The sequence below is a fragment of the Acidiferrimicrobium sp. IK genome (genome assembly GCF_025499425.1).
Lineage (GTDB): Bacteria > Actinomycetota > Acidimicrobiia > Acidimicrobiales > Palsa-688 > Acidiferrimicrobium.
In genome coordinates this window covers 1-51,727 of record NZ_JAIMCB010000023.1, presented here as the reverse complement: position 1 = coordinate 51,727, position 51,727 = coordinate 1, and the positions used below count along the sequence as shown (strand labels likewise).

The window sequence follows — 51,727 nt, the reverse complement described above, 5'->3', positions numbered from 1 at the left end:
CGTCCCGAAGAGCGACCGGCAGACGCATCGACGTGTTGGTGGTCTCTACCTCTGAGCTGTCGAGCAAGCGGGTGATCTGCTCGATGGCCTTCTCATTCCTCATGAGCCAACTGTACCACAGCCATGTGGCACAGGACGCACCATCTCATAAGACTCACCCGGACCATCCCGATATCTCAATTCCAAGGGTGCCCTCCAACGCCGGCCGTGGGACAGGCTCGCCAGTGTTGGGTCGGTCCCTCGGGCAACCGATTCCTACTCTGGTAGGATTCTTGTCGTGGCCGTTCGAAAGTGGTCAGTGAGCATCGATGAAGACCTTGCGGAGCGCGTTGAAGAGCACGTAGGCGGTCGCGGGCTGAGCGGCTTCGTGGCTCGTGCGGTCGAGCACGAACTGGAGCGGGACTCGCTCAGCCGGTACCTGGACGACCTCGATGCCGAGTTCGGCGCCGTTCCCACCGAGATGGTGGAAGAGTTCGATCGCCTGTGGCCCTGATATTGGACAGCGAGGCTCTGTCGGCTCTCGCCCGACCTCGGTTGGCCCCGGAGCGTCACCGACGAGTGCGAGCAGCACTGCGCTCGGCTCAGGAACGGTCCGAGCCGATTCGGGTACCGTCGGCGACCCTGGTGGAGCTCTACCGCGGCGGTGGAACCGACGAAGCGATCGACCTCGAACTGGGTCGGGGCTACGCGCGAGTGATCACGACCGGTGTTCGCATCGCGCGCCTTGCCGGCCACCTGTTGGCTTCCATCGGCGCGGGCAGCGAGATGGCCGTCGATGCGCTGGTAGTGGCCACCGCCATCCGGCTCGGCGGCGGGCTAATCCTCACCCACGATCCAGCCGACCTCGAACGCCTTGCCTCGGATTACCCGAACGTGCGCGTCGCCCCGGTCTGAGACTTCGCATAGCTCCCGGCCCTGTCCCTAAACGTCACGAGAATTCGTCCCCGAAGTCCGAGGACCACGATCGCTGCGAGCATCCTCGATCGCCGGTTAGCGGTGTGGCACGGGCGAGGGGAGATTAAGGGCGCGTGCCGCCCACGGCAGGGCGGTCTGTAGCTGTTGACGTTGGACTTGCCGAACCAACGGGGCATGAGGGATCTCTGCCTGGCCGGCGCGGCAAGCGAAGAACCCGCTGACGTAGGCGGCCAGCTCCGGTGGGCAGTCGGGTAGGACGCTCTCCGGGGGTGGCCCGTTCTCGGCAGCCAGGCTTGGTAGCCAAAAGGCCACGTCGAGTTGCGGGTTGCCGATGCTGGCGAGGTTCCAGTCGACCAGCAGGGCCGCCCCTCTGCGGAAGCAGAGGTTGTCGCTTCTTACATCGCAGTGCAGAAGGGCGCGCCCGGCAAGGGGAGCTGCCGCGGCGGCTGCGCACAACAGGGGTCCGGCGTGTTCCAGCCAGTCGACGGCGCACACATCGAGGGATAGAAACTCGGACGGCTCGGCCAAGACGCGATGCCATCCTTCGTCGGGCTGCTCGCCGTCGACGAGCCGGGGAAGTCCGTCGGGTGCCCGACATTGGGCAAGATCAGTGAGGACTGAGAGAACCGCTTCGACCTGCGCCCTGTCCCACGGAGGTGGCCAGATCGCGTCCGAGAGGTCTTCGAGGACCAGGATCGGTAGGTCGTCTTCGACCCAGGCAACAACGTCCGGGACGAAGCGCTCATCCCGAAGGGCCTCGTACATCCGGTGCTCTCGGCGGAGCCAACCGGCTGTCATCGCGTCGACCGCCCGCTTGGCGAACACGGAGCGACCATCCCTGAGGGTCGCCACCACCCGATCGTTGTGCGTATAGCCGCGCTTCACGACATGCATACGCTCCACCGGCCCCAACCCCGCCTCGAGCACAGCCCTCACCGCTCCAGCATGACAAGGGTACTTGGGCGGGTCGACTGGATTACCGGGCATGCCGGGAGGCGCCCAATAAGCCGGCAAGCGAGGAAGCCAGACTCTGTCCCTATCCGCCGGCTCGTAGGCGCGTGCTCACCGTGTTGAGAAGGCAGGCGTTGCTGTGGTCCAGAGGTCAGTCCGTGACGATCCGAACGGTCTTCCACGTGACGCCCTCTTGATCAAGAACGTCTGGAAGAACACCGCCGGCGGCTTCTGCTGAAAGCCATACCGTGGCTCCCGTCAGCTGACCAACGGCAACTGCCTCGAGATTCAGAAGATTGAGCCGAGGGTGACGCTTGGCGATCTGGGCCATGCGAGGAACGGTCGGTCGCGAGTCGGGAAGCTCGATGTCGTTTCGCAGTTCCAGGAGACTCAAGATCGCTTGCTCTTGCTCGTCGTTGTCCAACTCCTGGAACGGACCGGAGAGGTGGCCACCCGCCCCGAGCACGGCAGCGCGACATGCTCGGTAGTACCAGTAGAAGGTCGTGCAGAGGGCAACGTCATTACCCTTGGCGAGTCCGAACAGCAACTCCTCAATCAGCAGCCGGTCGTCGACTATGACCAGCTCAGAAGTCGCAGGCACGCTGAGCTATTGATCAGCAAGATCTGGATCGTCAATCGCCGCGATCCCGGTCGCGTATCGATCTCGCAGCACCCGCCGCAGTTCGTGGCGCGCCACGTCTACCCCGCCGGGTACTACCAAGGCGGCGTTTCCGAGGTCGATGAATCCGACCTCCCCACCCGCCTCGATGCCCCAGCGGTGGCGTAGGTCGGCCGGCAAACTGGTCTGCCCTCGATGGGACACCCTGGCGTTGATCGTGGTAGCCATATCCTGCATTGTACACGGTTGTACCTTACAAGGCGCGGTATCCCATACCACTCGTCCGAGACGTCTCCGAAGCACACAGGCGGGACGTCTCCTACCTCCGATTGGGAGGCGTCTTGGCGAGTCTTGGGCGTCCTGGTCTGAGGGCGCACTTACGGCAGTCAACGATATGTAGGCCGGCGGAAGACCTGTCGAGTTCAACCGTAGGGTTGACAACAGTACGGCGGTGGCGTACCCTCGTATTCAACCGAGTGGTTGAGGAGAATGTGTGTCTTCGCAGGCGATCGTGACCGTGTTCTCGGCGCTGGCTGACGAGACGAGATTGGATATCGTCACTCGCCTCTCTGGCGGTGACGCCACGTTGAGCGAGCTGGCCGAGCGTTACGACATGTCGATCCAGGCGGTGTCCAAGCACCTCTCGGTGCTCGAAGACGCAGGGGTGGTGTCCCGCCGCCGAGAGGCGCAGCGCCGACCGGTCCGATTGGAGGCGGAGGTGTTCGACCTCATGACCAAGTGGATCGAGCGGTACCGCCAGAACGCCGAGGCCCGCTACCAGCGCCTCGACCAGCTGCTCGCCGAGCTCGACGACCAGAACCCCGACAACGACCAGGGAGCGACCACATGAGTACCACGACCACCCGAGAGGCCCGGATCATCATCGACGACAAGACGCCGTCGGTCACGATCGTCCGGCAGTTCGACGCCCCGGCCCAAGCCGTCTTCCGGGCGCACACCGAGCCGGAGCTGTTCGTGCGATGGGTCGGCCCCGACAGCCTCGACTCCAGTCGCGTCGATCGCTGGGACTGTCGCAGCGGTGGCGAGTGGCGCTACGTCTCCACCCGAAACGACGATGAGCACTGGTTCCGGGGCTGCTTCCACGAAGTCCGAGCCAACGAGCTCATCATCCAGACCTTCTGCTACGAGCCATGGCCGGACAACGTGTCCCTCGGCCGGTATGTCTTCGAAGATCTACCGGGCGGCCGCTGCCGGCTCACCGCAACCTCGTTGGCCGACAGCTTCGAGGCGCGCGACGCGTTCGTCGCCAGCGGCATGGAGATCGGCGTCCAGGAAGGCTTCCGAAAGCTCGACGCTCTCCTGGCCCGATGATCGCGGCAGGCGCCATCGCCAACCCGAGGAGAACACCATGGCAGAACTGATTGTCGACTTCATCACCTCCCTCGACGGTTACGCCTCGGCGGAGGGATGGCCGGGGTGGTGGGGTCTCGAAGGCCCCGAATACCTCCGCTGGCTCGACGAGCGACCCGAGGCCATCCTGCTCATGGGCGCGAACACCTACCGGCTGATGTCCGGGTTCGCCGCCGGCTCCACCCCTGAAGGAATCGACAAGCTCCCAGCCGACGAGAAGAACACCTTCGCCGCACTCACCTCAGCATCAAAAATGGTGTTTTCGTCCACCCTCGAAGAACCGCTCTCCTGGGCCAACACCACCCTCGCACGCGGCGACGCCATCGAAGTCGTCCGGGCGATGAAGGCCGACCGACCGGGCCTCCTGAGCACGATCGGCAGCATCAGCCTGTGCCGGTCGCTGCTGCAAGCCGGGATAGTCGACCGCTTCCGGGTCGTGATGTTCCCGGTCATCACCGGCGCCACCGGCTCAGAACGCATCTACGACGGCTACCCCGACATCGCGCTCGACATGATCACCAGCAGAACCCTTGACAAACGGATGCAGCTCGTGGAGTACCGTCCAACAGTCCTCGAACACCCAACATCAAACGCGACGGCGTAGTCAGCACGCAGCCGACTCGCGCCTGACGGTCTGACACCCCAGGCAATCACCGGCACCGAGGTGGCCGAGCCCCGCTCGAGCCATCAGAACACGCCCCCCTTCGCCATAGGCGACTGCCCTCAATCGCTCAGGCGGTGGGCCCCAATATCGCGGCCAGCCTCTGCCCGGAAACGCCGGTTACGCGGGTGATATGGCTCGTGTGAGGTGGTCAAGGTGAGCTCCTCTACACAATGTGGAACGCGACTTGATCATGCTCGGCGGCGGCCTTGAGGTGGGGTCCGACGTCGTCTCTGGACACCGCGATGGCAGCGCCCAAAGCTTGTGCGGCGGTGAGCGCTTCAGCCATAGCGGCCGACAGGGGCCGGCCTTCGAGCCGGTGGCGGTGCTGGAGTAGGGCCATGGGCCAAGCCATCTGGCGTAACGGCAGGACTTCGATTTCGTCGGGCAGCGCGACCAGACGGGCTCGGAACAGTTGTTGCTGATCGGCAGGCAGGGCGGCGACAGGAGCGGTCAACTTCCCCAGGACTTCGGGAGTGGCCCAGGCGCTGGAGAGCCGGTACAGCCACAGACCGGTCGTCGCTAGGGCGGTGGCGAGGCCGCCGAGATCGGGCGGGCGGTCACCGGCCAGAACATCTCGGAGGAGGTGGTCGTCGATGACGACTGTCGACATCTACGTGGTGGCCAGGTCGGGATCGTCGAGGCTGCGCACGAACGCCAGATGTTCGTCGCTCGATAGGGCGTCCGCTAGGAGTTTTTGCCGGGCACCTGCTGGGAGCAGCACGACGGCGTCTCCCAGGTCGACCACGGTGACTCGACCGCCGTCGGTGAGACCCCATCGGCGGCGGACGCCGGCGGGAACGGACATCTGGCCGCTTTTGGACACCAGGAACTCGGTTGTGACGGGCATCCCAATCCTCCGGTCACTTGGTGAGTTGCGATTCTACCAAGCAAGGCGCCCCTTTGAGGTGTTGCCTTGATCCACCCCTACAAAAGGAGGACCACTGATGACAAACCTCGACTTCTCCGCAGAACCGAACATACCCCTCGGGCCGCTCGCCCCCGACGAGGCCGAGTTAGCGGCTGTGGCGTTCCTGGCCCGCTACTCCGGCCGGACGCTCGACGCTTACCGCCACGATCTGCGCAACCTGTTTCAGTGGGCCGCTGATCACAACTTGGCCGTGCTCAAGGCGACCCGCGCCCATCTGGAGCTCTACCGGGGCTCGATGGAGGAGCGCGGCCTGGCCGCCTCGACCATCGACCGCCGCCTCTCCACCGCATGCGGATTCTACCGCTTCGCCGTGCTTGAGCGGATGTCGGGGTGGGCAGTGCCTCTCGAACGCTGGCTGCCCCTGCGTTGCTTCGGCATGATCTGCTGCCCCGCCCTCTCTGCGTGTAACTGGATAGCGGGGTCCACCACCGGGTCGTTGGGGTGAGGTAGGGCGCGGTCAGGCGGTGGTTGCAACGATGTCAGCGTAGACCTCTGCGGGAGTGCGCCAGCCGAGGATCTTGCGGGGGCGGCCGTTCATCTCGACAGCGACCGCGTTGAGCTGCTTGCGGGTGACCAGCCCCAAGTCGGTGCCTTTGGGGAAGTACTGGCGTAGCAGGCCGTTCATGTGCTCGTTGGAGGGCCGCTGCCAGGGCGAGTGCGGGTCGCAGAAGTAGACCTCGATGTCGGCGTCGACCTCGAGCTGGACCCACTCTGCCATTTCCCTGCCCTGATCCCAGGTGAGCGTCTGGCGGGCCACTTCGGGCAGATCAGCGCATAGCCCCCGCAGGCAGTCGTAGACCTCCTGGGCGCCGTGACCGTCGGGCAGCTCGCCGAGCAGGAGCAGCCGGGAGCGGCGCTCGACGACGGTGACGATGGCGGAGCGGTTGAACGCTCCCATGATGTTGGGTCGGACCGGAGCGCCCTGCCAGCCTTTGGGCTGGTGGGTTTCTCCGGTCCGCCCGCCGAACCGGACGTGCGGCTCTCACCGCATCCGGCTCTCCACAGGTTCATGCCGCCGGTGCGGGCTGTCCTTTCGTCGGTGCGCTCGTCCATGGTGTGGGGATGTGGGCGTGCCGGTAGCGGTATCGGGTGACCGGCACCGCTCGTGGCCGGAACATGCTCACTCCGTCGTCGCTGATCTCCCAGTTGGGGAGGTGGCGACGGCGGATCGTTCCCCAGTTCGACTTGGGGTGGCGTTTGCGGACCCAGCCGACGATCCGCCACCAGGCGTAGGTGTCGACGTAACTGAAGGTCCGTTTGGACACCCCGTGGCGAAAGTAGTTACACCAGCCCCGCAGCACCGGGTTCAACTGGCACAGCAGGTCAGCGAGCGTTCGATGCCTCGACCGGCGGGTGAGCGCACGGACCTTGTCCATCACCGAGGCCAGAGACCTCTTCGACGGGTAGGTGTACACCTTCCGCTTGTCCGATCCCCGTTGGAGCCTCCGCCGGATGCGGAACCCCAAGAAGTCGAACCCCTCGTCGATGTGGCAGACCTTCGTTTTCTCTTCCGACAGGCGCAGGCCCATCGGAGCGAGCACCGAGGTAACCTCGTCGCGCAAACCTTCGGCGTCGGCCTTGCTGCCAGACACCATGACCACGAAGTCGTCCGCGTAGCGGACGAACCGGTGGATGGCGCCGCCAGCGTGGCGGTGCTTCGAGCGTTTCCATTCCGAGCGGAGCGCTTCCCACTTCAAGGCGAAGTGCTCGTCGAGGACGGACAGTGCGATGTTGGCCAACAGCGGTGAGAGGATCCCACCTTGGGGTGTGCCGGCGGTCGTGTCCCTGCGGACGGCATCCTCACTGAGGATCCCGGCCCGCAGGAACGCCTTCACCAAGCCCAAGACACGCTTGTCTCCGATCCGGTGTCGCACCCGGCCCATGAGGGCCGTGTGGTCGATCTCGTCGAAGCACGCCGTGATGTCTCCCTCGAACACCCACTCGTAGTTGCGGGTAGGCGAGGCGAAGAAGTGAATCTCGGCGATGGCGTCTTGGGCCCGGCGCCTCGGGCGGAAGCCGTAGCTGCACGGCTTGAAGTCCGCCTCGAAGATCGGTTCGAGCACCAGCTTCAAAGAGGCCTGGACCACCCGGTCGGTTGCGGTCGGGATGCCAAGACGACGGAGTTTGCCGTTCGCCTTGGGGATCATCGTTTCCCGCACCGGCATCGGGAAGAATCGGCGTGCTTTGAGGACGTCTCGCAGCTCACCGAGCAACTTCCCTGCGCCGAAGACGATGGAGCGTGGCTTCACTCCATCGACACCGGCCGAGCGTGCCCCTTTGTTCCCTTTGACCCGACTCCACGCCACGACGAGGAACGCCGGGTCATACACGAGGTTGTAGAGGTCATCGAAACGACGACCAGGATCACTGATCGCCCATTGGTGCAGCTTCGATTGCATCACCTGTACCCGCCGCTCGGCCTCGTCGAGGTCGGGCCACGGATCACCGACATTCACCGGCGAACTCCAAGCTCAGCGTTGACGCTGCGATCCTGCTGGACCCCTTCGCCATGCGACCGGCTTTCCCGGCCTCGGACTACTACGGGTCCTCCGTCCCATCCCGACGGCGTCAGCCGACGACGGGCTTTCCCGCCGGTCAGCAGGCTGCTGGCCGGTGAGGGGACCGCCGGGATGGTTCCCACGTTCACTGCCGACCGTTCGACGAAGTAGGCGCCCAACTATGCCCCTGCGACATCGCCACGCCTACGCCGCAGGCATTCAGCGTGGCCTCCGAAGCGGCGACCTGTTTCCGCCCCGAGAGTTCCCCGCCCAACCACGGCGGGTGCGCGTCGCTGCCCAGCCCACATCCACCAGGTTCGAGCTGGAGGGAGTCTTGAGGGGCCTTCAGACGCTGGTTTCTCACGTACACCTCATCGTCTCGCTTGCCGGACCCGGGCCGTCTGGCAGTGCCGACCCGTCCCGTCGTTGTCAGGGCTGCTCCCACCCGACCTTGCGACTCCAAGATCAAGCTGCCCTCAGCTTCAGCCGGGCCGCTGCGACAACCCGACGGCGGTGCCCTTTCATCACCGCACGGTCAAACAGCGCCTCGTGGCGCACCAAGTCACCCTCCCAGTGTCCCGGGATCGCCCGGTCCGCTGCTGCGGGCGGTCGCTTGGAGATCGGCTCGATATCGCCTAGAACGTTGGCCCGTTTGGCGTTCTCGCCCCGCCGGCGGGGCCGGCGACGCAGCCGACCGGACCGCAACGCCGAGATCAGCTCTTTCTTCAACCCGCCGCGGCCCTGCAGGTATAGCGACGTGTAGATCGTCTCGTGCGACACCCGCATCGCCTCGCAGTCAGGATGGTCCAGGACCAGTCTGGCTGCTACCTCCGCCGGCGACCACCGCTTCGCCAGGCCCTCGGCCACCTCGGCCGCCAGCACCGCGTCAGCGACCAGCTTGCGGACCTTCGGGCGTCTCGCTCGCTCGCACGCCAGGCGTTGCGCTACCCGGCCGCTGTAGCCCTCCCGGCCACCGCAGCGATTGACCTCGCGCGACACCGTCGACGTCGGTCTGGCCATCCGCCTGGCGATCTCAGCGAGTGGCTCGGACCTGGCCAACCCCAACGCGATCGCCTCGCGCTCCTCCACACCCAACCGCAGTCCCGGCATCCGGCTCCTCGTCGCTCGTCAGCCAGTCACCATGACAGGCCCGTTGCAACCACCGGCGGACCCCGCCTAGTCATGTTGCGGGTGGAGCCGAGTGATCGGTGCTGCCCGTGGCGTTTGTGGACATCGAGAGCCTGTTGGCGAGGTCGGCGGCGATGGAAGCGTGTCGCCTCGCTCGAGGCTGAGCTGTCGCGCAAGGACGGGTTCATCGTTTACCAGCAGGAGCGGATCGACAAGCTCGAGGGCGTTGGAAGAGTCTCGCCGTCGTTCGAAGCGGCAGGCGGCCCCGTTCTCCAACGGCGACCCGAAGCTGGAACCAAAGACACCGGGCCGCAAGCCCGGCGACGCGCACGGCCGTCACGGTCACCGCGCAGTGCCGGCGGGTCGCCCCGACCGTGAGCTGACCGCCTCGTTGCCGGGCTGTTGCCCTGACTGCGGCGGCCAGATCGTGCATGAGCGTGACGCCGAGCAGTGGCAGACCGAGGTTCCCGACATCCGCCCGATCGTCACCCGGATCACCGTCGAGGTCGGCCGCTGCGCCGGCTGCAGGGGCGGGTCCAGGGCCGCCATCCCGAGCAGACGTCCCAGGCGCTGGGCGCGGCGGCTGCCATGCTGCTGTGTGGTCGGGAAAAGCCCGGCCAGAACGCTCTACGGGTGGTCAGTTCAGACCGACCTGCTCCAGCGCCACTCGAAGCAAGTGGTTCTCGTTGCCGATGGCCATGATCACTTCGGCGTGGAGCAAGCTGGCGACGGCGAGAGCCTCCCGGGAGAGAAGATTCAGTCCTCGGCCGGCGTCACCGAGCTGGCTGGCCATCATCGGTGCCACTTCTCGCCAGCTGAGCATCTCGATGTCCCCGGGCAGTTCCAGGACCGCCTGCAGGGCCGCCTCGCGTTGAGGCGCTGGAAGCGTCAGGATCGGTCGGGATAGAGCCCCGCCAGTCCCGCGGACCACCGCCTGGCACAGGCGCAGGTACCAGTGTCCGGTAGTGAACACCCGATCTTGGGGCCGCAAGATCTCACCCCGGAGTATTCGAGACAGGGTCTGGTCATCAACAACGACGGTCAGGGCTTCGACGTCCCTACTGGTTCGCCAGTTCCGGGTCTCCGAACCCTGTGCGGGCCCCGTCCCAGTCGGCGCCGGCCAACATCTCGTCGCGCAACCGGCTCACTCCGCCTGGGACCAGCAGGACCGAATCGCCCAAGTCGAGCCAGCCGATTGTGCCGCCTTGGTCGAGGCCCCACCGATGGCGGGTCTGCGCCGGCAGAGCCATCTGGCCGCGGACACTGACCTTGGCTTCACCACTCTGCGCCACGAAGATACCTCACAATGCGAGTTGCCGAACTGCATTGTACCACTACCTGCTGGAGCTCAACCCTTGGGAGGTGGCTGAAATCGGGCGGCGCAGAACAGCGGTGCATCGGACTTCGTACTGGCCGTACCCAAGCGATCGGATCGGCGCTCGGCGTCTCCGGAGCCCTCCCCGACCACCACTGACTGTGGTCGCTGAGACCGTCGGCTCCTGGCCGTCTACGGGCAGTTCCTGGTGGCCCGCCGACATTCCGGTCGGCTCCAGGGGTGAACGTGCTCTTCTAGGCCAGCGCGAGCGGTGAGGATCGTGCCACGCCATGATCGTGGCAGGCGGACGGCTTGTAGCCTCGGTTGGGTGGATGAGGGAGAGACGACCGTTGACGGGATCGGTGAGCGTGCCCGTCGTCGGGAGGCGAGAGCGTTGATCGGGGCATATCACGAGGAGCAGTTGGGGTTGCTCCTGGAGCGGGTGAGGGAAGGTCTCGTCAGGCTGGACGCTGACCAGAGCAACGTTTTCGAGCTGGACGAGCTGACCCATCGTTACAAGCGTTCGGCTGGCGAGTTGTGGAAGTTCTGCGGATCCTCGGGCGGCGGGTGGGTGCGGGCGGCGCGGACGCTGGCGTTCGTGCCCGACGAAGGAGACAAGCCGGACTGGTGGGGGGCGGGGGCTTCCAGGTGGCATCATGGCCGAGAAGACCGATAGCGGGGTCTACCGCTGGGAGTTCAAGCCGCGTTTTCGCCGGCATGGTTTCGGGTGGAGATCCCAGCCGGCGATCGGACGGATCAAGGAGGCGGTGAGCGAGATCAAGAAGGTTGCCCGCCGCGACCCGGTGCTGGCTGGCGAAGGCGCGGTGGTGCTCTTGGAGCGGCTATCTCCGGCGCTCGAGCATGTAGATAGCTCGTCGGGGGCCATCGGCACCGCGGTGAACAACGCGATATCTGCCTTGGTGCCGCTGATCGCCGCCGCGCCGGCGGACGCCAAGACCCGCGACCGCTGGCTGGAAAGGCTGTGGGCGGCTCATGAAGCCGACCGCGTTCCCTACATCGAGAAGTTGACCGACTATTGGGGGGAGCTGTGTGGCTCCAAGGAGGTGGCCTCGGCTTGGGCCGACAACCTGGTTGGGATCACCCGGATGGCTCGTGGCTCCGACCCGAACCTTCGAGGGCATTTCCACGGGACAGCCGCGTGCCTGAGCGCGCTGTACCGAGCCGAGCGCTACGAGGAGATCCTCGCCATCCTGGAATCGGAGAGGATGTGGCATTACCGGCGGTGGGCGGTGATGGCACTGACCGCGCTGGGCCGCAAGGCCGAGGCCATCCAGTATGCGGAGTCCTGCCGGGACCCGTGGACACCCGACGGGGCGGTCGATGCCGTCTGCGAGGAGATCCTGCTTTCCTCCGGGCTGGTCGACGAGGCCTACACCCGCTACGGTCTGCGGGCCAACCGGGCCGGCACCTACCTGGCCACATATCGAGCGGTGGCCAAGAAGTACCCCCACAAGAAGCCTGCAGACGTGTTGGCTGATCTGGTGGCCACCACGCCCGGCGAAGAGGCTAAGTGGTTCGCGGCGGCGAAGGACATCGGGCTCTACGATGAGGCGCTGGCTCTGGCCCAGAGCGGGCCGTGCGATCCGAGAACGCTCACCCGGGCGGCCCGGGACCTGGCCGAAGACCAACCAGCGTTCGCCGCTGCTGTCGGCCTGTTGGCCCTCGAGCGGCTGGCCCAAGGCTACGGCTTCGACATCACCGCCGCCGATGTGTGGGCCGCCTACCAGCACACGATGAGGGCAGCCGAACACGCCGGCCGATCCGGGGAAGTCCGGCAACGCATTAGGCAACTGGCCGCAAGCGAAGGCCCAGGCGGTTTCCTCAGCAGGGTCCTGGCTCGGGAACTCTACCGTTGAGACAGCGCGCCATCATCCATGTCGCCGGTCCCGAGGGAGCCGGCAAGACCACGTTGATCGAGAGCGTCTTGCAGCGGGTAGACCCGCCGATTCTTGTAGCGCGCTGCCGCCGGGACAACGAGCTGGCCGAGCCGAAAGAGACGTCGCCGCGAACGGAGCCAGAGTTGCGCCGCTACCGCGAGGCGGGCGCCGGCGGTGCCGCGCTATTCACGTTCCCGGAATCCGCCACTACCACTGACGACTTCTTCGTGACAGACCTGATGGCCGAGTACTCCAGGGCCGTCGTGCTTGAAGGTGACCGCCCTCTCTCCTATGTCGACCTGTCGGTGTTCGTCGCGCCAACGCCCCATGGGCGGGAACGGCTCTTCGTCCGCCGGTCCACACCGAGGCCCAGCCGGCGCGAGCAAGCTGCTCACCTCGAGCGGCTACTCGAAACGCCAGACGGTGTCGCTGAGCTGATGGGACGACTGGTCGGGGAACCGCTGGCCGCGATGTTGCGATTTCAGCCCGAACTGGTTGAAGCCGCACGGACGGAGTTCCTGGAGAAGCTTGGCCATGCTCGGCAGTCTCCGGCGCCTGCCCCGACGAAGCGGTGGGCGGTCAGCGAGCGCTACGTCGGTATCGAAAGGGCTCACCTTGCCATCGTGAATGTGCGCGACGAGGACGAGCGCCGGAGAGCCGACGAACTCGTCGCCAACTTGGTCAAGCTCCGCCAGGACGAGGAACTCTTCTCGGACATCCTCGGACACCGAGGCAACCGGATACCCATCACCGCAGTCGCGGCCAACCTCGCAGATCCCGCCGACCCGGGCGCGAAGAAGGCCATCGCCAAGGTCCGCCGGGTCGTCCAGTCCAGATCGGCCTAGCGAGGTCGTAAGACGGCGTCTGGCCTTCCCCTGAACGAGAGGAGTGTCTGTGCAAGAGGAGTGGAGCCGGAAAGGCGCAACACTCAGTGACAAGACCGCACGCAAGGAGTTCGGTCTGACCCAGGAAGAGATCGAGGCGGCCATCGACGCCGGTCAGCTCCAGTACCGCGTGGGCGTCATCCACGGCAACCCCTGGTTGAGGCTCCTGCGCCGCGAGGTCGAGGAGCTCATGAAGAGCGCCCACGACGACCGCGACCATCGGCAGCGGCGCGCCCGGGCCGAGCTGGCACGGGTTGACCGCGATTTGAAGAAGCTCCGGTCCGAGGTCACGGCGCTGGAGGAGCACCGAGCGAAACTCCTCGCTGATCTCGAAGCATGACCGTGAAGGGGCGAGACCGTCCCATACGCGCGGCGCCGATGCGACCACCTATCCCAGCTCCCCGGTTGAGAGGCGACCTTCGCCGACGGAGGGATCCGGAGCGTTCGCTCGGCCAGCAAGGAGGTGCATCAGCATGGGCTGAGAGCGCAGATCGCCGGCTGCCGGACGCTGTTGGACTTGCTACGAGGCGTGTTGGCGGAGGTGGCGCTGTAGGTGGGTGAGGTGGCGCTGGGCGGCGCGCAGGTCGGCTTCGGCGTCGCTGAGACCGGCCTGTTCTTCTTGGATGCGTTCGACGAGCCGCGACCGGGCGAGGGTCGATCCCGGAACACCGGCGGCGTCGGCGATGGATTGGAGCGCGGCGACCTCGTCGGCGTTCAGCCGGATCGAATACACAGTGGAGCGACCCCGGTTCGGCCGGGTGATCTTGGCGCCCTCGGGGATAGGGGCATCTCGGTTGTTCTCCGACGCCCGGCTTCGATGAGCTTGTTGATGTCGGTCATGGTCGTTCCTCCCGGTAACGGCGGATATTGATCTCGTTGGATTCCCAGCCGTTCACGCCGTAGGTGGTTCCCGCCCAGCACCGCGCGTGCGAGCCAGGAAGGTAGGCAGCGGTGAGCGCCTTTAGCGGACCTCGTCGAGGGGGAGGTCCGAGCGAAGCGCCTCTAACCGCGACTACAACCGCTCGGACCGCAGCCCGTCGTCCGTTGGTTGGGGTCGATGCGCATTGCACCGGGGGGCGCATGGGTGCACGGGTGGCGGTCCCGTCGCCGGCGAGGAGCGACAACGTCCTTACGGTACGCCTGCCCTCCGTCGGCGATCAGGGCAGATCGAGGATCACGCCTACCGTTTCGCGGACCTGGAGGAGCACGGTGGCGCCGACGTTGCCTCGGACGGAAACGATGCGATGTACGGAGACCGCCCGGATGTGCTGGCATTGGGCAGCCGAGGCGCTTGTGAGGCCGTTGTCCGCATCGGGGCCTATGACCACCTCCGAGTGGAACTGACGGATCGTCGTGGTCAAGGGCACCACCTGCACGACGGCGGGAAGAGCGTCAAGGATGCGCTGGGCCGTCACGACGATGGCAGGGTGGCGAAAGCCTGCCTCGCGTCCCTCCGGCATGCCGAGGTCGAGATCGACGACGTCACCCGAGTTGGGCATCGAGCCAACTGACTTCCTCGTCGGTCAGCGCGGTGGCTAGGTCTGCGCCGGCTCGATCCTGCCTCAGGGCCCGCACGGCCAAGGCGACCGTGTTGCCGACCGTGGTGTGCAACTCGACGGCCAGCCGCTTGAGGTCCTCGTGCGTTTTGGCATCGATGCGGACGCTCGTGCTTTGCATGCAGATAAGCATACAGATGCGCGTCGGCGTGACGTCCGAGCGTCACGGCTCGTGGACCTCGTGGGGGAGGGGGCGACTGACGCCAAAGTGCTTGCGTTCGGGCAGGTGGTCGTCGACGAACTGCGAAGACGGCACCAGCCCCGAGCTGCACAAGACCGTCACCGCCACCCGCCAACAGGTGGCCCCGAAAACCGTCCTCGTCGGAAATGACAGATGAGACAGATTTCGGAACGGTACGGCCACCACGAGCAGCGACGTCGATCTGCTGTTGGTCCGCCCCGACGAGGCAGCCGACGACGAGTGGGACACGCAGGTAGCCGAGCTCGCCTCAGACGTCGGATGAGACAGCCGACGCCTCCGTGACCCTGTGCGTGCATGCGGGGATCGCCGCCGCCGACGCGATCTGCTGCGCTCGCATCGGACGTCACGCGCAGGGCGACGACCATGCTGCGGCGACGGCTGATAGGGCGTAGGACCCCAGGCCCGGACGACGATCCCCTGTGGGACAGCTACAGGTCGAGATGGAGCCTTAGGGCCTCGTCGATCTCGGCCATGAGGGGGGCTGGCAGCCGGCCGAGAGCGGGTCCGAGTCGCTCGACGGCTACCGAACGGACTTGCTCAGCCTGAGCCTTGGAATCGACGCGAAGGCCGGCTTGGCCCGCCGGCACGAGGACCTGAAACGGGAAAACCCTCGTCGTACTGCTGGTAAGTGGAACCACGGTGATGACTCCGCGCTTCAAGCGCTCGGCGGTGGCGTTGGCGCGATCGTTGCTAACCACGATGGTGGGCCGCCGTTTGTTGGACTCGCTGTCCCTTACGGGATCGAGATCGACCAAGCGAACCTCTCCGCGGTGCATCAGGAGAGGCCGTCGCCTGCCGCTGTCTCCCACAAAGCCCGGTCGCCTGAGCACTCCCAGTCCTCCCAGGCCGCCGCGTAGTCCTCTTCGAGCCCGGACTGGCGCAGTAGTCGGATGGCCTGATGGATCGCAGCCGAGCGAGATTGGAGACCCGTCTTGTGGGCATGCTCGTCGAGCACGGCTACGTCTTCGTCGGGAAGGCTGACGCTGAGCTTCATGCGCCTATGCTACCTGAGTCGTACTGTGGTGCTACCAGTGGTTACCCGCCAGTGGCCAATCGGCACCGAGTAGGACACGGTGTCGACCTCGATGAGCGGCAACGGAGGGGACCCCACCCTGGGTTCGCTGCGGGCGGTGTCATAGCGTACGTTCGTCAGCCGGCCCAACAGCGGAAGCTCAGCCTTGAGGCGCTGCGCCGGCGCCTCGCCGGTGGCCCGATGCGGGCGGGGATGCACGTAGGCGGCCAGCCACCGCTCGGCCCGGGCGTTGAGCTCGGCGATCGAGCCGGGCGGGTCGAGCGCCATCCCCTGCAGGAAGCCATCCCCTGCAGGAAGCTGGCGTTGAGCTCCCCGAAGGGCCTCTCCGTCTTGCCCATGCGCTTGGCATCATTCGCTTGGCAAGCCACCACCAGCCTGAAGCCGTGATGCGGGCGGAGTGTCGCTCAACACCCGTTCGAACGTGGCGAGCTGAGGCTGAACAAGGCGAGGGCGTCGAGCGCTGATCGAGCGCGCTGCATTCCTTGGGAGCGGCCCCGCCGGGTTCCCCGAAGCAGCTCAGTGCGCAGCAAGTCGCTGGCGATCACCGGAGTCTCGTGGGCGGCCCCCCACGCGACCGCGGCTTTCGAAGCCGGCTCGGCGACGACGAGCTTGCTCGCCGCGCAGGTGTCGAGGCAGGTCGAGGGTCGAGGTAGAACCCGTCAGTAGCGCTCTTCGCCGCGCCTGGCCGCTACGACCTCCGACAGCACGGGCTGCTCCGCTCCCGCATCGACAAGGGCGCCAAGAGCTGCGAGCGAGCCCTTCGCCGGCCGAGCTCGACCAGAAGCGAGAAGGGCGGCGACTCGCCCCGCAGGGACCGGGACGAGCTGGGCGACCGGTCTTCCCCGGCCGGTGATGGTCACCACTTCGCCGGCGGCGGCCCTGGCCACCACCTGCGAGGCGTTCTGCTTCAGGGCTCGGATCCCTACCGTGGTCGTGTTTTACGTGCAGCACCAGGGATCGGTGACCGTCGCAGGGCGCGACCCGACAGCCGTGTGCGATCGGGCGGCCCCGGGGCCTCGAGAGGGTCAGCGAAGCCCGAGCTCCTGGCGCAACCGCTCAGGGCGCATCGAGAACGCCCCGGCCGGCAGGCTGGCCGGGTCGGGGAACCCGTCGATGAGGCGCACGAGCGTCTCCCTGGCGGCTGGGTCGGAGGCCGCCTGGCGGGGGGTGAGACCCCCGAGCGCGGGGATCTGCTCCCCCAGCCACCTCCGCTCCATCGTGTCCTGCAGGTCGTCGAGGGCGCCGGCGGGCAGGTCTTTGAGGCCGCCGGCGGCCAGCCCGGGGCCGCCTCGCCCCATCCCCGCAGGCGGCGCCGGCAGCTCCCCGGGATCGAGCGGCCGCCGAAGGTCACTCAAAACCTCGGCGTCGGGCACGGCGGCGGTGACCGCGGCGAGGACCCGGTCCATCCGCTCCTCGCTGGCGGTCTCGACCCGGAGCTGGTCGCCCTGCAGGGTGAGCTGGGCGCGCAAGATCCGCTCCTCGTCGCCGAGGGGGTGCATCTCGCTCCAGGCGTCGTCGCCGTCGGGCTCGTAGGTCCGCTCCAGCCAGGCCCGCGCCGCGGTCGGGTCGCCCACCCGCAGCGTGGCGACGCATTCGACGATGGCCTCCCCCTCCCGGGTCAGCATGTGCGGGGGCCGGTCCAGGGCGCCGACCCACCGGCACAGCTCGAAGGGGTCGCCGCCGTCGAGGATGTCGAGGAGGCGGCTTTCGGTGCCGGCGGCCACGGGGAACACCGCTCCGACGAGCTGGTGGCCCTCGTCGGCTACCGGGACGGCCCTGGCGCACACGACCTGCCCGGCGCGCGCCTGGGTGCTGAACGAGCGCTCGGTGACCTCGACCACCTCCGCGCTGCGCAGGTCGCGCACCACCAGGCCGACGCCGGGCTGCGAGCTGACCACCTCGTAGAGGGTCCTTTCGACCATCGACCACGACTCGGCCATCATCGCCTCGTCGTCTGGGAGCAACGCTGCCCGCTCGGCCAAGAACCGCTTCCACCAGCCGCCCTCGGTGAGCGCCACGTCGATGACCACCGGGTCCGACAGCATCGACTCGAGCACCTCGTCGGGATCCTCGCCGGCCGCGACGGCCCGGGTGGCGGCCAGCCCGATCACGTCCATGGCCGCTTCGCCGCCGCGCCGCTCCAGGTACCAGGTGGCCTTCTGGCACAGCCAGCCGACCCGCTCGGAGAGGGGAAGCGGCCGGGGCTGGCCGCGGTGGCAGTACTTGTACTTGCGGCCCGAACCGCACCAGCACGGATCGTTGCGCCCGGTCACGGGCGCAACGCTCGCGGCGTAGGGGGCGACGGCGTCCGCGTTGGAGCGCCCGGCGGGGCCGAGTCGCCTCCAGAGGGCCAGCGCAGCGGGGGCGTCACCCCGGTCGGACGCGTACCATGCCGCACGGTCGAGCAGCACCGGCGAGCGGTCGTCGGCTTCCAGGCCCAAATCGAGGTGTGCCGACGCCAGGTGAGGGTCGCCGTTGCGCTCGGCGACCACCGCCGCCAGCCAGTGGGCGACGATCAGCTCGCCGGGGAGCACCGCGGCGGCCACCGCCCGCTCACACGGCGTCGGGCCGGGGTCCGGCCCGCCGTGAGCGTCGCTGCGGGCGCTCAGCTCCTCGGCCGTGACCTGCCTGAGCTCGGGTGCTGCGATGGCGCGCAGCGAGGCGCGCAGCTGGGCGGCGCTGGCAGCGGGGTCCTCGAAGGCGGCCAGGGCGTCGAGCACCGTGTCGATGTCCTTGGTGTCGTCGAGGGCCTCCCCCACCCTGACACGGCGGGCGAAGCTGGCGGCGGCCGCCCACACCTCCTCCGAGTGGGCCACCTGGTGGCCTCTTCGCTCCAGGCCGGCCGCCGAGCACAGCTCGTGGAGGGGCGGCTGCGGGGCGTGCCACCGGGCGGGGTCGGCGGCGAGGAGGCTGACCAGCAGCTCTCGGCCTTCGACGGGCAGGCCGGCCTCCAGGTTTGTCTGGTCGTAGGCGTCGCGGACCGCCTCGATCAGGTCACCTTCGGGCTCGCGTGGTTCGAGGGGACCGTCGATTCGGGCCTCGCCGGGTTCGCCGGGGGCCGCGGAGATCATGGTCACCGAGACCAGGGAGCCGGGCGAGTGGTGGCGCAGCCAGCCCGCCGGCCCGTGCCATCCGATCCCTCCTGACCACTCGACGATCTCCACCTCGGTCCCGTCCACGACGGCAGCCTCGACGGCCGACAAGGGCGCCAGGTCGAACGACAGATCGAGCACGTCGCTTTCGATCTCCTCGGCGTTGAGGCGTCGGGTCAAGACGGTGCCGGCGAGGAGGTCCCCGAGGTGGACGAGCCTGTCGCCGGGCAGCAGAGCGAGGATCTCTTCCTCCTCGGTCAGGTCGTCGAGGATGTAACCAAGCATCGAGCGCGACAGCCGGTCGCCGCTGCCGGCCCCGATCTCGCCCAGCGCGGCCTCGAAAGCCTCGTCGATGGTGATGCGCGGCTGGGCCCGGACCACCGAGAGCAGCGCCGCTTGGAGGTCGTCGCCGCCCGGCAGCGGGAGCCGGTCGAGCGCGGCCTGGTAGCGAGCCATGGCTGGGGCTGCGAGGTCGCCGCCAAACGCCGGGCGCTCGTCCCCGTCGAGCGCGTCGAGCAGGGCGGAGAGCAGCACCGCACGCAGCTGCCCCATGACGCTGGCCGGGGCGACACCGGCGCCGAGGAGGCGGAGCGCCGCGGCGCTGACCGCGGGCGGCTCGCCGCCCGCGATCTGATTCGCCAGGACCTCGTCGAGACTGCCCGCGAGGCCGTCGTCGTCATCATCGTCGTCTTCCATGGCGGCGAAGTAGGCGGCGCGCGCTTCGGCGTCGCCGGGGTCGAAGCCCGGGTCGCTCGAGCCGAACAGCATTTCGGTCAGTCGGGGATCCACGCACTCACGCTAGATCCCTACGGGGGCGGGGAAAGCGGCGGTCGCGGCAGCGAGCCGATCGCGTCCGATGTTCCGCACTCAGCGGTAGACGTCCCGCTCGATGGCCCGGGGCGACCACCACTATGAGGAGTACGTCATCTTAGACCGTGTAGATGATCCCGTTGTCCCCCACGGGCACCCGGTATCCGGTACAGCCCTTGAGGGGGCGTGATGCGGGTGGCCGGGGGTCTTCGGCCAAGAGTGCAATGGCGCCTTAGATCCGGGGCGGGACTTCGAGGTCGAGCTTGCGAAGTGCCCGCATCGCTGCGGGGCGGACCTCGACCCTGTAGCGGCTCACGACCAGCCGAGGTCGGCCTTGACCTGATCCCAGGGAATACTGTCGCCCTCTTCGGCCATGGCCGCGTCGAAGGCGGCGACGTCCTCTCTCCACGAGGCGAAGGACACTGACCGCCGTCCCGAAGTCCGAAGAGCAGTCATACCCGGTTATACTCGGGGGGTATGAAGACGGCGATTTCGGTTCCCGACCAGACGTTCGAGCGCGCCTCCCACCGTGCTGCCGACCTCGGCATGAGCCGGTCGGAGTTCTTCGCCCGGGCGGCGGAGCGCTACCTCGATGAACTCGACGCCGAGTCGTTGACTGTTCAGATCGATGACGCTCTTGACCACCTCGACTCGCCGGACGACGCTCTGGTCGACGCAGTGGCGGCCGGACGCCTGACGCTCGAAGCCGTCGATGACGAGTGGTGATCCACCGCGGCGAGATTTACTGGGCCGACCTCGGGGCTACGCATGGGAGCCGACCCGCCAAGCGCCGCCCAGTTCTGGTGATCCAGTCCGACCCATACAACGCCAGCCGGCTTGCCACCGTGCTTGCCGCAGTGGTCACCTCGAACACGGCGCTGGCTACGATGCCCGGTAATGCATTCCTGCCGGCCGCAACCACCGGGCTGCCGCGCGACTCCGTGCTCAACGTCACCGCGCTGGTCACCCTGAACAAGACCGACCTCGCCGATCGTGTCGGAACCGTGCCGGCAAGCCTCATGAGCGAAGTCGACAGGGGCCTCCGGCGAGTGCTGGACCTATAACCTGGACCTGTAACAGCGTTCGCCTCGTCCCGCGATCCGCCGCCGGCGTGGGCCGCTCTCGCGCTGGCCCTCGCCGCGTGGTCCGTCGTCTCGCTGGTCCTCTAGGTGCTGCGATCCACGGAACGGCTGCCTCTGCCAGCGGCGCTCCAGGGGAAACCGGCTCGGATGGTCATCGGGGACCCACCCGAGCCCGGGGACAGCGGCCCCTCCGACCGCCCGCCGCGATGATCTCGTGAGGAATTCCCTGAAGCTCCCGCAACCGCAAGGGAGCGATTGGACGGCGAAGGCGCCGAGGATCTTGGTCGAAGTCACCATGTGTCGGTGGTCGTGTTGGGGACTTCATCCCTGGCTCTCCTAGGCGCCGGGCTGTCCTGTTCGGAGGTCGCCCGGTAGCACCGCGAGTCCTCGTGAGACCAGGTCGCGTACGTCGCAGCTGACGAGTTGGGTCCTGCGGTGGCGAGCCGCCGCGACGTAGGCGGCGTCGTAGGCGGAGATGCCCTCCTCGTCGGCGATCGCTGCCGCGCTGGAGAGCAGCGCAGTGTCCGCCCGGACCAGTCCGCCATCGTCGGCGAGCGCCGCCACCCGTTCGCGCAGCCGTGCCGCTGCCGTCAGGTCACCCCACGCACGGACGGCAACGTTGGTCACCTCGTAGAAGGCCAGATCGAGCGTCGCGAGCGGATCCTCGGCTGCGAGGAGCAACACCGCATCATCGTGGTGATCGTCGTCTGGATCCTCGCTGGCCAGAATCACGCTGGCATCGAGCAGCCTGAGGTTCAACGCTCCGGCCGGGTCTTCTTGACCAGCTCCGCTACCCGGCCCCCGTGACCGTTGTTCTGGCCTGACGCGGTGAGCTCCGCCATCCGCTGGGCCCTTCGGATGCTGCGCTGGCGCGTCGCATCCTCTGCCAGCTCTCGCAATAGCCCGCTGCGCGTAGTGCCGCGGCGTGCGGCCTCGACATCAACCGCTCTGAGCACATCATCAGGGAGGGAGACCATCACCTTGGCCACAGCTAAGTATACCCGGTGTTGCCCACCGGCGGCGGGCATGTGCGCTGGTCGCTTCAGCATGCTCGCGGTCTCGGGCACAGATAACGACGTGCACGTCGATCACGTCACCGCTTCGAGACCGGCCTGGCGGCGGATCTCCTCTGGAACTGCGGTCCCTTCTTGCCAGCCAGCAAGAACCTGATTGAGACCGACTCGTTCTTGGCAGTCAGCCATCGCGGCCGCCGGTCAGCCCGTGAACGGCAGCACCAGCGTGCACGTCGGCGGGGTGGCCGTCGCCGGGTCGAGGGCGTTGAGCACGTCGTGCAAGGCCACGGGGTCATAAGGCGTGGTCACGTGCTCGGAGAAGTCCAGCGGGCACTGGTCCTGCAGCACGACGTTGGTGACTGCCGGGCCGGTCAGCAGCGCCGAGGTGTAGGGCGTGACCACCTCGTCGTAGCGGGTCTCGATCACCGTGTAGCGCACGCCCGCGACGGTGTCACCGCCGGCGTTGAGGGCGGTCAAAAACCGCGACCCGTCCTCCTGCTCCACGCACGCGGTGCAGGCGACGCCGAGGGCGGTGTTGCCGAATGGCAGGGCTCGCACCAGGCTGAGCAGCCCCGACGCGGTGGTGCCGTGGTTGGACGGCGACAGGCCGACCAGGGTGTCGACCTTGGCCGCGCCGCCTAGGAAGCGCAGGTAGTAGCGGGGCATCATGCCGCCCTGCGAGTGGCCGACGATGTCGACCTTCGCCGCCCCGGTGCCGGCCAGCACCGAGGAGACATACGACGCCAGCTGACCGGCGGACGCGGCGATGTCACCGGTCCCCTGGATCGGGTTGGACGGGCTCGTCCCGCCGTAGTTGAACGAGTAGACGCAGTAGCCGCTGTCGGCCAGCAGCGGCGAGAGGGCCTGCCAGTTGTCGTCTTGGTTTTCGAACGTGCCGTGGACCAGCACCACCGGTTCGGGGTGGGCGGCGCTCGGCCGGCACCCGACATCGGCGCCGGGCGGCGGGGTGCCCGGGGTGAGCGCCCCGGCCGCGAACCCGGAGGCGAAGTCGTAGGAGACCGGGTAGGCGGGCGCGGCGGATACGGGAGCGACCGTCAGGGCGCCGAGCGCGGCGGTGGCCGCGACCGCGCCGGCCACCGGCGCGCGCCGCCCAGCGATGACCCGTCGAACACCGCTCAACATGATCCTCCCCCCTCCGCGTGACCGTTCGCGGACAAACTACGCCAAACGGCCACGGCCAGGGTGGCCGCAGGACCTCAGCGCTGAGAGTCGGCGCACCGCTCCGTCTGCATCGGCATGAAGCTCACCGTTCAAACGTTCCTCACCCTCGACGGCGTGATGCAGAGCCCGGGGGGCGCGACGAAGATCCCAGCGACGCCTTCGCTCACGGCGGCTGGCAGGCCCCGTTCGCGGACCCCGCCGTCGGCGAGTCCGTCACCGAGCTCAACAGTCACGCCAGCGCCTTCCTGCTCGGCCGCCGGACGTTCGACATCTTCCGCGGCTACTGGCCCGACCAGACCGACCCCGCCAACCCCATTGCTGCGGCGATCAACTCGCGGCCCAAGTACGTCGTGTCCAACTCGCTGAGCGAGACCGACGCCACATGGCGCGGGGAGCACCCGGCCACCGCCCATCTCGTGACCGGCGACGTCGCCGCCGCGGTGCGGGCGCTTAAGGACCAGCCCGGCGACGAGCTGCAGATCTGGGGAAGCGGCAAGCTGCTCCACACGCTGTTACAGCACGAGCTGGTCGACCGCTTCCGCCTGATGACGTTTCCGCTGGTGCTCGGCTCCGGTCGCCGCTTGTTCAACGGCGGCATCCGGCCGGCGACGATGCGCCCGGTCGACCTCGCCGTGACCGATGCCGGCGTCGTCATCGGCACGTACGAACCGATCGGCCCGGTCCGCCACGGCGACAGTTAGCGCTTGCCGTGGCCGTGTGAGACCTTCGATCCGGTTGCTTCAGCGAACTACGGCCCGCAGGCACGTCCGGGAGCTCGCCGGGGCTTCGACGCGAGCCGTGGGGACGTGGCTCAACAACCCATCGCGGCTGCCAGCGCTCGACAGGCTCCGGCCATTCTCGAAGGGCTCAGAGCGGCGACCCGTCGGCGAAACGCGCTGCGGGGCAGCGTGTGGATGTTGTCGAAGTTGACGACGCAGTCACTCGGGAGACCGTCGCCGGCTGCGGTGAGATCCAACTCGGAAACCAGGCCGCGATGGGTGCGCGTCAGGGCAGCCACCACGACGTTGTCGATTCGGCCCGCGACCGGATCTCTGGTGAGGACCAGCACGGGGCGATCACCCCCGAGCGTCGCCACGAACCACACCTCACCGCGCTGCATCGACCCAGTCGGACCAATCCTCGGCGGGACCCCAGTCGGCGATCGCCGCCAACGACTGCTCGCTGTCGTCGAGGGGGTAGGCGCTCCAGATCGCTGCATCATTCTCGCCTGCAAGGCGGAGGAGCTCGCGGCGGAGGGCGTCACGAAGCAACTCGGAGCGGTCGATCCCGAGACGCGCCGCCCAGACTTGAACCTGGTCGGCGTCGGACTGTTCGACCCGAAAGCTCAGCATCGTCATACAGCTAACCTATTTCGTATGACGCCGGACGGCGAGCCCCGGCAGCGAGGACGCGGAGCCGGTCGGCGGGCTCCCTGCTGATGGCGTCGGCTCCGTAGAGCGAGCACCTCTTTCCATGATGGCAAGTAGTTGCTCGCTTGAGGTCGTGAACGCCGGTCCGCAAGAGGCTCTGGCCGCGGCGCGACGAGCTGGTCGCCGCCCGCACCGAGGGTGCAGTCACCCGCATCGCCGAGGACGTCTCGAGCGACCCCGACCGCGACGACGCCACCCAGGCCACGCCCACGACCGTCCGGCCCTGACCCGAGCTGCACCTCTGGCGTGGGTAGCGGATGCGCCGGAAGCCGTGCCGCTCGGCGGACGGTGGGATGGTGGCGGCGGCGACCTGCTGCTCGCACACGGCGCGGTTGATGCAGCCGAGGAGGCACGGGGGCCGGCGACGGCCGTGGTTCCGACCTCCATACCAGAAACCTTTTGGCCTCCAGAGCACCCGTGCTCATGTTTGTGCCCTTCGGTGTCGAAGAGAGGCTTATGGCCGGTAGGAGAGGAGTCGCGATAAAGCGCGGCGCGCCACCACTCGAAGCCGGCGGGCGCCCCGGCCGCGGCCGGCACCGGCTGTGGGCGGCGGTGACGGTGGTAGCGGTGCTGTGCGTGCTGGGCGGAGCGGCCGCAGAGACCCTTCGGCTGGAACACCGGACCGAACGGGCCCTGGAGGCGCAGGTCGCTCTGGCCAACGTCGCCCACCAGGTAGACGGAGTCCGGTTCCAGGCCTATTCGATGCTCTCCGGACCCCGGCCGCTACCGAGTGACTACGCCATCAACGACGGCCTCCGCCGGTTGACCGCCTCCAACGCGGCCACCTTCGCCGGCCTGTCCCCGCTCGGCGCGCCGGTCGAGACTGCCGTGAACCAGCTGAACGGCCTGGTCGAGCGCGAACTGCAGCTCGTAGCCGAGCGGCAGCCGGCCGCCGCCCAGTCGATCGACAGCTCCAGCGTGGGCCCCCTCTACGCGCGGCTCGTAGGGCTGTCCGCCAGGGACACCCCGATCCTCGACTCCCAGGCCCATTCCGCACAGGCCAGCGAAAACTGGACTCTGGTCGGGCTGATCGTGGGTTCGGGTTCCCTGCTCGTGGTGGTGGTGGTGACCTTCGAGACATCACGGCGCCGACGCGTGCGGGCCGCCGCCGAGGCGCAAGGGGCTCGGGTCAGCGGCGAGCGGTTCACCGCGATGGTCGAACACAGCTCCGACATGATCACCGTGGTGGGCCCCGACACCACCGTGCTCTACGCGGCGCCGTCGATCGGGGCGGTCCTCGGTCGCGACGCGGCTCACGTCGAAGGCACCCCCCTGGCGGACATCGTCCATCCTGACGACGTCTTACGGCTGTGGGAGCTGTGCGAGGCGGGGAGCAGCGACGGCGAGGAGCTACGACTCCAGCACGCCGACGGCACCTGGATGACCTGCGAGGCGCGAGGCACGCGGATGGCGACCCCAGACTCGACGAGCGCGGTGGTGTTGAACATCCGGGACGTGACCGGCCGCAAGGCCCTCGAGGACCAGCTACGCCATCAGGCGTTCCACGACGCCCTCACCGGGCTCGCCAACCGGGCGCTGTTCGCTGATCGCGTCGAGCATGCCATGACCCGCGAGGACCGCCACCGCGCTGGGCTGGCCGTGCTGATGATCGACCTCGACGATTTCAAGATCGTCAACGACAGCCTCGGGCACGGCGCCGGCGACGAGCTGCTGATCCACGTCGCCGCCCGCTTGCGCAACTGCCTCCGTTCGTCCGACACCATCGGCCGCCTCGGCGGCGACGAGTTCGCGGTGCTGCTCGAGGACGCCACCGACATCTGCTCAGCCGAGCAGGCGGCCGACAAGGTGCGCGCTGCGCTCGCGGCGCCGATCGAGGTGGCCGGCCGCCCCCTGATCGTCACCGCCAGCATCGGCGTGGCAACGCTGGCTCATGGCACCACCAGCGCCGAGGACCTCCTCCGCAACGCGGATGCGGCCATGTACGTAGCCAAGGCCCAAGGAAAGAACCGCTGGACGCCATTCCAGCCCGGCATGCACCACGCCGTCCAAGAGCGAGTCCAGCTGAAAGCCGACCTGGTCGAAGCGCTCGCCGCGGGCGACCAGATGGAGCTGTACTACCAACCGGTGATCACCCTCGACGCCAAGGCGGTCATCGGTGTCGAAGCCCTCCTGCGCTGGAACCACCCCACCCGCGGGCTGGTCCCTCCTCTCGACTTCCTCGCCTTCGCCGAGGAATCCGGGATCATCCTCCCCCTCGGCCGGTGGGTGCTGCGCCACGCGTGCCTGCAAGCCCGGGAATGGCGCAGCGATCACCCCGAAGCCCCGTTGAGCATGAGCGTGAACGTCTCGGGACGCCAACTCGACGGTATTTGGATAGCGAGTTTCGGTTCGCGCGGAGTGTGAGGGTCCACCACTGTCCGCGCGGCTGAGGGCACGCTGGTGGTGTGGAGGACGCGGATCGCTTGGCCCGGCTGGAGACGGCGTTGGCCCGTCTGCAGCGGGAGATGGCGGTCAAGGATCAGGTGATCCTGGCTCAGTTGGACCGGATCGCCGAGCTGGAACGGGCGTTGGAAGACACCCGACGGGGCGGGAAACGCCAAGCGGCGCCGTTCGCGAAAGGGGCGCCGGAGGCGAACCCGAAACGCCCGGGACGCAAGCGGGGTGACGCGCACGGCCGTCACGGTCATCGCCTCGCACCAGATCGTGACCCCGATCGGATCCTCCAAGCCGGTCTGCCGGTGGGGTGCCCCGATTGCGGCGGGCATGTCAGCTCGGAGCGGACTGAGCAGCAATGGTCGGTCGAGATCCCCCCTATCGCGCCGGTCGTGACCCGGATCGATGTCGAGATCGGAACCTGCGACGGCTGCGGACGCCGCGTGCAGGGACACCATCCCGAGCAGAGCTCTGACGCGCTCGGCGCAGCTGCGTCGACGGTCGGCCCGATCGCCAAGGCGTGGGCTATGTGGTTGCACTACAGCCTCGGCTTGAGTTTCGGGAAGACCCGGGCGGTGCTGGCCAAACTCGGGATCGACATGACCGCCGGGGCGATCTGCGCAGCCTCGGCGTCGGCCGCGTCGAAACAGCTGGCCCCGGTCCACGCCGAGCTTGTGACCGCCGCGAACGCGTCGGCGGCGTTGACGATGGACGAGACCGGCTGGCATGTCGGCGGACACGGCGCCTGGCTGTGGGTGGCGACCAACCCCAACCTGTCCTGCTATTGGGTCACTCCTCATCGAGGGTTCGCGGACGCCACCGAGACCATCACCGCCGACTTTGACGGGGTACTCATCCGGGACGGTTACGCCGTCTACAACAGCTACGACCAGGCCACACATCAAACGTGTCTGGCGCACCTGATGCGTCGGTGCCGGGAGATGGAAGCCGACCTGGACGGCCCGGACCGCAAGATCCCCGTCGCCGCCAGGAAGCTCCTGGCGGATGCGCTCGCCGCTCGGGACCTCGACCCGGCCGGCAAGGCTGCCGCGGTTGTCGAGTTGAACGCCCGCCTCGACACACTGTGTGCCCGGCCGGTCGGTCACGAAGCCAACCGTCGACTCCTCGCCCACCTCGACCGGCAATCCTCGGCGATGTTCACCTTCCTCACCGCCGAGCCCGCCCTCGAGGTGGACGCCACGAACTGGCGGGCCGAGACCGGGATCCGCCCCGCCGTGGTCAACCGGAAAGTCTGGGGCGGGAACCGAACCTGGCGCGGCGCTACCACCCAAGGCCGGATCACCAGCATCATCCGCACCGCCAACCAACACGGCATCGACGCCGTCAACTACATCGCCGACCGAGCCCGCGGCCCCGACCCCGGACTCACCACCCTCCTGGCCTGAACGGCGAACCGATCCCAAAAAGCTGCATCCTCAAGCTGTCTTCAACGCGACACGAAAGGGGCTATACAAGTACACTCGACGACCCCGCGTTTGTGGCTGACGTAGCGCAGATCCTGGCCGACACCGGCGTCGGCTACTCCTCCCTCAGCTACCTGCAGCGCTTCCCCGTCGACGTGTTGAAGATCCACCGCGCCTTCACCTCCGGGCTGGCGAGCGACCCCCTCCGACAGACAGCCGGTAGCGTCCTTGAGGTGCAGATTTTGGTGGTTTGCTCGGCCAACCGATGCCGCTCTGTGATGGGCGCTGCGCTGCTCGAGTCACACCTGGCGGGGCAGGGCAGCGACATCGAGGTCCGCTCCGCCGGTTTCGGGCCGCCAGGACTCCCGCCGCTCCCCGACGCGGTGAAGGTCATGGCCGACATTGGGATCGACATCTCCGCCCACCGCAGCTCCACCGTCGATGCCGGCGTGTGCGAGGGGGCCGATCTACTCGTGGGCATGACCCGCCAGCATCTGATCGACCTGGCGCTGCTCGCTCCCCGATCCTGGCAGAGGGCTTTCACCGTCGTCGACCTGGTGCGCCGGGGCCGCAACATCGGCCCGCTCGGCGACGATTACGAGGACCTCCGTAGCTGGGTGCACTGGGCGCAGGCCGGCCGGGATAGGGCCAGCGTCATGGCGTTGCCGGCCAGGGATGACGTCGCCGATCCGGTCGGCCGGCCGCTCCCCGAGTTCCAAAAGGCCCGTGACACCCTCGACGACCTGCTCCGAGATCTGGCCGGGCTGATCGCCCCTACCCGCTGAGCGCCCCGCCACCAGAGACCGGTCAGCATAGCATCAGCGGCGACCAGGTGAAAGGCGCACCCACGGAACCCCATGGACAGGCAAAAGGGAGGGACTATATGCTGTTGCGACGGCGGCGGCACTTCCGGGTTCCGGTGAGACACTGGACAGAACGGCGTCTATAGGCGATGATGAAGACGGTGCCCACTACCGCGGGTGCTTTAACGACGGAGGAAACCCTGTGTTTCGCAGACTGCTGTTAACCGCAGGAACCGCCATGATGCTGCTGCTGGTGGGCGGTGGGACGGCGTTCGCCGCCTACGGCCCGACGGGCGGCGCCACGGTGACAGCGAGCACGACCACGGCGGCTCCTGGGCAGCCCATCGCCCTAGCCGGAAGCGGGTTCGCTCCCAGCGAGTCGATCTCCATCGTCCTCCACAGCACCCCCGTGCAGCTGGCCACGGTCCAGGCCACGCCGGCTGGGACCTTCAGTACCACCGTGACGATCCCGACCAACACCACTCCGGGTCAGCACGAGATCATCGCCACCGGGCTGACGTCAGGTGTGACCGCCACCTTCCCGATCACCATCGTCGGTAGCAGCGCTGCTACGGCGCCCGCCGCCGCGACCACCTCTGGTGCCAGTTCGGGCGGCGGTTCGTCGCTGGCCTTCACCGGTGCCGACATCGCCGCTTCGGTAGCTGTCGGCGTAGGCGCCTTGGCCGTCGGCGGTCTGCTGACGTTGAGCAGCCGCAAGCGCCGGAGCGCCAGCTTCCAGTAGTCCCTTAGCAGAACCGCTGCTAGAGAGCCCCCCCGATCATCCGGTCGGGGGGCTCTCGACGTTTTGGGTTGTCGGCAGGTTCCACGCGTCTGCGGATCCAATTGACGCCGCGCTGGCGCCGATGCCCGCCGGATACTCTCAAGCGTCAGAGCCGGGTCGTAAGAACTCGGCACGCAGCGATTCCACCGCTTCCGATCTGACCCGCTGAGGTTTCGGTTGCTTCCTCCCGTCGCCCGCTGCAATAGCTCCGTGCGGGGCGGCCCAATTACCACGGACTCGTCGAGCGACTCGAAGGACGCAAGCTGCCCAACTAGCTTTCTGGTCCTTGGACGCACGAGAAAATCTTGGTGGTGACGCGCCTCCCGGGCTGGCAACGCCGCGCAGCACCCGGCGGCGATCGAAGCGGCGGGCGCGGCAGGCGCACACCACCGTCGCTCTGGTGGCGGCCGCAGCAGCCGTCGGTGGAGCCACTGCCGGTTGCCACCCGACTGGCACCCCGGTTGTCGACCCGGCGCTCGCCGCCATGCTGGCCAGCTTGGTCACATTCTCAGCCAGCCGGGGACGCCGAGCGTCATGGCTGGTGATCGCCGCCGTCGGCGTGGCCTTCAGCCGCGGCTGGGGATACGTTCCGGCCGGGGCCGGATTCGCCGTGGCCCTGATGTCGGTGTGGTCCCACCGGCGGCGCCAGCGCGCTGGGGCCCTCGTAGGCGCGTTGACCGTCCAAGCGATGCTGCGCTGGCCAGCCGTCGGCCCCCACGGGTTCACCGCCTTGGTGGCAGCAACTCTGGTTGCCATGTGGTTCGCCTCTGCTTGGCGCCAGTTGGGCCCAGCTGGTCGGCATCGGGCCGTATGGGGCGGCCTTGGAGTAGCCGGGCTGCTCCTGATCCTCTCGCTCCCCGCAGTTCTTGGCGCACTGCTCGCCAAGGGGCCGACGCAGGTGGCGATCGCCGACACGGAAGGAGCGTTGACAGCAGTAGACAACGGCGCGACTACGAGCGGGACTGCCAAATTGGCTGCGGCAACGACGGAGCTACGGCTCGCCCGCGCCCGAGCGGGAAGCTGGTGGAGCGCCGGGGGTCGATTGGTACCCGTGGTGGCGCAGCAGCGCCAGGCCCTGGTCCGGGCAACTGCGGCGGCCGAAGGTCTGACTGCGGCCGCTGGAGAGGAAGCCGCAAAGGTTGACCTGCACCGCCTCGGCTACGTCGACGGTCATTTCGACTTGGCCCGGATCGAGGCCATGGGCCCGGCCGTGCGGGCGCTTGGCGCACAGCTAACCTCCACTCAGCGCACCCTGGCGGCGGTCCGCTCCGAGTGGCTCCTATCGCCGATCCAGAGCCGCCTGCACACGTTCGGGTTGCAGGTCGACAAGGCGGCTCGCAGCGTCTCCCTCGCCACACAGGCTCTCGACGCCGCCCCTGGCCTCCTCGGCGGCCATGGAGTCCGGCACTACTTCGTGGCTTTCATGACCCCAGCCGAGGCCCGTGGACTTGATGGCCTCATAGGTAGCTACGGCGAGATCACCGTCGACCAGGGTCACATCTCGCTCACCCGGGCCGGTCCCGTCGCTCAACTCGATTCCGCGCTCCCGCCTGGCGGGGGCCACCTCACCGGTCTCGATGGCTACATGGCCCGCTACGGCAGGTTTGACCCCCAAGACCATTTCCAGGACGTCACCTACTCCCCAGATCTGCCCACCGTCACCAAGGTCATCGCAGAGCTATATCCGCAAGCCGGCGGCGACCACATCGACGGGGTGCTTGCCCTGGACCCCTATGGGCTGGCGGCGCTCCTAAAGTTCGCTGGGCCGGTAGCAGTCGCCGGACTACCTCAGCCCCTCACCTCCGATAACGCTGCCCAGATCCTCGTCAAAGATGAGTACACGATCTTCGCTGGGGGTGAAGGCACTACCCGCCGCGACTACTTGCAGGAGGCGCTCCGCCAGGCCTTCACCCAATTGGTGAGCAGCCCTCTGCCAGGACCCGTAACGCTGTCCCAGACCCTCGATCCAGCCGTAAGATCTGGACGACTCCTCTTCTGGAGTACTCATCCCTCGGCCCAACCCTTGCTGCGGATGGTTGGGCTCGGCGGTGCATTCCCCCGCAACCCTGGCGGCGACGTACTAGCCGTAACCACCCAGAATGCGGCCAACAACAAGATCGACGCATACCTGAGCCGGACAGTTCACGACGACATCAGATACAATCCGACTAGCGGCAACGTCTCGGCGACCGTCACTGTGGCGCTCCGCAACTTCGCTCCCGCATCCGGGCTGCCGTCCTATGTAATAGGCAGTTACGCGGGGAGCGGCCTACCCAGCGGCACGAACCGAACCTGGCTCACGGTCTACAGCCCCTTCGCCCTTGCGAGCGCCACGCTCAACGGAGCTCCACTCCTCATGGCCGCCGGACCGGAGGACGGCTTGACCGCGTACAGCACCTACGTCGATGTGCCCCCCAATGGAACTGTCAGCGCCGTGATCCGCTTCGACGGCCATCTGCGCGCCGCTGACAGCTATCGCCTCGTCGTCAAGTCGCAGCCGCCGGTGATCCCCAACCAAGAGAGTGTTCGGATCTCAGCAGCCAGTGGATGGCGGGTAAGCGGATCGGCGCGCTGGGACCTTGCGCCCGCCGCGCTCGAGGAGCGCACCTTCCGACTTCTTCCAGGCCGCTGACGGGAGCTGCACCTTCGCTGGTGGGCTCGGTCCCGCGTAGGTCAACGATCGGCTGGGATGGTGACGATGACATCGATAGGGCCGCGGTCATCAGGGACCGACAGCCTGGCGCCGTCGGCAGTGACGGTGAGCGCCGCAGGTTTGCCGGTGCGGATCCATATGGGAGTGGGGTAGCTGCGGGTCTGGCCGGCGAGCAACGTGCCTGTGTGGAGGACCGTGCCTCCAGCGGTGGTGCGGACCTCGATCCACGAATCGCTCTTGGCCGAAACAGTAACGGTTGCTGCCGCGTTCAGGATATAGGTGATAGTGCCAGCGCCGTTGACCACCGTGGTGGTGGGCGGCGAAACGACCAAGGTCGTGGTGGTAGCGGGCGACCCGACGACCGAAGACGTGGTCAAGGCGGTGGTGGTGCTAGTGCCGGTGGACGCCACGGCGCGCGCTGGGGCCTGGGGGTTCCCTCGGGTGGCGAGAGCGGCGACCTCGATGCCAACCAGAAGTAGGGCGGCTGCCACCGCTAGTCGCTGCCAGATGGGAGACGGCGCGCCGCGGCCCATCCGTCGCGGCACTGCTACCTCGGCTCCCGGCTCGTCTCGATATGGTCGCCGTTCGCGCTTTGTTGCTCCTCGAGCGGCCAGTTGTAGCCTTCATCGACTCGTGGGTGCCTACGCTGTCTAGGCATCGGCGTTCCGCGGCCTTGGGTGGCTTCAGCGGCGACCGCGGCGTCGGCCAAGCGGGTTCGCTCAACGCCTCGGCCGTCCTTGCGCCGGGCCCTGTCCTCGTCGTTGGAGTAGCCGTAGCCGTAGCCGTAGCCGTATTCGTAGCCACTTCCAGCCGGCACTCGGGTGAGGACCGTGCCGAGCAGTGGGGCCTGCACCTGCTGGAGCAGCTCGTAGGTGCGTGACAGGTCGCGCTTGGTGGTGGTGCGGGCGGACGCCAACACCAGCATCCCGTCGACGAGGCGCGAAAGCAGAAGGGCGTCCGTGACCGGTAGCACGGGCGGACAGTCGATAAGCACCATGTCGGCTGCCTCGGCCAAGGTATCGACCACCTCCCTGACACGGTCGAGCGAGAGGATCTCGGCTGGATTCGGGGGAATGGGGCCGGAGGCCAAGACCCGAAGCCATGGCTCGTCCGGCACCTCCAGAAGGGCCGACGCCAGCGGGACTTCCCCGAGCAGTACTGAGGTGAGCCCGATGTCGTTGCTGTCCGCGAAGAAGGCGTGCAAACGGGGACGGCGCAGGTCACAAGACATCACGATCACCCTGTGCCCGGCGCGGGCGAGGCTAACGGCCAAGTTGGCCACGGTCGTCGACTTCCCTTCACCGGGAGTAGAGCTCGTGACGGCTATCACCTGCTTCGGCTCGTCGATGGACAGGAACTGCACTGCAGTGCGCAGCGTCCGGTAGGCCTCGGAAACCTGCGAGTCTGGGTCCTCGACCAGAGCCAAATGCGTCTCGCCCGGGTTCTTCCAAGAGTCGACCATTGGAACCATGCCGATGATCGGAAGACCCCCCGACGACAACTCCGCGTCTTCCCTGGAGTTGATTCGGTCATCGAGCCGCTCGGCTAGGAACGCGAGACCGACACCGAAGAGCAGACCAACCACGAGACCGATCAGGCCGTTGCGCAGCGGCTTGGGAGAGACAGGGCTGGTGGGCACGACTGCGTCGGTCACAGCCGTGGCCCCGGAGGGGGCCACTAGTTGCTTTGCCGCTTGCAACTGCTGCAGGGACTGGGTCAGCGAGACGACCGATTGCTGCAGGGCGGAGGCTTCAGGACTTCCCGCCGGAGCCGCCGCAGCCTTGGCCTGGAGATCGCTGATGCTGCTCTGCAGGGCGGTGACCTGCTGGGTATAGGCGTCCACCTGGCTGAGGCGCTGCTGGTCGATGTAGGCTTGGGCGTAGACGTTGGCGATGCGCGCCGCCTCGGCCTTATGACCGCTCTTGGCCGTGAAGGTCAGTACATCCGCCGTCGCAGAACTGCTGATCGTGGGTGTGGCGCTGAAGCCGAGGACCTTGTTGGCAGCCCGTTTTACTGCATCGCCCTGAGCGAACTGGAGATCGTCAGCGAGAGTGCGCTGTGCGTCCAGGGCCGGCGCCTGCGAGGCCGTCGGGTTCAATGCGGCGCTCGCTGGCTGCATCGGCACGAGCACGTCAGCGCTTGAGGAGTACACCGGGGACGCCAGCAGCGAATACGCGAGTGCGAGGGCGACGACGACCAAGGCGGTGAGGATGATCACCGTTCGGCGACGCTGAAGGGTCTGGAGGTAGGCCCTCAGGTCAGCCTGCGGTTCGCCCTGTAGTTCCTCTACTGGCACGTACGACAACCTTTCCGCGCGTCCGGGTGGTCGGACGATCCCACCCACGCTAAACGACCGACAGCCTCAGCCACCGCCACCACCCACCGACTGAATGACGACCTGACGCGTTCACCGTGCCCAACCGCGACTCGAACCGGACCGAAGCGACCGGCCTGCCTTGCTGCTGCGTGCCTGTCGGGCTCGCAGACCCCTACCGTCGTTGGATAGCTCGCCTGCGAGACTACTACGGCGAGCCCAGGCGCGCCTGACCCTGTCTGACTTGAAGAGTGAGGAGCGTCGACCTACTTTCGGCCTCGACCGGAGGGACGAACTGTTCATGTGCGGGGTCGTGTGCTTCTGGCGGTACGGGGCGGGGCCGGGAACCGTCGATCCCGACGAAGTATTGGTCACGAGAGATGCGATGACTCGCCGCGGCCCCGACGGCGCCGGCACGTGGACGAGCGACGATCGACGTGTAGCGCTTGCACATCGCAGACTGGCCATCATCGGCTTGGGGCAGCAGGGCCATCAGCCGATGGCCTGCACCCCATGCCACGGGCCCGGCCGGCCGGCAGTCATCTCATACAACGGCGAGATCTACAACTACCTACAATTGCGAGACGAGCTGCTCGAACGGGGGCATCGGTTTGCTAGCGGATCCGACACCGAGGTCCTGCTCCATCTTTTCGAAGACGACGGCATCGCCATGGTGCGACGACTTCGTGGCATGTTTGCGTTTGCCCTATGGGACGATGCCTCCCAAGAGTTGCACTTGGCGAGGGATCCCCTCGGCATAAAGCCGCTCTACGTGGCGGACGACGGGGCGACGCTACGGGTCGCCTCCCAAGCCCGAGCCCTACTTAGCTGCGCCAGCGTCGACTCGACCACAGATGAGGCCGCTTTGGCAGGCTTGCTCGTCTTCGGCAGTGTCCCAGAGCCGCACACGGCCTGGCGAGGCATCCGCGCGCTGCCTGCGGGCTCCACTCTTAGCATTCGACCCGGAGGACTGCGGCGACTCGAACAGCAGCAGCCACTTCAAGCACTCCTCCGTCACGACGAGCATGCCGACGCTTGGCACCAGGACTCGGCCATCGCCGATTCCTTCGCCGATACAGTTCGAGCCCACATGGTGTCTGACGTTGAGGTCGGAGTTTTCCTGTCAGCCGGCATCGACTCGACTTCTATCCTCGGTCTGGCATCAGAGGACAGTCGGACACTCCGCGCGATGACCCTTGGCTTCCAAGAGTTCGCGGGCACAGCCGACGACGAAGTGCCTGTCGCGAAGGAAGTCGCCGGATTTTACGGCGCCCACCATCATGCACAGCGGGTCACGCAACGAGATTTCGTGTCGTGGTTGCCGTCGATGCTCAGTGACATGGATCAGCCCTCAATCGACGGTTTAAACACATGGATGATCGCCCGAGTAGCGTCTTCCCAAGGGCTTAAGGTAGCGCTTTCCGGAATCGGGGGCGACGAGTTCCTCGGCGGCTATCCGTCATTCTTGACGGTGCCGTCGCTGGTAAACCGCGCCGCCCCGCTAGCATCGATCCCTGGACTAGGTCGTGCTTTGCGGTTGTCTTCCTACCCGCTTCTGCGCTGGCGAATGCCAAAATTGGCTGGTGCTTTAGAGTACGCTGACACATTCGCGCACGGTTGGCTGTTGCGTCGGGCCGTGTTGCTCCCTTGGGAGCTGGCCGGGGTGCTGGGTCGGGAGAGAGCCGAGCATGCACTGGCGGAGTTGAGTATCAGCCAGCTGCTCGCGGACGCCCTCGGTCCGGAGCCGGCCGGTGGTCTCTACTCCGTTGCGGCACTCGAAGCGGGCATGTACTTACGCAACCAGCTCCTCCGTGACGCAGACTGGGCGGGGATGGCTCATTCCCTCGAGATACGCGTGCCCCTCGCTGATATCAGGGTCGTACAGGCGGTGGCGTCATCGTTAACCGCCCGTTGGGTTCCACCTGCCGGCAAACAAGCCCTAGCCCGCACTCCGCGGCCTCCGCTGCCACTGTCGGTAACCGGCCGACGCAAGACTGGGTTCTCCGTCCCGATGGGACAGTGGGCTACCACGCTTTCCGACTTCGGTGCTTGGCGCAAGGTCCCGCTGCTCGCCCATGAGAGGTGCAGTTGGGGGCGACGATGGGCCTATACGCTCGCAGACACGTTCGGCATGCTGTAAGGCCGCCCGGCGGAGCGAGCGAGAGCGGCGTCAGCTAGCGCTAGCCGGTCACCCAAATGATCGTTGAGCACGGACAGCGCTCGATGAGGGATCGCGATGACGAGACGAGGAGTTTCGTCTAAGGGGCGTCCCCTGCTCCCCCGACCGCCGAGATACTCCGTGCTGGGGCATTCTGCGTGGTATCATTACCGTGCTGACGGGCGGGGTCGCAGAAGTAGCCTGCGGACTAGGCCACGTGCGTCTGTGCCATCGCGTAGCTTTCATGTTGATGCAGGTGGGCCCCAGCAGCCAGCGCAGCGGATGAGGGTAGAGCCGAAGGTGAAACAACCAGCCCCGAGTTCCGACTCCCACAGCTTTCGGCTTTATCGGCGGGTGTTTCCACCACTGCTCGATGGGGGCACATGGGCCGTCTCGCTACTCGCCGCCACCTGGCTGCGCCTCCAGATCGTCGACACGCGAGTCCTCACAGGGCGGCTCCTCGAGCTCCTCGGGCTTGCTGTGAGCGCCCAGCTGGCCCTGGGGTATGCGACGGTGCTCTACCGGGTGCGCTGGCGGATCGGTAGCTTCGAGGAGATCTCCTCACTAGCTTGGGCTGTGACGATGACCACGATCGTTGTACTGGTGGTCGACGTGCTGGCTTTGAGTCACGCAGCTCCTGTGGGAGCAGTGCTCGCAGCGGGAGCGTTCACGTTTATCCTGACCGCTGGGCTCCGTTCGGGCTGGCGCGTGGCCGGCGAACGACGACTGCGTCCTCCCGACCAGGCCGAGCGGGCGATCATCTTCGGAGCTGGGCGGGGAGGCCACCAGATCATCGACGCCCTTCTCCACAACCTCGACAGCCCTCTCTTGCCGGTCGCCCTCCTCGATGACGACCCCACCAAGCGCATCTCACGTATACGGCACCTCCGAGTGGCTGGAGGTCGGGAGGCCATCGCCAAAGTTGCCGTCAGTTCGCGAGCGGCGGTGCTACTGGTCGCCATACCAAGCGCCGGATCGGACCTAATCCGCGACCTGTCGTCTCGCGCCGTCGCCAGCGGCCTGAGCCTCCGGGTGCTTCCACCCGTCGCCGACTTACTGGTGGCTTCCACAGTGAGCGTCGGTGACATTCGATCGACGACGGAGGAAGATCTCCTAGGCAGACGAGTGATCGACACAGAGGTCGCGTCGATCGCCAGCTACTTGCAAGACCGTCGGGTCCTGGTTACCGGGGCCGGAGGGTCCATCGGCTCGGAGCTCTGCCGGCAGATCCACAAGTTCGCGCCAGCCAGTCTGGTCATGCTCGACCGTGACGAATCCGGTCTTCATCAAGTCCAGCTGTCAATAGAAGGAAGGGCTCTGCTCGACACCCGGTCGCTGGTGGTATGCGATATTCGCGACCGTGCGGCATTAGAAGCCGTCTTCGCCGAGCACCGTCCCGAGGTCGTCTTCCACGCCGCCGCTCTCAAGCACTTACCACTGCTGGAGATGTGGCCCACGGAAGCGATAAAGACCAACGTGTTCGGCACCCAGAATGTGCTCAACGCGGCCACCCGCGTCGGCGTCGGCCGATTCGTGAATGTCTCGACCGACAAGGCCGCCTCCCCACAAAGCGTTCTCGGCTACTCCAAACGGATCGCCGAGCGCCTAACCGCCGCCGTGGAGGTCGCTCACGGGGAAGCCATGTATCTGAGCGTACGCTTCGGTAACGTGCTCGGCAGCCGAGGTTCGGTCCTGACGGCCTTCCGGACTCAGATCGACGCCGGGGGGCCCGTCACTGTCACCGACCCTGACGTGACCAGATACTTCATGACCATCGAGGAAGCGGTTCAGCTAGTCATCCAGGCTGGAGCGATTGGCCGTAGCGGAGATGTTCTGGTGCTCGACATGGGCGAGCCCGTCCGGATCGCCGACCTCGCCCGCCAGCTCGTCGCACAGGCGCCAGCGCCGATCGAGATCGTCTACACCGGCCTTCGGCCTGGCGAGAAGCTCCACGAGGACCTATTTGGGCCAGGTGAGGAGGGAGCGCAGCCAATCCACCCCATGATCTCCCATGTGGCCGTGCCGCCAGTCAGCTTCTCGGCCATCCGTGATCTCCTCAACTGCCAAGGAGACGATGTCGCTGCGGCGCTCCGCCTAGCAGCAACCGGTCCTGGCAGGTTCGAGGTCAGCACTCCTACCACTACATCTTCCGGATGGTGAAGGACGAGCCGTCCTAAGGAGTGGTACGAGATGACCTGGGCGGCACTCCTCATCGCAGTCAGTGCAGGCGCCATCGCGGCGGCAGTGACCACGCGCGCGAGCATGCCTCTTCTTGCCCGTCGGGCCGTCTTAGACCAGCCCAGCGAGCGTTCCTCCCACACCACGCCCACGTTGAGAGGTGGGGGGGTCGGGGTAATCGCCGGCACTTTGGTGGCGGTAGCGGCGGCGAACGGTCAGCTCCGGAGTTCAACCGTCGCCGACTTATTGGTAGCAGGGCTGGGTTTCGGGGCGATCGGTTTGGCAGACGATGTCAGACGCGACCTGCGCACCGCGACCCGGTTCATGCTGCAGGTGGCCGTTGCCGTAGGAGTGGCTGCCGCAATCCTGTCCGAGGGTTCGCCGGATGTCCTGATGAGCATCCTAGCTGGGGTCGCTGTAGTTGCCTGGATGGTTTCGTTCGTCAACGCCTACAACTTCATGGACGGCATCAACGGCATCTCCAGCGCTGAGGCGGTGGTAGCCGGAGTGGCCCTGGGACTTGTAGCGCGACACGATCACCGGCTGGCCATGGAGGCTGGTTCGTTCGCTCTCGCTGGCGGAGCGCTTGGTTTCGCACCTTTCAACTTCCCCTCGGCCCGGGTCTTTCCCGGTGACGTAGGCAGCTACTTCATTGGAGGTTGGCTGGCAGCGCTCATCGTCGTCGGCGTGCGAGATTCCCTCCCACTCGAGGCAGTCGTCGCTCCCGTCGCTCTCTACGTCGCCGATACCGCGGTAACGCTCCTCCGGCGAATCCGTCGCCACGAGACATGGTGGCAGCCTCACCGCCAACACGTATACCAGCGTCTGGTCGACCTCGGGTGGAGCCATCTCCGCAGTACCGCCCTGGTGTTCGCGATAGCGGCCACCTGTTCGCTCCTGGGTGCCGTCAGTCTCCTCGATCTTGTGGCCTGGCGTATCGCAGCTGACGGCTCCATCGTTGCGTTGATCCTTGGCTACCTCTGCCTTCCGAGCGTTCTGGACCGTCGCCTCCGTCCCTCCAGTCTGGCTCCGGGAGCACCGTCATGAGTCAGCCGGCGCTCAAAGCCATCTGCGTTGCCGGCACCCGTCCCAACCTGATCAAGATCAAGCCGGTACTCGACGGACTGGAAGCCCTCGAGGCATGCGTCACGTTCGTTCACACCGGGCAGCATTACGACCACGCGATGTCTGGAGTGTTCCTCGAAGACCTCAACCTGCGACCCCCCGATTGTTCCCTAGCCATAGGGGCGGGCTCGCACGCACAACAGACCGCTCGGGTAATGATGGCCTTCGAGCCTGTTGTGGAGGAACTGCAGCCCGACGTGGTGGTAGTCGTCGGTGACGTCAACTCCACGCTTGCCTGCGCCCTCGTCGCCGCAAAGTCCGGAGCTGCGGTGGCTCATGTCGAGGCCGGGCTGCGTAGCCGTGACTGGTCCATGCCTGAAGAAGTCAACCGAGTAGCGACCGACCGGCTGAGCGATGACTTGTTCGCTCCCTCGGCCGACGCTGTAGCCAACCTCCAAGCAGAAGGCTACCGTCACGACCAAATCCACCTGGTGGGCAATGTGATGGTCGATTCCCTCCTCGCCAACCTAGACCGCGCCGCGCAGCGGGATCCGCTCAAAGGCCTCGGCGTGAGCCCAGGCCACTACGCATTGGCCACACTCCACCGGCCCGGCAACGTCGACAACGAAGCAACCCTCGCCGGACTACTCGAAATGCTCGGACGTCTCGCCGATTCGCTCCCAGTCGTCTTCCCCGTTCACCCCCGCACCAAAGCTCGCCTCGGAAGGCGCCCCCTCCCTCAGGGGTTGGTTCTCCTCGAGCCATGCGGGTACCTGGACTTCTTGGCCCTCGAGCAGTCAGCAGCGTTGGTTCTTACAGACTCCGGTGGCGTCCAAGAGGAGACGACCGTTCTCGGCGTGCCGTGCCTTACGCTGCGTGACAACACCGAGCGACCGATCACCGTCAGCGAGGGCACCAACCAGGTGGTAGGGCTCGATCCCGCTCGCGTTCTGGCGACCGCAAGGGACGTGCTCAACCGGGGATGGCCCAAACGATCCCCTGCCTTGTGGGACGGGCGGGCCGGAGAGCGGATCGCGGAGATCCTGGTCCGCAGCATCCGGAGGAACAGCCTGCGGCCAACCGATCTGCCGGTATCCCAATGAAGGTGCTCATTGTCACGCACTACTTCCCGCCTGAAATCGGCGCTCCCCAGGCCAGACTGAGCGAACTGGCCGGCGCCTGGGCAACCGCAGGTGACGAAGTGACGGTTCTAACTGGCATGCCAAACCACCCGACGGGGATCGTGCCGCCCGCCTATCGGCGCCGACTGCGGGTGGAGGAGATGGCCGACGGGTACCGGATCGTGCGTTCGTGGCTATATGCCACACCAAACGAGGGTTTCGTCAAGAAGTCGCTCGGACACCTGAGCTTCATGGTTTCCAGCGTTGCTTTGGGAGCGGCGCGTGTCGGACCGGTCGATGTGGTCCTCGTATCCTCCCCCACCTTCTTCTCCATCTTCGGTGCGTGGGTCATCTCGAGGCTCCGAAAGACGCCGTTGGTCCTTGATATCCGAGACCTGTGGCCCGCGATCTTCGTGGAACTCGGTGTCCTGACCGACCACCGGATCATCGCCCTGCTCGAGGCGTTGGAGCGATGGGCCTACCGGCAAGCAGCCGAGGTAGTCGTAGTCACCGAAGGGTTCCGTAGGAACCTGACCGAAAGAGGGGTGAACGCTGCAAAGCTCACCGTCATCCCCAACGGGGCTGACATCGAACGGTTCTCCCCCGGCGGGGACCCAACTGCCGGACGCTTCCGGCTCAAGGCCCAAGATGGTGAGGTCATTGCCCTGTACCTGGGCGCTCACGGTCTCTCCCAAGGGCTCGACACCCTGGTCGAGGCGGCCGCCCTCCTAGCGGAGACGGGGGCGCCCGTGCGTCTCGCCATGGTTGGCGAGGGCGCGAAGAGAGCCGAGATCGAAGCCCACGTCCGCCGTCGGCGTCTCCGCAACGTGACCATGCTGCCTGGCGTCTCCAGGGATGAGGTCCCCGCCCTCCTTGCCGCCGCCGATATTTGTGTGGTCACACTGCGCGACATCCCTCTGTTCTCCACGTTCATTCCCTCCAAGATCTTCGAGTACCTAGCGGCGGGAAAGCCTGTGATCGGCGCGCTGCGCGGGGAGGCGGCCTCCATCCTCTCGGCGGCGGGAGCGGTGGTAGTCGCCCCCGGTGACGCGGTGGCTCTCTCATCCGCCATCGAGAATTTGGCCAACGACCGCGCCAAGCGAGAGCGCATGGCGCAGGCCGGGCGGCAATACGCACTCGGGCACTTCGACCGGCGCAAGCTGGCTGACCGCTACCGTGCGGTGCTGGCCCGATGCACGACAGCTCAGAAAGGTTGATGTGATGCAGCAGCTGGTGCAGTCGGTGCGGACTGGCGATCTGCGCCTCGTGGAAGTGCCGGCGCCTCAGATCGGTCCGAGCGAGGTGCTGGTAGCCACGGACTGCTCGTTGGTGTCGGCCGGGACAGAGCGGGCTGTCCGACAGCTCGCCTCGGCGAGCCTCATCGACAAGGCGCGGGCCCGCCCGGACCTGGTGCGCCAGGTTCTGCGCAAAGCCCGCTCAGAGGGCCTAGCCCCCACGGCGAGGGCGGTCCGAGCCCGCCTCGACGAGGAGATGCCTCTCGGCTACTCGGCCGCGGGCACTGTGCTCGAGGTGGGTTCCGCGGTCTCCGGCGTCCGTCCAGGGGACCGGGTAGCCACCGGGGGGGAGGGTCATGCGTCCGTGCAGGCGGTCGCTGGGCTACTGGCCACCCCGATTCCCGACGGAGTGAGCAACGAGGAGGCCGCCTTCGCTACCGTCGGGGCGATCGCTCTGCACGGTCTTCGCCTCGCAGAGGTCGGTCCCGGGGCGCGAGTTGCGGTCATCGGCTTGGGACTGGTGGGTCAGCTGACCGGTCGACTGGCCCAGGCTTCGGGCTGCGAGGTGGTCGGAATAGACGTGCGCCCGTGGGCGGCGGAACGTGCCCGACAGGGGGGCGTCGCTCTCGGCCTCGTCGAAGCGGGCGACGACACAACCGCCGCAGTCGACACATGGACGAAGGGCCAAGGGGTGGATGCGGTGCTTGTGACCGCGGCAACTCCGTCGTCCGATCCGATGCGCAGGGCCCCGGCTCTGGCTCGAGATCGGGCCACCATCATTTTGGTTGGCGACGTCGGCCTTAATCTGGACCGCCGGCCACTGTACGAAAAGGAGTTGTGCGTGAAAGTCGCCCGTTCCTACGGGCCCGGGCGCTACGAACGCTCCTACGAGGAATGGGGAATCGACTACCCGCCCGGGCAGGTTCGTTGGACGGAAGGGAGAAATCAGGAGGCCTTCCTAGGACTGCTGGGGCGCGGACAACTTCGTGTCACGGACCTGATCACCCATCGGTTCGCTTTTGGCGATGCGCCAGCCGCCTACGACCTCTTGGGTAGTGCCGAGCCTTCTCTCGGCATACAGCTGATCTACCCGGATGCCCGGCCGGACCGGTCCGCCCCCATCCGGCTAGCGCCGCCAGTCACAGATCATGTCGGCGTCGGACTGATCGGGGCAGGAGCGTTCGCCCGCGGCGTTCTGGTCCCAGCGCTACGCGCTGCTGGCCTCAACCGGCTGGTGTCGGTAGCCTCCGAGTCCGGTCTGCGGGCGGTGCGGCTCGCGGAGCGCGCGGGGATCGAGCAGGTGGCCCCTTCCGCGTCGGCGGTCATCGCCGACAAGGAGGTAGCGGTGGTGGTGATCGCCACTCGCCACGACTCGCACGCCTCTCTCGCCGCAGCCGCCTTACGAGCTGGCAAGGACGTCCTCTGCGAAAAACCTCTTGCCCTATCAGAGGACGAACTCGACGACGTCGAGAGCGCGTGGCGCGCAAGCGGCCGGCGGCTCTGGGTCGATTTCAACCGAAGGTACGCCCCGGCAGTGACCGGGGCCCGGGAGTACCTGACCGCCGCCGGCAGCCCGGTGGTCATTACATACCGGGTCCATGCAGGCCCAGTGGCCTCCTCCCACTGGTACGCCGACCGTCGCCAAGGGGGTCGGCTGTTAGGCGAGGTCTGCCACTTCGTCGACACCTGCGCCGCCTTGGCGGGGGCACCTCCGGTCCAGGTCGTCGCCTTATCCGGCCCCGCCGGCGAGGCCGAGAAAGGCATCGACCTAGCCTTGGCCCTCCGCTTCCGTGAGGGCTCGCTGGCGACAATCACCTACGCCAGTTCTGGTAGCAGCGCGACGGCGAAGGAAAGGATCGAAATCCTCGGAGGAGGTCACACGCTCCTCATAGACGACTTCCGTTCGTTGCGCGTCGACGGGGAGACTGTTTGGTCAGGAGCGCAGGACAAGGGACACACCCATCTCGTTGCGGCGTTCGCCCGCTCCCTCACCTCAGATGGTCGGGGAGCGACCGAAGACACTTTGGCTAGCTCCCGGGCCACTATGGCGGCACTCCGGTCGCTGCTCGAGGGTGGCGCTGCGACGGTCGACTCGCGCTCGCGGTGAGGATCCTGGTGACGGGAGCAAGCGGATTCCTCGGCCGCTCCGTGCTACCCGAGTTGCTACGCAGAGGCCACCACCCCGTAGCGTTGACTCGCAGCCGGGTGGCCGCTCAGACCGTCACCTCCCTCGGAGCGGAGGTGACATGGGGAGATCTCGACGACCCGGCCAGCCTGGATGCCGCCTTCTGCGGATCCGGAGCCGACTCCCTCGCCAACTTGGCGTCCCTGGGCTTCGGTCACGCTCCTGCCGTCATCGCCGCCGCCGAAGAAGCCGGCATCACCCGTGCCGTCTTCATCTCCACAACCGCCATCTTCACAAGCCTGCCCGCGAGGTCGCTGGCGACAAGGACCAGCGCGGAGGCAACCATTCAATCCGCCCAACTGCACTGGACAATCCTCCGCCCCACAATGATCTACGGACGGCCGGGTGACCGGAACATGCACCGGCTATTGCGCTTCGTGCGGCGCAGCCCCCTGGTACCGCTCCCCGGCGGCGGGCACCGGCTCATCCAGCCAGTGCACGTCGACGACATAGCCGGCTTCGTCGCCCTCGCTCTGGAGCGGGAAGACACGGTAGGACAGAGCTACACACTGGCGGGGCCCGAAGCCCTCTCGCTACGCGAGGTCGTCGAAGCCGCCGGGCGGGCAACGGACCGCCGACCCCTGCTGGTTACCGTGCCGCTCCGCCCGGCCATCACCGCAGTACGGATCTACGAGAAGACCACCCGCAACCCCAGGTTGAAGGTCGAGCAACTCCTGCGCCTCAACGAGGACAAAGCCTTCGCCATCGATCCGGCCCGCGAAGTTGGGTTCGCCCCAAGGTCCTTCGCGGATGGCATCGCTGCAGAAGCCTCGCTGCTGAGATGACCCGACCGTCTGCAATCCTCTTCGCCCATGGCGGACGCCCCCAGCGGCGGCCCGGACCCCTCGGGCGCGCCGCTCTCCTGACTCGAACGGTGCTGCGGCTCCGACCACCCCAAGTCGCGCACCGGCTTCGCCTCCGAGCGCTCCGGGGCGCCGAGAAGCGTATCCCCAGGCTCGCTGCGCACCGAATAGCCTCGCCCCGATCCTCCCGACCCGGTTGGCCCGCCACCTTCGAAGCGCTTGATGCTCCGCTCGACCACGGCGACCCAGATGAGATCGCTTCCGGTCACTTCAACTTCCTGAACGACAGCCGCCGTCTCGGAGATCCGCCGGATTGGCAGCAACTCGATTCCGCTCAACTGTGGCGGTTCCATCTGCATTACTTCGAGTGGGCGTGGGCGCTCGCACAGTCCCCCAACCGCACCGCGGCCCGCCATGCGTTCGCCGACCTCTGGCGGTCGTGGCTATCAAAGGTGCGACCCGGGAGCGGAGACGCTTGGGCGCCATACGTCGCCTCGCTAAGGCTCTGGACACTCTGCAGCGTGTTCCCGACACTGGTCAAAGGAAGCGATCTCGAGGCCGATTACATCCGTCAGATAGAGCTGCACGCCGGGTACGTGCGCTCACACCTCGAACTCGATGTCGGCGGCAACCACCTGATCAAGAACCTGAAGGCCCTTATCGGAGCGGGAGTATTTCTCAATCGGGCAGACCTCGTCGGAGCTGCCGCGCGTCGCCTTGAGTCGCAGCTCGCGATTCAAGTCCTCGCCGACGGCGGCCACTTCGAGCGTTCACCCTCCTACCACTGCCAGGTCCTCGGCGACTTAATCGACATCCAGCAGCTGCTTCGCTACGCAGGCGGGCCAACCATGACGGGACTGACTGACGCCATCGAAGCGATGCGTGCCTGGCTCGGCGCTATGGTGGGGGGCGCGGGAGAAGTCGCACTTCTCAACGACGCCATCCCTATTGGCGAAGCCAGGATTGCTGCTCTTCGCCCTGTCGCAACCCGAGTGCCATCTGTCACCTTCCTGGCGGCCTCAGGCTACATAGCGGCACGCCCCGATGACAGTACGGTCCTCATCGCCGACGTTGGGGATCCCTGCCCTGCGGACCTTCCGGCACATGCCCACGCCGACTGCCTCTCGTTCGAATTATGGGTACGAGGCGAGCGCTGGGTCGCTGACACTGGGACCTCGACGTACCAGCCCGGCGAACGGCGCGCCTTCGAACGCTCGACCGCGGCGCACAACACGGTGGAGATCGATGGTCAGGACCAGACCGAGGTTTGGGGGACGTTCCGGGCGGCTAGGCGCGCGAAGCCTCACGTAGAATTGATTTCGCATCACGCCAACGGCGTAGATATTGTTGCCTCTCACGACGGATATAGCCGTTTGCCAGGCTCGCCGCTCCACCGCAGAAGCTGGACCATCCGGCCGGGACGGGTCGATATCCTTGATATCGTTACAGGAATCGGGGAGCACCGATTAACGAGCCGCCTTCACTTGACGCCTGCAGCGATGAGCGCTTGCGCTGTCACAGGAATGGGGGCCGCCCAGACGATCATCGCGGCGGATATCGCATGGGGCTTCGGATGCGTCGTAGAGGGCGAGGCAAGAGTGCTAGATGCTCAGCGGGTCACCTTACCCTTTCGGATTGGATGGACAGTGACCTGGCTCGCTCAACCGGTGCCATCCGCTCCAAGTGTTCTCGGTGCTGAGAGCAGAGTCAGCAGAAGGGCCTCTCAGGGAGAAAGACAATGATAGCTTTGCTTCTAAGGCGAGCGTGCGGACCGCGTTGCCTTCTGGTCTTTGGTGACTCCCTCGTTATGGATCGCTGGAAATGGATTAAGAGGCGTCTCCCCGCTGAGCCGAGCAGGCTGCTGGACGCTGGATGCGGGAACGGATGGCTCACCGTCAATTGTGCTCGGTTGGGTCATGCGACGATCGGCTTAGGTAACGACTACGACGAGGTCACTCGGGCTCAGTCGCGCGCGGCAGCTATCGGAAGCAGCTCCAAGTTCGAACAGCAGGATATACGTCACCTAGACAGTCGGCATGATCTTATGGGGCAGTTTGACGTAGTAACCTGCACAGAGGTGATTGAACACGTTATCAATGACTCCAAGTTGGTCGCTGATTTGGCTGCTCTTCTCCGCCCCAGGGGGAAGCTTCTTCTCACAACTCCTAACGAGGCGTACATTCCAATCGATTCCGGTGATACCGGCCCTTTTGAGCCGATTGAGGACGGCAGGCATGTCCGCAAGGGCTACTCCGTCAGCCGCTTGCACCACCTTGCCACTACATCTGGCCTTCGAGTAGATGAGATCAGCTATTGCTCGGGGAAAGCTAGCCAGCGCTTCACGCGCCTTCTCCGGTCCGTCAGCCACCTAATTGGCTATAGGCCGGCATGGGGCTTAACACTCTGGCTGAGGGTCTTTCCTCCGGTCCTTGATCGCATGCAGCACGATTATCCGCAGTACTCGATCTGCATGGTCGCGTCCAAGCTCTAGCGGCAGATCTCGCACTCCACCGATGAAACTGGGGTACCGCCTCATGATGGCAGTGAGCTCCTCCCCCGCTCCACCTCGATCCATCGCGTTGTGTGAGACTCCCGAGCAGCATGCGATCAACGCCTTCGGCAACCCATCAGCAGGCAGCGGCCTGACCACCACCCAAATCCCATACGATTTCGACTTGCCCGCTTCCAGGTTTCCCCGACACAGTGCGCTGCTGCCTCGGAAGGCGCTGTGATAGTCCTGCCGGGATAGCCGCCGGCGGCCCCCTGCTACCGGCGAGGCTCGCCGGGGTCGGAGGCGGGGAGGTTTCACGTCCCAGAGTGGGCAAATCACCATCACGTTTCGCCGGTCCCTACCGGCGAGGCTCGCCGGGGTCGGAGGCGGGGAGGTTTCACGTCCCAGAGTGGGCAAATCACCATCACGTTTCGCCGGTCCCTACCGGCCGGCGACATACAGGCAAACACAAGACGCGTCTACCGCCGTGCTCCTTCCCTACCCAATCGCAGCCTTGCAGAACGAGGATAGTCCGCAGTAGCTTTGGTCGACATGTCCGCCCGTCGCCCCACTGCTCACCTGGTAGTGGTCCGAGCCAAGATCAGCCAGTCCGGTACTCGTTGGACAGACTCGGTGACGAGTGAGACGCGGTCCCCATCCGAAAAGGATCCGCGAACGCTCCGATGATGCCGCTCAGGCGCCTTCAAAACGAGCACTTCGACGAGCGGGCCCCCACGTGGACGGCCCGCTACCAGACCAACCGTTCGTTCCGCGCCCGCCTGGGAGTCGTGGGGGGTGCCGTGGATGCTGCGCTGGCAGATACCCGTTCTGCGCGCGTCTTGGATTACGGAGGCGGCACCGGCATCTTCTCGGCGCTTTGCGCGCAGCGCGCTGCGCTAGTCGTCTGCGCTGATCGCTCGATGGCAATGCTGACATCCGGGGCAATCAACCAAGAGGCCACTAGCGCCATCTTGGCAGAGGCCGGGTTTGGTGGTGCGCCAGGAAGGGTGCTGCGGGTGGCGGGGGACGAGCGATGGCTGGCTAGCTTGTCCGCGCAGTTCGATCTCGTCCTCGCAATCGCAGTCCTCGAGTACGTCGAGGACTGCCCAGGGCTGCTCCTGTCCTTCGCTAGGTTGCTAGCCCCAGGAGGACGGGTTCTCCTCACAGTCCCCAATCCCGATTCCGTCCTTCGATGGACGCAACGCCTGACTGCCTCTGTAGCCCCTCAACAACCGAGCCGGTGGCGACGCCTTGCCGATCAGTCATTTGTCAGAATGCAATCCCACGGCAGCCAGGTTCCCTGGCGGGAAGCAGCGGCATACGCTCGACTTGAGGTGGATCGAGTGGACCGCGTGCCTCTTGGTCAGACGGGGGCGTGTCAGTTCGTACGCCCCAACCTCCTTGTGTCCCTACGAATTCGAGCGTCGGTTTAGCCGAGCGGCCACCAGGAGAACCGCCTGCACTCTGGTCTCGCTTACACGACGCCAGAAGACGTGCACGACGAGTACCAGAATCGCGAGCGAGCAGCGTTGAAGTCAGTTATACCCGTGGTCAGAAACGGAAGAGGGACGGGCAGGTCGACAGATCACATCGGGCCGCGTGGAGATCCGGCGAGGCGCCCCTCGGATACCAGCGTTCTTCGCCAATTGTGCCGCCTTCACGACCACGAGCAACACAATTACTCCGCGCAACGTCGTCGTATACTCCGAGAGATCTCTTTCATAGTAGACGACGCAACCTATTAGTCCGACTCCAGCCACGAGCCGCACCGGTGTTATGCGGCGCAACCATCGGTCGACTGCCGCAAACACGACACCAAGCAGGACGGCCAGCACCTCGAACACGTACGGCCCCTCATAACCTGAGAGAGTCCCTAACGTTGTCGGCAAGCGATTCATCGTGCCCATATTGTACTGATTCTCGAACGCGGCCTCCTCGCTCCGGTTCAAGACTGATGTGCTCAGCTTATGTGGGTTGAGTGCGCTCGGAACTGCAAGTGCGACATCGTCATATAAGGTTCGAACACCCATAGTGGGTCGGCCCTGCGACATTCCGGCTAGAGTGAATGCGGCAAAGTCATTACCATCAAGCCGATTGAAGTACTGTTGATCTAGATTCGTGAATACGCGGCTAGGGTGAAGAATCCCGGAAATGGCGGCCTTTGCTCGGGTAGCTGTCCCGGAGGAGGCACCATATGCCTGACGCCCAACGGTAACCCTTGACGCCGAAAGCACGACTCCAGCGGTAAGGACCACTGCAGCCATAGTCCCTATATGGCGCTTGTTGAACCGCTGACCCGACATCGACAAAGCGACTAACAACATTACAGCTCCCGCCACAACGCGGAGCCGTTCTCCAAGTAGCAGCAAGAGGGCCGACTGCAGTAGCAGCGTCGGGATCAGTCGTTTCGGCCCTTGTTTGATAACGAATGAATAGGAGGTGATGACCATCGCCACAAGCAAAAATTGCGCAGCGAGGCCCGCTTCTGTGTGACTGGCGCCCAGCTGGGCGCCACCCTGGGGCGAGCCACCATGACCGGATAGTACATAGATGTACATCGGAGCTGCTATCACCGCCAGCAGCTTCCAACTAAAGAAGGCTGCGGTATGCCCCACACCCTCCTCCCTCAACGGGAGTCTTGCGGCGCGGCCAAGGACAGCTAAATAGGCAACCGTAAACAGCAAAATGGCAGGACCCACGAAGAGCTGCCAGCGGTCCAACTGGGCTGTCGTCAGGCCAACCCGCTCAACGCCGGGAACGCCAAGCCGGTTAACGATCTCTCCGACTCCATGGTAGAGAATCGCCATCATTATGAAAAGGGCCCCCACATGGCGCCAGACCTGGTGTCGCAGCCGCTGGACAAGCAGCAACACTGCCGTTCCCTCCAACAGGAGTGCCATCAGGAGCGGGCCAGTCATCGTCTGAGCTTAGCTTAGACGCGACTCCCGAGGTCGGCACGCAGGGAGCGTCTATCTCAGCGCGAAGGCGCAAGGCAGTGCCTCCCCTGTGACCTAGTCACCCCCGGGACTCACCCATCTGTGTGTGTGTGTGTTGACGTTCGCTTGAGAGACGCCGCACTTCGAGTCCAAGCCCCTTTGACAGCAATGAAACCGGCACTCCCTACACATATGCGATCAGCTCTTCGATACGAGTCCTTTGACGGCCTCCGGCGATGGGTGAGGGGGTGCGCTATGGATTTGCTAGTGAGCCAACTCGGCTCGGCGCAGTGGCGCTTCGACCGCCATCTCCTCCGTTCGTGGCGGATCGCCAGGGATGAGGAGTTCTCGGATGCCATGCTCCTAAGTTCCGATCCCCTAGGGGAGCGTCCGTGTCGCGGGCGCGTCGTCGGCCTCAAATGATGGATGGCAGGAAGTCGGAATTCCTCGGCGGCCCGGCCGCTCAACGGGACATTCGCATGAACGACTAACCCTCGATCCACCGCAGCGTTGATTGGTGAATGACTGTCCGACTTGGCGGTAGTTGCCAGAGGTATGGTCGGGTGAGGGGGCGTGGGGATGCCCGGGCGGTCCGGGTTGGGGTGTGGTTGTCGT

Annotated in this window: 57 protein-coding genes; 30 read left to right on the top strand and 27 right to left on the bottom strand. The window is 66.4% G+C overall.

Annotated elements, in window-relative coordinates:
* Nucleotides 1-277: 277 nt before the first annotated feature.
* Nucleotides 278-493, top strand: a complete 216-nt coding sequence (locus K6U06_RS23255) for a hypothetical protein (protein WP_262324373.1) — start codon at nucleotides 278-280, stop codon at nucleotides 491-493.
* On the top strand, nucleotides 484-894 hold the full coding sequence (locus K6U06_RS23250; RefSeq protein ID WP_262324372.1) for a type II toxin-antitoxin system VapC family toxin: 411 nt from the start codon (nucleotides 484-486) through the stop codon (nucleotides 892-894). Before K6U06_RS23255 ends, K6U06_RS23250 begins: the two co-directional genes overlap by 10 nt.
* A gap of 96 nt (nucleotides 895-990) precedes the next feature.
* Here K6U06_RS23250 and K6U06_RS23245 read toward each other — a convergent pair whose 3' ends face one another.
* Entirely contained in the window at nucleotides 991-1,851 is an 861-nt protein-coding gene (locus tag K6U06_RS23245) for an aminoglycoside phosphotransferase family protein (RefSeq protein ID WP_262324371.1), read from the bottom strand.
* A gap of 166 nt (nucleotides 1,852-2,017) precedes the next feature.
* The gene (locus K6U06_RS23240; protein WP_262324370.1) at nucleotides 2,018-2,467 is read right to left on the bottom strand and encodes a hypothetical protein; all 450 of its coding nucleotides are present in this window, start codon (nucleotides 2,465-2,467) and stop codon (nucleotides 2,018-2,020) included.
* Nucleotides 2,468-2,476: 9 nt separating this feature from the next.
* Here K6U06_RS23240 and K6U06_RS23235 point away from each other — a divergent pair, with 9 nt between their 5' ends.
* From K6U06_RS23235 to K6U06_RS23220, 4 genes are all read left to right on the top strand, one after another.
* The gene (locus K6U06_RS23235; protein WP_262324369.1) at nucleotides 2,477-2,653 is read left to right on the top strand and encodes a hypothetical protein; all 177 of its coding nucleotides are present in this window, start codon (nucleotides 2,477-2,479) and stop codon (nucleotides 2,651-2,653) included.
* A 325-nt stretch (nucleotides 2,654-2,978) separates the two neighbouring features.
* Nucleotides 2,979-3,335 carry an ArsR/SmtB family transcription factor gene (locus K6U06_RS23230; protein ID WP_262324368.1) on the top strand — a complete coding sequence of 119 codons (357 nt, stop codon included), beginning with the start codon at nucleotides 2,979-2,981 and terminating at the stop codon, nucleotides 3,333-3,335.
* Nucleotides 3,332-3,817 carry an SRPBCC family protein gene (locus K6U06_RS23225; protein ID WP_262324367.1) on the top strand — a complete coding sequence of 162 codons (486 nt, stop codon included), beginning with the start codon at nucleotides 3,332-3,334 and terminating at the stop codon, nucleotides 3,815-3,817. Before K6U06_RS23230 ends, K6U06_RS23225 begins: the two co-directional genes overlap by 4 nt.
* A gap of 37 nt (nucleotides 3,818-3,854) precedes the next feature.
* Nucleotides 3,855-4,460, top strand: coding sequence for a dihydrofolate reductase family protein (locus K6U06_RS23220; protein WP_262324366.1), 606 nt, complete (start codon nucleotides 3,855-3,857; stop codon nucleotides 4,458-4,460).
* 223 nt (nucleotides 4,461-4,683) lie between these two features.
* Here the strand turns inward: K6U06_RS23220 and K6U06_RS23215 are convergent, their stop codons facing one another.
* Both K6U06_RS23215 and K6U06_RS23210 read right to left on the bottom strand, forming a co-directional pair.
* Entirely contained in the window at nucleotides 4,684-5,130 is a 447-nt protein-coding gene (locus tag K6U06_RS23215) for a hypothetical protein (protein WP_262324365.1), read from the bottom strand.
* Complete coding sequence (locus tag K6U06_RS23210; protein WP_262324364.1) at nucleotides 5,131-5,367, bottom strand: AbrB/MazE/SpoVT family DNA-binding domain-containing protein; 237 nt, start codon at nucleotides 5,365-5,367, stop codon at nucleotides 5,131-5,133.
* Nucleotides 5,368-5,464: 97 nt separating this feature from the next.
* On the opposite strand from K6U06_RS23210, the gene K6U06_RS23205 reads away from it, so the two are divergent.
* Nucleotides 5,465-5,893 (top strand): site-specific integrase, encoded by a 429-nt coding sequence (locus K6U06_RS23205; RefSeq protein WP_262324363.1) that lies wholly within the window; start codon nucleotides 5,465-5,467, stop codon nucleotides 5,891-5,893.
* A gap of 12 nt (nucleotides 5,894-5,905) precedes the next feature.
* Here the strand turns inward: K6U06_RS23205 and K6U06_RS23200 are convergent, their stop codons facing one another.
* The 5 genes from K6U06_RS23200 to K6U06_RS23180 all read right to left on the bottom strand — a co-directional run bounded on the left by K6U06_RS23200 (nucleotide 5,906) and on the right by K6U06_RS23180 (nucleotide 10,366).
* On the bottom strand, nucleotides 5,906-6,346 hold the full coding sequence (locus tag K6U06_RS23200; protein WP_410051136.1) for an IS30 family transposase: 441 nt from the start codon (nucleotides 6,344-6,346) through the stop codon (nucleotides 5,906-5,908).
* 109 nt (nucleotides 6,347-6,455) lie between these two features.
* Complete coding sequence (ltrA, locus tag K6U06_RS23195) at nucleotides 6,456-7,904, bottom strand: group II intron reverse transcriptase/maturase (protein WP_262324362.1); 1,449 nt, start codon at nucleotides 7,902-7,904, stop codon at nucleotides 6,456-6,458.
* A gap of 507 nt (nucleotides 7,905-8,411) precedes the next feature.
* On the bottom strand, nucleotides 8,412-9,056 hold the full coding sequence (locus K6U06_RS23190; protein WP_262324361.1) for an IS30 family transposase: 645 nt from the start codon (nucleotides 9,054-9,056) through the stop codon (nucleotides 8,412-8,414).
* 655 nt (nucleotides 9,057-9,711) lie between these two features.
* Nucleotides 9,712-10,047: a hypothetical protein gene (locus K6U06_RS23185; RefSeq protein WP_262324360.1), complete on the bottom strand. Its 336-nt coding sequence runs from the start codon at nucleotides 10,045-10,047 to the stop codon at nucleotides 9,712-9,714.
* A gap of 85 nt (nucleotides 10,048-10,132) precedes the next feature.
* Nucleotides 10,133-10,366, bottom strand: a complete 234-nt coding sequence (locus K6U06_RS23180) for an AbrB/MazE/SpoVT family DNA-binding domain-containing protein (protein WP_262324359.1) — start codon at nucleotides 10,364-10,366, stop codon at nucleotides 10,133-10,135.
* 351 nt (nucleotides 10,367-10,717) lie between these two features.
* Here K6U06_RS23180 and K6U06_RS23175 point away from each other — a divergent pair, with 351 nt between their 5' ends.
* The 4 genes from K6U06_RS23175 to K6U06_RS23160 are packed head-to-tail and all read left to right on the top strand — an operon-like array spanning nucleotide 10,718 to nucleotide 13,511.
* On the top strand, nucleotides 10,718-11,065 hold the full coding sequence (locus tag K6U06_RS23175; RefSeq protein WP_262324358.1) for a hypothetical protein: 348 nt from the start codon (nucleotides 10,718-10,720) through the stop codon (nucleotides 11,063-11,065).
* Nucleotides 11,046-12,266, top strand: a complete 1,221-nt coding sequence (locus K6U06_RS23170) for a hypothetical protein (protein WP_262324357.1) — start codon at nucleotides 11,046-11,048, stop codon at nucleotides 12,264-12,266. Before K6U06_RS23175 ends, K6U06_RS23170 begins: the two co-directional genes overlap by 20 nt.
* Nucleotides 12,267-12,319: 53 nt before the next feature.
* Nucleotides 12,320-13,132 carry a hypothetical protein gene (locus tag K6U06_RS23165; RefSeq protein ID WP_262324356.1) on the top strand — a complete coding sequence of 271 codons (813 nt, stop codon included), beginning with the start codon at nucleotides 12,320-12,322 and terminating at the stop codon, nucleotides 13,130-13,132.
* Nucleotides 13,133-13,181: 49 nt separating this feature from the next.
* A complete protein-coding gene (locus K6U06_RS23160) occupies nucleotides 13,182-13,511 on the top strand; it encodes a hypothetical protein (protein WP_262324355.1) in 330 nt (109 codons plus the stop codon).
* 180 nt (nucleotides 13,512-13,691) lie between these two features.
* Here K6U06_RS23160 and K6U06_RS23155 read toward each other — a convergent pair whose 3' ends face one another.
* The 10 genes from K6U06_RS23155 to K6U06_RS23110 form a co-directional block, all read right to left on the bottom strand.
* Nucleotides 13,692-13,904, bottom strand: a complete 213-nt coding sequence (locus K6U06_RS23155) for a DUF6290 family protein (RefSeq protein WP_262324354.1) — start codon at nucleotides 13,902-13,904, stop codon at nucleotides 13,692-13,694.
* A gap of 424 nt (nucleotides 13,905-14,328) precedes the next feature.
* Entirely contained in the window at nucleotides 14,329-14,670 is a 342-nt protein-coding gene (locus K6U06_RS23150; RefSeq protein ID WP_262324353.1) for a type II toxin-antitoxin system PemK/MazF family toxin, read from the bottom strand.
* Nucleotides 14,654-14,848 carry a hypothetical protein gene (locus K6U06_RS23145; RefSeq protein WP_262324352.1) on the bottom strand — a complete coding sequence of 65 codons (195 nt, stop codon included), beginning with the start codon at nucleotides 14,846-14,848 and terminating at the stop codon, nucleotides 14,654-14,656. Before K6U06_RS23145 ends, K6U06_RS23150 begins: the two co-directional genes overlap by 17 nt.
* A 42-nt stretch (nucleotides 14,849-14,890) precedes the next feature.
* The gene (locus K6U06_RS23140) at nucleotides 14,891-15,016 is read right to left on the bottom strand and encodes a hypothetical protein (RefSeq protein WP_262324351.1); all 126 of its coding nucleotides are present in this window, start codon (nucleotides 15,014-15,016) and stop codon (nucleotides 14,891-14,893) included.
* 341 nt (nucleotides 15,017-15,357) lie between these two features.
* Complete coding sequence (locus K6U06_RS23135) at nucleotides 15,358-15,708, bottom strand: type II toxin-antitoxin system PemK/MazF family toxin (protein WP_262324376.1); 351 nt, start codon at nucleotides 15,706-15,708, stop codon at nucleotides 15,358-15,360.
* Nucleotides 15,705-15,923: a ribbon-helix-helix domain-containing protein gene (locus K6U06_RS23130; protein ID WP_262324350.1), complete on the bottom strand. Its 219-nt coding sequence runs from the start codon at nucleotides 15,921-15,923 to the stop codon at nucleotides 15,705-15,707. The genes K6U06_RS23135 and K6U06_RS23130 overlap by 4 nt, the downstream gene beginning before the upstream one ends.
* Nucleotides 15,924-15,932: 9 nt before the next feature.
* Nucleotides 15,933-16,229 (bottom strand): hypothetical protein, encoded by a 297-nt coding sequence (locus tag K6U06_RS23125; RefSeq protein WP_262324349.1) that lies wholly within the window; start codon nucleotides 16,227-16,229, stop codon nucleotides 15,933-15,935.
* 392 nt (nucleotides 16,230-16,621) lie between these two features.
* The gene (locus tag K6U06_RS23120; protein WP_262324375.1) at nucleotides 16,622-16,882 is read right to left on the bottom strand and encodes a type II toxin-antitoxin system Phd/YefM family antitoxin; all 261 of its coding nucleotides are present in this window, start codon (nucleotides 16,880-16,882) and stop codon (nucleotides 16,622-16,624) included.
* 105 nt (nucleotides 16,883-16,987) lie between these two features.
* On the bottom strand, nucleotides 16,988-19,843 hold the full coding sequence (locus K6U06_RS23115) for an SEC-C domain-containing protein (RefSeq protein ID WP_262324348.1): 2,856 nt from the start codon (nucleotides 19,841-19,843) through the stop codon (nucleotides 16,988-16,990).
* A 333-nt stretch (nucleotides 19,844-20,176) separates the two neighbouring features.
* A complete protein-coding gene (locus K6U06_RS23110; protein WP_262324347.1) occupies nucleotides 20,177-20,320 on the bottom strand; it encodes a hypothetical protein in 144 nt (47 codons plus the stop codon).
* A gap of 21 nt (nucleotides 20,321-20,341) precedes the next feature.
* Between K6U06_RS23110 and K6U06_RS23105 the strand changes: the two genes are divergently transcribed.
* Nucleotides 20,342-20,590 (top strand): ribbon-helix-helix domain-containing protein, encoded by a 249-nt coding sequence (locus K6U06_RS23105; RefSeq protein ID WP_262324346.1) that lies wholly within the window; start codon nucleotides 20,342-20,344, stop codon nucleotides 20,588-20,590.
* A complete protein-coding gene (locus tag K6U06_RS23100) occupies nucleotides 20,584-20,928 on the top strand; it encodes a type II toxin-antitoxin system PemK/MazF family toxin (protein ID WP_262324345.1) in 345 nt (114 codons plus the stop codon). The genes K6U06_RS23105 and K6U06_RS23100 overlap by 7 nt, the downstream gene beginning before the upstream one ends.
* Before the next feature lie 354 nt (nucleotides 20,929-21,282).
* Here K6U06_RS23100 and K6U06_RS23095 read toward each other — a convergent pair whose 3' ends face one another.
* From K6U06_RS23095 to K6U06_RS23085, 3 genes are all read right to left on the bottom strand, one after another.
* A complete protein-coding gene (locus K6U06_RS23095) occupies nucleotides 21,283-21,705 on the bottom strand; it encodes a PIN domain-containing protein (RefSeq protein ID WP_262324344.1) in 423 nt (140 codons plus the stop codon).
* Entirely contained in the window at nucleotides 21,702-21,935 is a 234-nt protein-coding gene (locus tag K6U06_RS23090) for a type II toxin-antitoxin system HicB family antitoxin (protein WP_262324343.1), read from the bottom strand. Before K6U06_RS23090 ends, K6U06_RS23095 begins: the two co-directional genes overlap by 4 nt.
* Nucleotides 21,936-22,160: 225 nt before the next feature.
* Nucleotides 22,161-23,102 (bottom strand): esterase/lipase family protein, encoded by a 942-nt coding sequence (locus K6U06_RS23085; RefSeq protein ID WP_262324342.1) that lies wholly within the window; start codon nucleotides 23,100-23,102, stop codon nucleotides 22,161-22,163.
* Nucleotides 23,103-23,119: 17 nt separating this feature from the next.
* Here K6U06_RS23085 and K6U06_RS23080 point away from each other — a divergent pair, with 17 nt between their 5' ends.
* Entirely contained in the window at nucleotides 23,120-23,842 is a 723-nt protein-coding gene (locus K6U06_RS23080; RefSeq protein WP_262324341.1) for a dihydrofolate reductase family protein, read from the top strand.
* 110 nt (nucleotides 23,843-23,952) lie between these two features.
* Here the strand turns inward: K6U06_RS23080 and K6U06_RS23075 are convergent, their stop codons facing one another.
* Nucleotides 23,953-24,261 carry a type II toxin-antitoxin system PemK/MazF family toxin gene (locus tag K6U06_RS23075; RefSeq protein WP_410051135.1) on the bottom strand — a complete coding sequence of 103 codons (309 nt, stop codon included), beginning with the start codon at nucleotides 24,259-24,261 and terminating at the stop codon, nucleotides 23,953-23,955.
* Complete coding sequence (locus K6U06_RS23070) at nucleotides 24,248-24,499, bottom strand: ribbon-helix-helix domain-containing protein (protein WP_262324339.1); 252 nt, start codon at nucleotides 24,497-24,499, stop codon at nucleotides 24,248-24,250. The genes K6U06_RS23075 and K6U06_RS23070 overlap by 14 nt, the downstream gene beginning before the upstream one ends.
* 528 nt (nucleotides 24,500-25,027) lie before the next feature.
* Between K6U06_RS23070 and K6U06_RS23065 the strand changes: the two genes are divergently transcribed.
* The 5 genes from K6U06_RS23065 (at nucleotide 25,028) to K6U06_RS23045 (ending at nucleotide 32,605) form a co-directional block, all read left to right on the top strand.
* Nucleotides 25,028-26,935, top strand: coding sequence for a putative bifunctional diguanylate cyclase/phosphodiesterase (locus tag K6U06_RS23065; RefSeq protein WP_262324338.1), 1,908 nt, complete (start codon nucleotides 25,028-25,030; stop codon nucleotides 26,933-26,935).
* Between the two features lie 41 nt (nucleotides 26,936-26,976).
* Nucleotides 26,977-28,371: an IS66 family transposase gene (gene tnpC, locus K6U06_RS23060; RefSeq protein ID WP_262324337.1), complete on the top strand. Its 1,395-nt coding sequence runs from the start codon at nucleotides 26,977-26,979 to the stop codon at nucleotides 28,369-28,371.
* Between the two features lie 92 nt (nucleotides 28,372-28,463).
* Entirely contained in the window at nucleotides 28,464-29,174 is a 711-nt protein-coding gene (locus K6U06_RS23055) for a hypothetical protein (RefSeq protein WP_262324336.1), read from the top strand.
* A gap of 256 nt (nucleotides 29,175-29,430) precedes the next feature.
* On the top strand, nucleotides 29,431-29,934 hold the full coding sequence (locus K6U06_RS23050) for a hypothetical protein (protein ID WP_262324335.1): 504 nt from the start codon (nucleotides 29,431-29,433) through the stop codon (nucleotides 29,932-29,934).
* A 439-nt stretch (nucleotides 29,935-30,373) separates the two neighbouring features.
* On the top strand, nucleotides 30,374-32,605 hold the full coding sequence (locus K6U06_RS23045) for a DUF4012 domain-containing protein (protein WP_262324334.1): 2,232 nt from the start codon (nucleotides 30,374-30,376) through the stop codon (nucleotides 32,603-32,605).
* A 41-nt stretch (nucleotides 32,606-32,646) separates the two neighbouring features.
* Here the strand turns inward: K6U06_RS23045 and K6U06_RS23040 are convergent, their stop codons facing one another.
* Nucleotides 32,647-33,117, bottom strand: coding sequence for a DUF4115 domain-containing protein (locus K6U06_RS23040; RefSeq protein WP_262324333.1), 471 nt, complete (start codon nucleotides 33,115-33,117; stop codon nucleotides 32,647-32,649).
* A 56-nt stretch (nucleotides 33,118-33,173) separates the two neighbouring features.
* Nucleotides 33,174-34,922, bottom strand: a complete 1,749-nt coding sequence (locus tag K6U06_RS23035; protein ID WP_262324332.1) for a polysaccharide biosynthesis tyrosine autokinase — start codon at nucleotides 34,920-34,922, stop codon at nucleotides 33,174-33,176.
* A gap of 262 nt (nucleotides 34,923-35,184) precedes the next feature.
* Between K6U06_RS23035 and asnB the strand changes: the two genes are divergently transcribed.
* The 10 genes from asnB (at nucleotide 35,185) to K6U06_RS24885 (ending at nucleotide 49,609) form a co-directional block, all read left to right on the top strand.
* On the top strand, nucleotides 35,185-37,080 hold the full coding sequence (gene asnB, locus K6U06_RS23030) for an asparagine synthase (glutamine-hydrolyzing) (RefSeq protein ID WP_262324331.1): 1,896 nt from the start codon (nucleotides 35,185-35,187) through the stop codon (nucleotides 37,078-37,080).
* A 300-nt stretch (nucleotides 37,081-37,380) separates the two neighbouring features.
* Nucleotides 37,381-39,258 carry a polysaccharide biosynthesis protein gene (locus K6U06_RS23025; RefSeq protein ID WP_262324330.1) on the top strand — a complete coding sequence of 626 codons (1,878 nt, stop codon included), beginning with the start codon at nucleotides 37,381-37,383 and terminating at the stop codon, nucleotides 39,256-39,258.
* A gap of 30 nt (nucleotides 39,259-39,288) precedes the next feature.
* Nucleotides 39,289-40,323, top strand: coding sequence for an MraY family glycosyltransferase (locus K6U06_RS23020; RefSeq protein ID WP_262324329.1), 1,035 nt, complete (start codon nucleotides 39,289-39,291; stop codon nucleotides 40,321-40,323).
* Nucleotides 40,320-41,444, top strand: a complete 1,125-nt coding sequence (gene wecB, locus K6U06_RS23015; RefSeq protein WP_262324328.1) for a non-hydrolyzing UDP-N-acetylglucosamine 2-epimerase — start codon at nucleotides 40,320-40,322, stop codon at nucleotides 41,442-41,444. The genes K6U06_RS23020 and wecB overlap by 4 nt, the downstream gene beginning before the upstream one ends.
* Entirely contained in the window at nucleotides 41,441-42,679 is a 1,239-nt protein-coding gene (locus tag K6U06_RS23010; protein ID WP_262324327.1) for a glycosyltransferase family 4 protein, read from the top strand. The genes wecB and K6U06_RS23010 overlap by 4 nt, the downstream gene beginning before the upstream one ends.
* Before the next feature lie 538 nt (nucleotides 42,680-43,217).
* Nucleotides 43,218-44,804, top strand: coding sequence for a Gfo/Idh/MocA family oxidoreductase (locus tag K6U06_RS23005; RefSeq protein ID WP_262324326.1), 1,587 nt, complete (start codon nucleotides 43,218-43,220; stop codon nucleotides 44,802-44,804).
* Nucleotides 44,801-45,667 carry an SDR family oxidoreductase gene (locus tag K6U06_RS23000; protein ID WP_316044749.1) on the top strand — a complete coding sequence of 289 codons (867 nt, stop codon included), beginning with the start codon at nucleotides 44,801-44,803 and terminating at the stop codon, nucleotides 45,665-45,667. The genes K6U06_RS23005 and K6U06_RS23000 overlap by 4 nt, the downstream gene beginning before the upstream one ends.
* The gene (locus K6U06_RS22995) at nucleotides 45,664-47,427 is read left to right on the top strand and encodes a heparinase II/III family protein (RefSeq protein WP_262324325.1); all 1,764 of its coding nucleotides are present in this window, start codon (nucleotides 45,664-45,666) and stop codon (nucleotides 47,425-47,427) included. The genes K6U06_RS23000 and K6U06_RS22995 overlap by 4 nt, the downstream gene beginning before the upstream one ends.
* Complete coding sequence (locus K6U06_RS24890; RefSeq protein WP_410051134.1) at nucleotides 47,424-48,176, top strand: class I SAM-dependent methyltransferase; 753 nt, start codon at nucleotides 47,424-47,426, stop codon at nucleotides 48,174-48,176. The genes K6U06_RS22995 and K6U06_RS24890 overlap by 4 nt, the downstream gene beginning before the upstream one ends.
* A gap of 683 nt (nucleotides 48,177-48,859) precedes the next feature.
* A complete protein-coding gene (locus tag K6U06_RS24885; protein WP_410051133.1) occupies nucleotides 48,860-49,609 on the top strand; it encodes a class I SAM-dependent methyltransferase in 750 nt (249 codons plus the stop codon).
* Nucleotides 49,610-49,711: 102 nt separating this feature from the next.
* Here K6U06_RS24885 and K6U06_RS22985 read toward each other — a convergent pair whose 3' ends face one another.
* On the bottom strand, nucleotides 49,712-51,094 hold the full coding sequence (locus tag K6U06_RS22985) for a hypothetical protein (RefSeq protein ID WP_262324323.1): 1,383 nt from the start codon (nucleotides 51,092-51,094) through the stop codon (nucleotides 49,712-49,714).
* Nucleotides 51,095-51,379: 285 nt separating this feature from the next.
* Here K6U06_RS22985 and K6U06_RS22980 point away from each other — a divergent pair, with 285 nt between their 5' ends.
* Complete coding sequence (locus K6U06_RS22980) at nucleotides 51,380-51,535, top strand: hypothetical protein (RefSeq protein WP_262324322.1); 156 nt, start codon at nucleotides 51,380-51,382, stop codon at nucleotides 51,533-51,535.
* Nucleotides 51,536-51,727 lie beyond the last annotated feature (192 nt).

Coding starts and splice junctions, on each gene's coding strand:
- K6U06_RS22995 (WP_262324325.1), top strand. CDS start 45,664: ATGACCCGACCGTCTGCAATCCTCTTCGCCCATGGCGGACGCCCCCAG.
- wecB (WP_262324328.1), top strand. CDS start 40,320: ATGAGTCAGCCGGCGCTCAAAGCCATCTGCGTTGCCGGCACCCGTCCC.
- K6U06_RS23075 (WP_410051135.1), bottom strand. CDS start 24,261: ATGCAGCGCGGTGAGGTGTGGTTCGTGGCGACGCTCGGGGGTGATCGC.
- K6U06_RS23220 (WP_262324366.1), top strand. CDS start 3,855: ATGGCAGAACTGATTGTCGACTTCATCACCTCCCTCGACGGTTACGCC.
- K6U06_RS23225 (WP_262324367.1), top strand. CDS start 3,332: ATGAGTACCACGACCACCCGAGAGGCCCGGATCATCATCGACGACAAG.
- K6U06_RS23020 (WP_262324329.1), top strand. CDS start 39,289: ATGACCTGGGCGGCACTCCTCATCGCAGTCAGTGCAGGCGCCATCGCG.
- K6U06_RS23170 (WP_262324357.1), top strand. CDS start 11,046: ATGGCCGAGAAGACCGATAGCGGGGTCTACCGCTGGGAGTTCAAGCCG.
- K6U06_RS23130 (WP_262324350.1), bottom strand. CDS start 15,923: ATGAAGCTCAGCGTCAGCCTTCCCGACGAAGACGTAGCCGTGCTCGAC.
- K6U06_RS23105 (WP_262324346.1), top strand. CDS start 20,342: ATGAAGACGGCGATTTCGGTTCCCGACCAGACGTTCGAGCGCGCCTCC.
- K6U06_RS23085 (WP_262324342.1), bottom strand. CDS start 23,102: ATGTTGAGCGGTGTTCGACGGGTCATCGCTGGGCGGCGCGCGCCGGTG.
- K6U06_RS24890 (WP_410051134.1), top strand. CDS start 47,424: ATGATAGCTTTGCTTCTAAGGCGAGCGTGCGGACCGCGTTGCCTTCTG.
- K6U06_RS23145 (WP_262324352.1), bottom strand. CDS start 14,848: ATGCAAAGCACGAGCGTCCGCATCGATGCCAAAACGCACGAGGACCTC.
- K6U06_RS22985 (WP_262324323.1), bottom strand. CDS start 51,094: ATGACTGGCCCGCTCCTGATGGCACTCCTGTTGGAGGGAACGGCAGTG.
- K6U06_RS23010 (WP_262324327.1), top strand. CDS start 41,441: ATGAAGGTGCTCATTGTCACGCACTACTTCCCGCCTGAAATCGGCGCT.
- K6U06_RS23110 (WP_262324347.1), bottom strand. CDS start 20,320: ATGACTGCTCTTCGGACTTCGGGACGGCGGTCAGTGTCCTTCGCCTCG.
- K6U06_RS23125 (WP_262324349.1), bottom strand. CDS start 16,229: ATGGCGCTCGACCCGCCCGGCTCGATCGCCGAGCTCAACGCCCGGGCC.
- K6U06_RS24885 (WP_410051133.1), top strand. CDS start 48,860: ATGATGCCGCTCAGGCGCCTTCAAAACGAGCACTTCGACGAGCGGGCC.
- K6U06_RS23190 (WP_262324361.1), bottom strand. CDS start 9,056: ATGCCGGGACTGCGGTTGGGTGTGGAGGAGCGCGAGGCGATCGCGTTG.
- K6U06_RS23200 (WP_410051136.1), bottom strand. CDS start 6,346: ATGGGAGCGTTCAACCGCTCCGCCATCGTCACCGTCGTCGAGCGCCGC.
- K6U06_RS23215 (WP_262324365.1), bottom strand. CDS start 5,130: ATGTCGACAGTCGTCATCGACGACCACCTCCTCCGAGATGTTCTGGCC.
- K6U06_RS23070 (WP_262324339.1), bottom strand. CDS start 24,499: ATGACGATGCTGAGCTTTCGGGTCGAACAGTCCGACGCCGACCAGGTT.
- K6U06_RS23050 (WP_262324335.1), top strand. CDS start 29,431: ATGATGCTGCTGCTGGTGGGCGGTGGGACGGCGTTCGCCGCCTACGGC.
- K6U06_RS23150 (WP_262324353.1), bottom strand. CDS start 14,670: ATGCCCAACTCGGGTGACGTCGTCGATCTCGACCTCGGCATGCCGGAG.
- K6U06_RS23205 (WP_262324363.1), top strand. CDS start 5,465: ATGACAAACCTCGACTTCTCCGCAGAACCGAACATACCCCTCGGGCCG.
- K6U06_RS23025 (WP_262324330.1), top strand. CDS start 37,381: ATGAGGGTAGAGCCGAAGGTGAAACAACCAGCCCCGAGTTCCGACTCC.
- K6U06_RS23210 (WP_262324364.1), bottom strand. CDS start 5,367: ATGCCCGTCACAACCGAGTTCCTGGTGTCCAAAAGCGGCCAGATGTCC.
- K6U06_RS23065 (WP_262324338.1), top strand. CDS start 25,028: ATGGCCGGTAGGAGAGGAGTCGCGATAAAGCGCGGCGCGCCACCACTC.